This window comes from Streptomyces chlorus (assembly GCF_042655885.1).
Taxonomy (GTDB): domain Bacteria; phylum Actinomycetota; class Actinomycetes; order Streptomycetales; family Streptomycetaceae; genus Streptomyces; species Streptomyces chlorus.
Window position 1 is genome coordinate 1 of sequence record NZ_JBHSOA010000060.1, and the last position, 43326, is coordinate 43326.

General features: G+C 73.7%; 9 protein-coding genes and 1 pseudogene. 4 read left to right on the forward strand and 6 right to left on the reverse strand.

Annotated features, from left to right (window positions below):
* The 3 genes and pseudogenes from ACFPZI_RS25450 to ACFPZI_RS25460 all read right to left on the reverse strand — a co-directional run.
* Window positions 1-7023, reverse strand: a 7023-nt coding sequence (locus tag ACFPZI_RS25450) for a type I polyketide synthase (RefSeq protein ID WP_381367282.1), incomplete at its 3' end; no start/stop codon positions are given.
* A gap of 89 nt (window positions 7024-7112) precedes the next feature.
* The gene (locus tag ACFPZI_RS25455; RefSeq protein WP_381367285.1) at window positions 7113-16673 is read right to left on the reverse strand and encodes a type I polyketide synthase; all 9561 of its coding nucleotides are present in this window, start codon (window positions 16671-16673) and stop codon (window positions 7113-7115) included.
* A 43-nt stretch (window positions 16674-16716) separates the two neighbouring features.
* Window positions 16717-20793, reverse strand: a pseudogene (locus ACFPZI_RS25460) (type I polyketide synthase); the annotation flags it as partial.
* 260 nt (window positions 20794-21053) lie between these two features.
* On the opposite strand from ACFPZI_RS25460, the gene ACFPZI_RS25465 reads away from it, so the two are divergent.
* The 4 genes from ACFPZI_RS25465 to ACFPZI_RS25480 all read left to right on the forward strand — a co-directional run bounded on the left by ACFPZI_RS25465 (window position 21054) and on the right by ACFPZI_RS25480 (window position 25010).
* Entirely contained in the window at window positions 21054-22457 is a 1404-nt protein-coding gene (locus ACFPZI_RS25465) for a glycosyltransferase (protein WP_381367288.1), read from the forward strand.
* Between the two features lie 12 nt (window positions 22458-22469).
* Window positions 22470-23525, forward strand: a complete 1056-nt coding sequence (locus ACFPZI_RS25470) for a DegT/DnrJ/EryC1/StrS family aminotransferase (RefSeq protein WP_381367291.1) — start codon at window positions 22470-22472, stop codon at window positions 23523-23525.
* Window positions 23526-23556: 31 nt separating this feature from the next.
* A complete protein-coding gene (locus tag ACFPZI_RS25475; protein ID WP_381367294.1) occupies window positions 23557-24732 on the forward strand; it encodes a cytochrome P450 in 1176 nt (391 codons plus the stop codon).
* Window positions 24733-24815: 83 nt separating this feature from the next.
* Window positions 24816-25010 carry a ferredoxin gene (locus ACFPZI_RS25480; protein ID WP_093796790.1) on the forward strand — a complete coding sequence of 65 codons (195 nt, stop codon included), beginning with the start codon at window positions 24816-24818 and terminating at the stop codon, window positions 25008-25010.
* Between the two features lie 76 nt (window positions 25011-25086).
* Here ACFPZI_RS25480 and ACFPZI_RS25485 read toward each other — a convergent pair whose 3' ends face one another.
* The 3 genes from ACFPZI_RS25485 to ACFPZI_RS25495 form a co-directional block, all read right to left on the reverse strand.
* Window positions 25087-26271, reverse strand: coding sequence for a cytochrome P450 (locus ACFPZI_RS25485; RefSeq protein ID WP_381367297.1), 1185 nt, complete (start codon window positions 26269-26271; stop codon window positions 25087-25089).
* 108 nt (window positions 26272-26379) lie between these two features.
* Entirely contained in the window at window positions 26380-32541 is a 6162-nt protein-coding gene (locus tag ACFPZI_RS25490) for a type I polyketide synthase (RefSeq protein WP_381367300.1), read from the reverse strand.
* A 50-nt stretch (window positions 32542-32591) separates the two neighbouring features.
* Window positions 32592-43326 (reverse strand): type I polyketide synthase (locus ACFPZI_RS25495; RefSeq protein WP_381367303.1); only part of this gene is annotated, 10735 nt, incomplete at its 5' end.

Consider the following 43326-nt stretch of genomic DNA (forward strand, 5'->3'; position numbering starts at 1 on the left):
GCGCTCCAGCAGCGGATCCAGCACAGCGAGTACGGAGTCCAGCGCCTCCGCGAACACCGGGAAGCGGCCGTACAGCTCCTGGCCCATCCCCAACCGCTGCGAACCCTGACCCGAGAACAACACCGCCGACCTGTCAGCAACGACCGCACCCGACACCACCGAGGCGTCCGGAGCACCGGACGCGAGAGCAGTCAACGCGCGCACCGCATCAGTGGAGCCATTCGCCAGCACCACCGCACGATGCTCGAACACCGACCGGCTCGTGGCCAGCGAGTATCCGACGTCCACCGGGCGGGGAGCCGTCTCCCCATCCACCACCGACAGCAACCGCGCCGCCTGGGCCGCCAGCGCCTCCGGCGTCCTGCCGGACAGGACCCACGGCACCCTGCCCGGCTCGTGCACCGTGGGCGCGCCTTCGGCGACCACGGACCCGCGGATGACGTTCGGCGACTGCTCCAGGATGACGTGCGCGTTCGTACCGCTGATACCGAACGACGACACACCCGCGCGCCGGACGCGACCGGCCTCCGGCCAGGCCGTCGGCTCGGTCAGCAGCTCCACCGCGCCCGCCGTCCAGTCCACGTGCGAGGACGGCTCGGTCACGTGCAGGGTCTGCGGCAGCACACCGTGGCGCATCGCCATCACCATCTTGATCACGCCCGCCACACCGGCGGCTGCCTGGGTGTGGCCGATGTTCGACTTCACCGAGCCGAGCAGCAGCGGCTGCTCCGGGTCGCGGTCGCGTCCGTACGTCGCCAGCAGCGCCTGCGCCTCGATCGGGTCACCCAGCGACGTGCCGGTGCCGTGCGCCTCCACGACGTCGACGTCCTCGGCCAGCAGCCCGCCGCTGGCGAGCGCCTGACGGATCACCCGCTGCTGCGACGGACCGTTGGGCGCCGTCAGACCGTTGGAGGCGCCGTCCTGGTTGACCGCACTGCCGCGCACCACGGCCAGGATCTCGTGACCGTTCCGCAGCGCGTCGGAGAGGCGTTCCAGCACGAGCATGCCGACGCCCTCGGACCAGGCGACGCCGTCGGCCGACTCGGAGAACGCCTTGGACCGGCCGTCGGGGGCCAGGCCGCGTGCGCGGGAGAACTCGACGAAGGTGCTCGGGGTGGACATGACGGTGACACCGCCGGCCAGGGCCAGCGAGCACTCGCCGCTCCGCAGGGCCTGCGCGGCCAGGTGCATGCCGACCAGGGAGGAGGAGCACGCCGTGTCCACCGTCACCGCCGGGCCCTCCAGGCCCAGGGTGTAGGAGACCCGGCCGGAGGCCACGCTCGGTGCGCTGCCGTTGCCCCGGAAGGCTTCGTACTCCTCGCCCGTGAGCAGCGGCCCGTAGTCATTGTACATGACACCGGCGAACACGCCGGTGGCGCTGCCCTTGAGCGACACCGGGTCGATCCCGGCCCGCTCGATCGCCTCCCACGACGTCTCCAGCAGCAACCGCTGCTGCGAGTCCGTCGCCATCGCCTCACGCGGCGACATCCCGAAGAACGCCGGGTCGAAGTCGCCCGCCGTGTGCAGGAAGCCGCCTTCGCGGACGTGGGTCCGGCCGGGGTGGTCGGGGTCCGGGTCGTAGAGGCCGTCGAGGTCCCAGCCTCGGTTGGTGGGGAAGCCGGAGATGACGTCGCCGCCCTCCGTGACGAGTCGCCAGAGGTCCTCGGGCGAGGTCACGCCGCCCGGGTAGCGGCAGGCCATGCCGACGATCGCGATCGGGTCGTCGCCGCCCGGGGACAGGGCGACGGCGGTCGGCGCCGCCGGTGCCTCTTCCGCGGCGCCGAGCAGTTCGTCGCGCACGTGGTCGGCGAGGGCGCTCGGGGTCGGGTAGTCGAAGACCATGGTCGCGGGGAGACGCAGGCCGGTCACGGTGTTGAGGCCGTTGCGCAGTTCGACGGCCGTCAGGGAGTCGAAGCCGAGGTCCTGGAACTGGCGGGACGCCTCGACGTCCGTCGCGTCGGCGTGTCCCAGTACCCGGGCGATCTGGCCGCGGACCAGGTCGAGGAGGACATCGCGGCGTTCGGCGGCGTTCAGTCCGGCGAGGCGCTCCGCGAGGCCGCCGGCGGTCTGGGAGATCTGGGCGGCGGCGCGGCGGCCCGGGGAGCGGATGAGACCGCGCAGCAGGGGCGGGATGTCGCCCTGGGCGCGCAGGACGGGCAGGTCGAGGCGTACGGGTGCGAGGGCCGCGACGTCCGTGCCGAGGGCGGCGTCGAACAGCGCCAGGCCCTGGGGGACGGTCAGGGGCGGCATGCCGGAGCGCGCGATGCGCTCGACGTCGATATCGGTGAGCGTGCCGGTCATGCCGACGCTCTGGGTCCAGGGGCCCCAGGCGAGGGAGTGGCCCGGCAGTCCGCGCTTCTGCCGGTGGGTGGCGAGGGCGTCCAGGAAGGCGTTGCCTGCCGCGTAGTTGGCCTGCCCGGGGCTGCCGAGGGTGGCCGCGACGGAGGAGAAGAGGACGAACGCGGCCAGGTCGAGGTCCTGGGTCAGTTCGTGGAGGTGCCATGCCGCGTCGGCCTTCGGGCGCAGTACCCCGTCGAGCCGCTGCGGGGTGAGCGAGCCGATCACGCCGTCGTCGACGACTCCGGCGGTGTGTACGACGGCGGTGAGCGGATGGTCGGCGGGGACGGTCGCGAGCAGGTCCGCGAGTGCGGTCCGGTCGGTGACGTCGCAGGGTGCGACGGTCACCCGGGCGCCCTGTGCGGTGAGTTCGGCCCGGAGTTCGTCGGCGCCTTCGGCGGCGAGGCCGCGGCGGCTGACGAGCAGCAGGTGGCGTACGCCGTGCTCGGTGACCAGGTGGCGGGCGAGTACGCCGCCGAGGCCGCCGGTGCCGCCGGTGATGAGGACGGTGCCGTCGGCGTCCCAGGCGGGCCGCTCGGTGGGGGCCTGGACGCGGGTCAGGCGGGCGGCGAGCAGCTGTGTGCCGCGTACCGCGAGGTCGGGCTCCTCGGCCGCGGCCGCGAGTGCGGAGCGCAGGAGGGCCGGCACGGCCTCCAGGGGGAGTGAGGCCGTGCCGGGGTCGATGTCCAGGAGGCCGAGGCGTCCCGGGTTCTCGGTCCTGGCCGTTCGTACGAGGCCGTGGACCGAGGCGGCTGCGAGGTCGTCGCCGGTGTGCGCGCCCTGGGTGACGAAGATCAGGCGGGCGTCGGCGAAGCGGTCCTCGTCGAGCCAGTGGTGGAGGTGTGCGAGGACGGTGGCGCCCAGGGTGTGGGTGGCCGTCACGACGCCGTCGTCCGTGGTGCCGGGTTCGCCGTTCGCGGCGATGAGGACCATGGCGGGGACGGGTTCGTCCGAGGCGGCGAGTTCGTCCAGGCCGGGGTGGGCCGTCACCTGGAGTCCCGCGGTGCGCAGGTGGGCGGCCAGGCCGAGGGGGGCGGGGCCGATCACGGCGACCGTGTCGGGTGCGGCGGTGGCCGGGTTCTTCGTCTCGGTCCAGTCCACGCGGAAGAGCGAGTCGCGGTGGATGGGGCCGGTGTCGTCGAGCTCGGCGGTGGGGACCGTGCGGGAGACGAGGGAGTCCACGGACAGGACGGGGCCGCCCGCGGTGTCGTAGATCGCGATGGAGACGGTGTCGTCGCCCGCCGGGGCGAGGCGGGCGCGTACCGCCGTGGCGCCGGAGGCGGTCAGTGACACGCCCTCCCATGCGAACGGCAGGCCGCCGCGGCTGATGGCGCCGAGGTCGGTGAAGGCGGCCGCGTGCTGGGCGGCGTCGAGCAGGGCGGGGTGCAGGCCGAAGGCGCTCGCGTCGGTGCCGGAGTCCTCGGGGAGCGTGACGTCGGCGTACACCTCGTCGCCGAGCCGCCAGGCGGCGCGCAGTCCGCGGAAGGAGGGGCCGTAGTCGAAGCCGAGTGCGGCGAGCCGGTCGTAGCAGCCGTCGAGGTCGACGGGGTCGGCGCCGGGGGGCGGCCACACGGTGGCGTCGAAGCCGGGGTCGGGGGCCGGCGCGCCGGGTGCGACGAATCCGCTGGCGTGCTGGGACCAGGGGAGGTCGAAGCCGTCCTCGGCGCGGGAGTAGATGCCGAGCGGGCGGCGTCCGGCGGCGTCGGCCGCGCCCACGCGTACCTGGAGCTGGACGGCGCCGTGTTCGGGGAGGGCCAGGGGCGCGGCGAGGGCGAGTTCCTCGACGCGGTCGCAGTCGACCTCGTCGCCGGCGCGGATGGCCAGTTCGACGAAGGCCGTGCCGGGCAGCAGGGCGCGGCCGCGTACGCCGTGGTCGGCGAGCCAGGGGTGGGTCCGCAGGGACAGCCTGCTGGTGAACAGCGCGCCCTCGCCGTCGGCGAGTTCTACGGCGGCGCCGAGCAGGGGGTGTCCGGCGGAGCCCAGGCCGGCGGCGCGCATGTCGCCGGAGGCGTCGAGGGCGGCGGCCGGCCAGAAGCGGCGGCGCTGGAACGGGTAGGTGGGCAGGTCGACGCGCTGGGCGCCGGAGCCTTCGTAGAGGCCGGACCAGCGGACGGTGGCGCCGCGTACGTGCACCCGTGCGAGGGCGGTGACCGCGGCGAGTTCCTCCGGGCGGTCCTTGCGCAGCAGCGGCACGATCTGCGCCTGCTCGGTCAGCGAGTCCTGGGCCATGGCGGAGAGCACTCCGTCGGGGCCCAGCTCCAGCAGGGTGGTGACGCCGCGTTCGGTGAGGGTGTGGACGCCGTCGGCGAACCGTACGGCTTCGCGCACGTGCCGTACCCAGTAGGCGGCGGAGCACAGTTCCTCGACGTCGGCGATCCGGCCGGTCACGTTCGACACGACGGGGATGCGGGGCTCGGCGTAGGCCAGGCTCTGCGCGACGGCGCGGAACTCGTCGAGCATCGGGTCCATGAGCGGCGAGTGGAAGGCGTGCGAGACGCGCAGGCGCGTCGTCTTGCGGCCCTGCGCCTCGAAGTGCGCGGCGATGTCCTGTACGGCGCTCTCGTCGCCGGAGATCACCACGGAGGTGGGTCCGTTGACGGCGGCGATGGAGACCCGTGCGGTGAGCAGCGGGGTGGTCTCGTCCTCGGTGGCGCGGACGGCGGTCATGACGCCGCCGGCGGGCAGAGCTGCCATCAGTGAGGCGCGGGCGGCGACGAGGCGGCAGGCGTCCTCCAGGGAGAAAACGCCCGCCACATGGGCGGCGGCTATCTCGCCGATGGAGTGGCCTCCGACGAAGTCGGGCGTGAGGCCGAGCGAGGTGACGAGGCGGTACAGGGCGACCTCGACGGCGAAGAGCGCGGGCTGGGTCCAGCCGGTCTCGTCGAGCGGTCCGGGGTCGGTTCCCCAGACGATGTCGCGCAGCGGACGGTCGAGGTGGGGGTCGAGTGCGTCGGCTGCGGCGTCGAAGGCCTGGGCGAACACCGGGAATCTGACGTGGAGTTCGCGTCCCATGCCCAGGCGCTGGGAGCCCTGGCCGGAGAACAGGACGGCGAGCAGTCCCTCGTCGGCCACGCCCTCGGCGATCTGCGTGGGCTCGGGGGCGCCGGGCAGCAGGACGGAGCGGTACTCGAAGGCGGAGCGGCCGGCGGCGAGGGAGTGGCCGATGTCGACGGGCCGCACGCCGGGGTTGCGCTCGATGAAGGAGAGCAGCCGGGTACGCTGCTCGGCCAGAGCGGCGGCGGACCGGCCGGAGAGGACCCAGGGGATGACGGCGGGCGTGGCGGTGTCGTCGGCGGGGGCGGTCTCGGGGAGGGCCGGGGCCTGTTCGAGGATGACGTGGGCGTTGGTGCCGCTGACGCCGAATGAGGAGACGGCGGCGCGCCGGGCGCGGCCCGTCTCGGGCCACTGGACGGGCTGGTCGAGGAGTTCGACCGAGCCGGTCGTCCAGTCCACGTCGTGGGAGGGTTCGCCCGCGTGCAGGCTGCGCGGCATCAGACCGTGCCGCAACGCCATGATCATCTTGATGACGCCGGCGGCGCCGGAGGCGGCCATCGTGTGGCCGATGTTCGACTTGACCGATCCCAGCCGCAGGGGGTGTTCGCGGTCCTGCCCGTAGGTGGCCAGCAGCGCCTGGGCCTCTATGGGGTCACCCAGCGTGGTGCCCGTGCCGTGCGCCTCGACGAGGTCGACGTCGGCGGGTGTCAGCCGGGCGTTCTCCAGGGCGGCGCGGATGACGCGGCGCTGCGAGGGGCCGTGGGGTGCGGACAGGCCGTTGGAAGCGCCGTCCTGGTTGATCGCGCTGCCGCGCAGCACGGCCAGCACGGGGTGCCCGGCGCGCTGGGCGTCGGAGAGCCGCTCCAGTACGAGGACGGCCGCGCCCTCGCCCCAGCCGGTGCCGTCGGCGTCCTGGGAGAAGGACTTGCAGCGGCCGTCGGCGGCCATTCCGCTCTGGGCGGTGAAGGAGACGAAGGGGCCGGGCGTCGCCATCACGGAGGCGCCGCCCGCCAGGGCCATGCTGCATTCGCCGTTGCGCAGGGACTGCGCCGCCCAGTGCAGGGCGACCAGGGAGGAGGAGCAGGCGGTGTCGACGGTGACGGCGGGGCCCTCGGCCCCGAGGGTGTAGGAGAGCCGTCCCGAGATGACGCTCGCGGCGTGCCCGGTGGTCGAGAACTGCTCCGCGTCCTCGCTGGAGACGTTGATGACCGCGGCGTAGTCCTGCCCGGCGGTGCCGACGAACACGCCGGCCCGGCTGCCGCGCAGGGTCAGCGGGTCGATGCCGGCGCGCTCCAGGGCCTCCCAGGCGACCTCCAGCAGCAGTCGCTGCTGGGGGTCCATGGCGACGGCCTCACGGGGTGAGATCCCGAAGAACCCGGGGTCGAAGTCCGCCATGTCGTAGAGGAAGGCGCCCTCGCGGGCGAGGCTGTGGCCGGGGCCGTCCCCGGCGAGGCGCTCCAGGTCCCAGCCCCGGTCGGCGGGGAAGTCCCCCATGACGTCGCGGCCCTCGGTGACCAGGTCCCACAGGTCCTCGGGGGAGGTCACACCGCCGGGGTAGCGGCAGCCGATCCCGACGACGGCGATGGGCTCCTCGGCGGCCGCCACCAGCTGCTGGTTCTGCTGACGGAGCCGCTCGATCTCCTTCAGCGACGACCGCAGGGCCTCGACGTACTTGTTGGGGGACGTGCTCATCGAACTCTCCAGGTCTCTTTCGGTTTGCAGATGCCGCACAGCCGGTGACGTCCGTCCGGCGCGGCCGGGCGGACGTCACCGGGGGGCCGCTACATGTCGGTGACGAGCCGCAGCAGGCTTTCGGCATCCATGTCGTCGAGGTCCTCGATCGGGTCCTCGCCGTCGAGAGGCCCGGTGGTCGCCTCGGCGGCGTCGGCGGTGGCGAGTTTGAGCACCATGTCCAGAAGTCCTGCTTTTCGGAGTCTGCTGATGGGAACGGAGGCGAGCACGTCGCGGATCTCGGCGTCGGGATCGTCGGCCCGGTCGTCGGCGGCGTGCCCGGGGGCGGCGCCGAAGAGCAGGGAGCCGATGTGCCGGGCGAGGGCGGCCGGGGTGGGGTGGTCGAAGGCCAGGGCCGCCGGCAGCGGCAGGCCCAGGGCCGCCCGCAACCGGTTGCGCAGCTCGACGGCCGTCACCGAGTCGAAGCCGACGTCGCGGAACGCGCGGGTGGCGGGGATGGCGTCGGCCGCGTCGTGACCCAGGGTCGCGGACGCTTCGGCGCGTACCGCCTCCAGCAGGGCCCGTTCGCGTTCGGCGGTGGGCAGGGCGTCGAGCCGCTTCCTGAGGGGCGGGGTGGCGGAGCCGTCGTCGGCGGGTGCTTCCTCGCCCGCCGACAGGGCCCGGCCGGCCTCGGGGATGCCGGCGAGCAGCGGGCTGGGCCGGGTCGCGGTGAAGCTGGGGGTGAAGCGTTCCCAGTCCATCAGCGTCACGGTGAGCGCCGTGTCGTCGTCCTCCAGCATCCGCTGGAGCGCGGCGATGGCCAGCGGCGGCTCCATCGGCATGACGCCCTGGCGCCGCAGCCGCTCGTGTACCTCGTCGGCCGTGGCCATGCCGACCTCGGCCCAGGTGCCCCAGGCGACGGAGGCGGCGGTCAGGCCCTCGGCCCTGCGGTGCTCGGCCAGGGCGTCGAGGAACGCGTTGGCCGCCGCGTAGCCGGGCTGGCCGCCACTGCCCCAGGTGGCCGCGCCCGACGAGAACAGCACGAACGCGTCCAGGTCGAGGTCGCGGGTCAGTTCGTGCAGGTGCAGGGCGGCGGTGAGCTTGGACCGCATCAGGGCGTCCAGCTGTTCCAGGGTCAGCGACTCCACGGAGGCGTCGCCGTCGGCGACGCCGGCGGCGTGGAAGACCGAGGCGAGGGGGAACTCGGCGGGGATCGCGGCCAGTACGCCGGTCAGCGCGTCGCGGTCGGCGGCGTCGCAGGCGGCGATGGTGACGCGGGCGCCCAGGCCCTCCAGTTCGGCGCGGAGCGCGGCCGCGCCGGGCGCGTCCTCGCCGCGGCGGCTGGTCAGCACCACGTGTCCGGCGCCGCGCTCGATCATCCAGCGGGCGACCCGGCCGCCGATCCCGCCGGTGCCACCGGTGATCAGGGCGGTGCCCCGGCCCTGCCAGCGGCGCTCGGGGCTGTCCGCGGTGGGCGCCGCGTGGGTGAGGCGGCGGCCGTAGATCCCGGTCGGGCGGACCGCGATCTGGTCCTCCCCGTCCAGGCCCGCCAGTACGGCGGTCAGCCGGGCTCCGGATCGCGCGTCCAGGGTCTCCGGGAGGTCGACGAGACCGCCCCAGCGGTCCGGGTGCTCCAGCGCGATCACCCGGCCCAGGCCCCACAGGGTGCCCTGCACGGGCCGGGTGAGACGGTCGTCCCTGCCCACGGACACCGCGCCGCGGGTGGCGCACCACAGGGGGGCGCGCAGTTCCGCGTCGCCCAGGGCCTGGACGAGGGTGAGCGTCAGGGCCAGTCCCGCGGGTACGGACGTGTGGTTCGGGTGGCGCTCCTCGACGGGCGCAAGCAGGGACAGTACGCCGGTGAACTCCGTTCCGTCGGCGGTCAGTTCCTTGAGGCGCTTGGCCCAGGCGGCGCGGCCCGCGCCGTCGCTGCCCTCCGCCTCCAGCCGGACCGTGTCCGGGCCGAGCAGGGCCAGTACGGCGGTGATCCAGGCGTCGTCGGCCCGGTCCGCCGGTACCACGGCGAGCCAGCGGCCCGCGGGTGCGGCGGTGCCGGGCTCGTTCAGCCGGGTCCAGTCGACCCGGTAGCGCCAGGCGTTGACGGCCGAGCGCTCCCGCGACTTGGCGCGCCACGCCGACAGGGTGGGCAATACGTCGCCGAGCGAGGAGCGTGCCCCGCCCTCGGCGACACCGAGTTCGTCGGCCAGGGACTCCAGGTCCTCGCTCTCGACGAGGTCCCAGAAGGCGCTGTCCGTGGCGTCGCCGTCACCGGGGGCCGCGGTGCCGGCCGTGGCCGCCGCGGGCTCGGGCCAGTACTTGCGGTGTTGGAAGGCGTAGGTCGGCAGGTCGACGGGGACGGCGGCGCCGGCCGGGAACGCCGTGCGCCAGTCCACGGCGGTGCCGTGCGCGTGGGCCTCGGCGAGGGAGGCCAGGAAGCGCCGGAGGTCGCCCTCGTCGCGGCGCAGGGTGCCCAGCACCACGGCGGAGTCGGCGACGGCCTCCTCCACCGTCTCCTGGGTCTCCTGGATCGGGGCGGCCAGCACCGGGTGCGGGCTCATCTCGATGAAGACGCGGTGTCCGTCCGCGAGGAGCGCGCGGGTGGCCTCCTCCATCCGTACGGTCGTGCGCAGGTTGGTGTACCAGTACGCGCCGTCGAAGGCGGCGTCCGTCAGCCGGGCGCCGGTGACCGTCGAGTAGAACGGCACGCGCGGGCTCGCGGAGACGACCGGAGCCAGGACGCGTGAGAGGTCGTCGCGCACGGCTTCGACGTGGGCGCTGTGCGAGGCGTAGTCCACGGACACCTTGCGGGCGCGGACGCCCTGCTGTCCGCAGGCGGCGAGCAGTTCGTCCAGCGCCCCGGCGTCGCCGGAGACGATGACCGACGAGGGCCCGTTGACGGCCGCCACGGACAGCAGCTCGCCCCAGGGCTCCAGCAGGGCGCTCACCCGCTCGACCGGCGCGGCCACCGACATCATGCCGCCGAGCCCGGAGAGGCGGGGCAGCGCCTGGCTGCGCAGGGCCACGACCGCGGCGGCGTCCGCCAGGGTCAGCGCGCCGGCCACGTACGCGGCGGCGATCTCGCCCTGCGAGTGGCCGACGACGGCCGACGGCTCGACTCCGTACGAGCGCCAGAGCGCGCTCAGCGCCACCATCATGGAGAACAGCGCGGGCTGGACGACGTCCACCCGTTCGAGCAGCGCCGGGTCTCCTTCGCCGGCCAGTACCTCGTGCAGGGACCAGTCGATGTACGGGGCGAGCGCGTCGGCGCACTCGTCCACGGCGGTGCGGAACACCTCGGAGTGGGCGAGCAGTTCGCGGCCCATCCCCCACCACTGGGAGCCCTGGCCGGGGAAGACGAACACCGGTCCCCTGGCGCCCTCGCCGACGGCGCCCTGTACGACGCCTGCCGCGGCGCGTCCCGTGGCCAGTGCTTCGAGGGAGCGCAGGAAGTCGTCGCGGGTGCGGCCGATGACGACCGCGCGGTGGTCGAAGGACGCGCGGGTGGTCGCCAGCGACCAGCCCACTCGTGCGGGCGACAGGCCGGGGTCGGCGTCGGCGAGGGCGAGCAGCCGGGCCGCCTGGTCGCGCAGCGCCGCCTCGGACTTGGCGGAGACCGGCCACGGCACGACCTGCTCGTCCGCGGGGTCCTGCGCGGCGTCGGCGTCCGCCGTCCCGGTTTCGGCGGGGGGCGCCTGCTCCAGAATCAGGTGGGCGTTGGTGCCGCTGATCCCGAAGGACGACACTCCGGCGCGCCTGGGCCGGTCGGTGTCCGGCCACGGGGTCTGCCCGGTCAGCAGTTCCACCGCGCCGGACGTCCAGTCGACGTGCGTGGAGGGGGTGCCGGTGTGCAGGGTTCCGGGCAGGACGCCCTCGTGCATGGCCATGACCATCTTGATGACGCCGGCGACTCCGGCGGCGGCCTGGGTATGACCGATGTTGGACTTCAGCGAGCCGAGCCACAGCGGGCGCTCGGGGTCGCGGCCCTGGCCGTACGTGGCGAGCACGGCCTGCGCCTCGATGGGGTCGCCGAGCCTGGTGCCCGTGCCGTGCGCCTCCACCGTGTCCACGTCCGCGCCGGTGATCGCCGCGTTGGCGAGGGCCTGGCGGATGACCTGCTGCTGGGCGGGGCCGTTGGGGGCGGTGAGTCCGTTGGACGCGCCGTCCTGGTTGATCGCCGAGCCGCGGATCACCGCGAGGACGCGGTGGCCGTTGCGCCGGGCGTCCGACAGACGCTCCAGCAGGACCAGACCGACGCCCTCCGCCAGGGTCATGCCGTCGGCGGCGTCGGAGAACGGCTTGCAGCGGCCGTCGAGCGCGAGCGCCCGCTGCCTGCTGAAGCCCACGAAGGCGTGCGGGGTGCCCATCACGGCCGCGCCGCCCGCCAGCGCGAGGGTGCTCTCGCCGCTGCGCAGCGACTGGCAGGCCAGGTGCATGGCGACCAGCGAGGACGAGCAGGCGGTGTCGACGGTGACGGCCGGGCCCTCGAACCCGTACAGGTACGACACGCGGCCGGACAGCACACTGGCCGCCGTGCCGGTGACCATGTGCACCTCGGAGCCCTCGGCGCCGTTGTGCGCGGTTGTCGCGTAGTCCTGGTGGCTGGCGCCGATGAAGGTGCCCGCGGTGGTGCCCCGCAGCGAGTCCAGGCCGATCCCGGCCCGCTCGAAGGCCTCCCAGGAGGTCTCCAGCAGCAGCCGCTGCTGCGGGTCCATCGACACGGCCTCACGCGGCGAGATGCCGAAGAACGCGGGGTCGAAGTCCGCGGCGTCGTGCAGGAATCCGCCCTGGGTGGAGTACGTCCGGCCCCGCCGGTCGGGGTCGGGGTCGTAGAGCCCCTGGGCGTCCCAGTTCCGGTCGGCGGGGAATTCGGAGATCACGTCCGCGCCGTCCAGGGCGAGGCGGATCAGCTCCTCCGGGGTGTTCGCGCCGCCGGGGTAGCGGCAGCTCATGCCGATGATGGCGATCGGGTCGTCGTCGGCCCCCGCGGACGTGGTGCGGGCCGCCGAGGCGGGTTCGGGGCCGCCGCCCAGGGCCGCGCCCTTGAGGAACCCGGCGAGTGCGACGGGGTTGGGGAAGTCGAAGACCAGGGTCGAGGGCAGGGTGAGTCCGGTGGCGGCGACGATGCGGTTGCGCAGGTCGACGGCGGTGACCGAGTCGAAGCCGATGTCGCGGAAGGCGCGCCGCTCGGGGAAGGACTCCGCGGAGGCGTGGCCCAGGACGGCGGCCGCCTCGGTGCGCACGAGGGTGAGCAGCAGGCGTTCCTGTTCGGCGTCCGTCAGGTCGTGCAGCCGCGCGGCGAGGTCGCTCGCCGCGGGCAGGCCGGCGGCCTGCTGCGGGGCCGGGGCCAGCTGGCAGGCGACCTCGGGCACCTCGTCGAACAGGCGCGTGGGGCGGCCGGTGGTGAAGACGGGGTAGTACGTGTCCCAGTCGATGTCGGTGAGCCCGATGACGGTCTCGTCGTCGTCGAGGACCCTGCCCAGGGCGCTGAGCGCCTGCTGCGGGTCCAGGTAGGCCAGGCCGCTGCGGCGGATGTGGTGCGGGTCGGCCAGCTCGCGTTCGATGTCGTCGGGCCACTTGCCCCAGTGCACCGAGGTGGTGCGCAGACCGCGGGCGCGGCGGTTGACCGCGAGCGCCGAGAGGTAGGCGTTGCCCGCCACGTAGGCGGCGTGGTGGCCGCTGCCCCACATGCCGGCGGTGGACGAGTACAGGACGAAGTCGTCGAGCTCGTCGTGGTCGAGGAGTTCGTCGAGGTGCTGGGCGCCGGTGACCTTGGCGTGCACGACGTCGGAGAACGACTCCATCGTGGTTTCGGCCAGGGTGTACAGCTCGATGACGGCCGCGGTGTGGATGACCGTGCGTACGGTGCGGCCCTCGGCCTTGAGGTCCGCGAGGAGCGCGGCGACGGCGTCGCGGTCGGTCACGTCGCAGACGACGGCCTCGGCCTCGGTGCCCGAAGCGGTCAGTTCCGCGACCAGTTCGGCCGCGCCGGGGGCGTCTGCGCCCCGGCGGCTGGCGAGCGCCACATGGCCGGCGCCCCGGCCGGCGAGCCAGCGGGCGAGGTCGGGGGCGAGGGTGCCGGAGCCGCCGGTGACCAGGGTCGTACCGCGTGGGGTCCACGTGCGGGAGGGGCCCTGTCCGCCGGACTTGGCGCGGACGATGCGGCGGGTGAAGACCCCGGAGGGGCGGACGGCGAGCTGGTCCTCGTCGCCGAGCGCGCCCGCGAGGGCAGAGACCACGTGTCCGGCCGCCCGCCGGTCCAGTGCCGGCGGCAGGTCGATGACGCCGCCCCAGCGGTGCGGGTGCTCCAGCGCCGTGGTCCAGCCGACGCCGGCGATCTGGGCCTGCACCGGGTGGGTCAAGGCGTCGGACCGGCCGGTGGACACGGCGCCCCGGGTGAGGAACCACAGGGGCGCGGTCACACCGGCGTCGCCGAGGGCCTGGACGAGCGAGACGGTCAGGGCGAGGCCGAGGGTGAGGCCGGGGTGGCGCTCGCCGCGCTCCTCGGCGGCGGCGAGCGTGGAGACGATGCCGGTGAACTCGCCGGCGGAGGACAGCAGCTCGGCGAGGACCGCGCGGTCGGTGTGCGCGTCGTCGAGGACCAGCCGGGTCACTTCGGCGCCCGCCGCGGTCAGCAGGCCGGTGGTCTCGCTGTCGTCGGTGCCGTCGGCGGACACCACGAGCCAGGTGCCCGTCAGTGACCGCTGGGGGACCTTGGCCAGCGGCGTCCAGGTCACCCGGTAGCGCCAGGAGTCGGTCCTGGAGGATTCGTTGCGCGACTTGCGCCAGGAGGACAGGGCGGGCAGCACGGCGGCCACCGTGTCCTCGTCCGTCCGCAGGGTCGAGGCCAGGGCGCTGAGGTCCTCCCCCTCGACGGCCGCCCAGAACTGGGCGTCGGCGGGGTCGGCCGTCGTATCGGCCCGGTCGCTCACGGCGGGGATGTTCCAGAAGCGTTCGTGCTGGAAGGCGTAGGTGGGCAGATCGACGCGCCGGGCGTCGGTGCCCGTGAAGAGCGCGGCCCAGTCGACGTCGACGCCGCGCACGTGGACCTCGGCGGCGGAGTGCAGGAAGCGCGCGAGTCCGTCGCGCCCGCGGCGCAGCGTGCCGGTGGCGACGGCCGGCTCGCCGTACGCCTCGGTCATGTCCTGTACCGACATGGTCAGTACGGGGTGCGAGCTGACCTCGATGAACGCGCGGTGTCCGCCGGCGAGCAGGTCGCCGATCGCTTCGGCGAACCGCACGGTCTGCCGCAGGTTCGTGAACCAGTAGGCCGCGTCCATCGTCTCGGTGTCCAGCCAGTCGCCGGTCACCGTGGAGAAGAACGGGACGTCGCTGGTGCGCGGGGCGACCGGTGCGAGGACGTCGAGGAGTTCGTCCTGGAGGTTCTCGACCTGCGCGGAGTGCGAGGCGTAGTCCACCGCGACGCGCCGCACCCGGATGTCCTCGGCCGTCAGCAGCGCCGAGAGTTCGTCCAGCGCGCCGGGTTCGCCGGAGACGACGACCGAGCGCGGTCCGTTGACGGCGGCGACCGACACCCGGCCCTGCCAGTCCGTCAGCCGGCTCTCCACCTCGTCGACGGGGAGCGGTATCGACATCATCCCGCCGTGGCCGGCCAGGGTGCGGCCGATCGCGCGGCTGCGCAGGGCGACCACCCGGGCGCCGTCCTCCAGGGAGAGCGCGCCGGAGACGACGGCCGCGGCGATCTCGCCCTGCGAGTGGCCGACGACCGCGTCGGGCTCCACCCCGTGGGCGCGCCACAGGGCTGCGAGGGAGACCATGACGGCGAAGGACGCGGGCTGTACGACGTCGACGCGCTCCAGGGACGGCGCTCCGTCGGCGCCGCGCAGCACATCCTCCAGGGACCAGTCCACGAACGCGCCGAGTGCCGTGGCGCATTCGGTGATCCGCTCGGCGAAGACCGGGGATTCGACCAGCAGTTGGGCTCCCATGCCCACCCACTGAGAGCCCTGGCCGGGGAAGACGAACACCGTCCTGCCCTCGACGTCGGCCACGCCACGGACGAGATCCGCCCAGGGCTGGCCGGTGCTCAGCGCGGTGGTTCCGGCGAGGAGTCCGTCGTGGTCGGCGCCGACCACGACGGCCCGGTTCTCCAGGAGCACGCGCGAGGCGACCAGGGAGTGGCCGACGTCGGCCGGCCGGGCCGGCGGGGCGGTCTCCAGGTGCGCCACGAGGGCGGCCGCCTGGTCGCGTACCGCCGTCTCACCGCGGCCGGACAGGATCCAGGGCACGGCGGCGGCGGCGAAGGGCCCCGCGGCGGGCTCGTCCGTCTCGGCCGGTTCCGGGGCCTGCTCCAGCAGGGCGTGGGCGTTGGTGCCGCTGATGCCGAACGAGGACACCGCGCACCGGCGCGGCCTGTCCGACTCGGGCCAGGTCACGGAGTCGGTCAGGAGGCGTACCGCGCCCGAGGACCAGTCGACGTGCGAGGAGGGCGTCTGCGCGTGCAGGGTCGCGGGCAGCGCGCCGTTGCGCATGGCCATGACCATCTTGATAACGCCGGCGACTCCGGCGGCGGCCTGGGTGTGACCGATGTTGGACTTCAGCGAGCCGAGCCACAGCGGGCGCTCGGGGTCGCGGCCCTGGCCGTACGTGGCCAGCAGGGCCTGCGCCTCGATGGGGTCGCCGAGCTTGGTGCCGGTGCCGTGCGCCTCCACGGCGTCGATGTCGGCGCCGGTGAGTCCTGCGGTGGCGAGGGCCTGGTGGACCACGCGTTCCTGGGAGGGGCCGTTGGGCGCGGTCAGGCCGTTGGACGCGCCGTCCTGGTTGACCGCCGAGCCGCGCAGCACGGCGAGGACCTGGTGTCCGTTGCGCCGGGCGTCCGAGAGGCGTTCCGCGACGAGTACGCCGACGCCCTCGCCCCAGCCCGTGCCGTCGGCCTCGTCGGAGAAGGCCTTGCAGCGGCCGTCGCCGGCCAGGCCGCCCTGCTTGCTGAACTCCACGAAGACCGAGGGTTCGCTGAGTATGGTGACGCCGCCGACGACGGCCAGCGAGGACTCGCCGTTGCGCAGCGACTGCGCCGCCACGTGCAGCGCGACCAGTGAGGAGGAGCAGGCGGTGTCGACAGTGATGGCGGGGCCTTCGAGCCCCAGGGTGTAGGCGATGCGTCCCGACAGCACGCTGGCGGCGGTGCCGGTCAGGGCGTGTCCCTGGAGTTCACCGGCGGTGGCCGCCGAGGGCGCGCCCCAGTTGTAGGCGCCGACGAACACTCCGGCCCGGCTGCCGCGCAGCGCGGTCGGGGCGATCCCCGACCGCTCCAGGGCCTCCCAGGTCACTTCCAGCAGAAGTCGCTGCTGGGGGTCCATGGCCAGCGCCTCGCGCGGGGAGATGCCGAAGAAACCGGCGTCGAATTCGGGTGCCTCGTAGAGGAATCCGCCTTCGTGGGTGGCGCTGTTTCCTTCGCCCGTCCCGGTGAGCCGGTCGAGATCCCAGCCGCGGTCCGCGGGGAATCCCGATATGGCGTCGCCGCCGGATTCGACGAGTTCCCACAGGGCTTCCGGGGAGCGGACTCCGCCGGGCAGCCTGCAGCTCATTCCGACAATGGCGATGGGCTCATTGTCCTTGAGTTCCAGTTCTCCGATGCGCTGACGCGCACGGCGGAGATCGGAAGTGACTCGCCTCAGGTAGTCGACGACTTTGTCCTGCTGATCTTCTGGCACCGGTCCGTCCTCATCATCGGGTCGCGAACGAAAGCAGCAATTCTTATGTGGTTTCGAACTCTTCATCGATGATGTCGAGCAGTCTGTCGACCGACACCGTGTCGATGTCCTCGCCCGAAGCACTCGGCGCGGAGGGTGTGGATTGCCGGAGGGTGGAGATGAGTTTCTCCAGACGGTCGGCGATCATTTGGCGTTCGGAACCGTCCGACGTCGCCTGGACGGCGGCCTCGAACCTGGCGATCTCGTCCTCGGCAGATCCCGTCGCCGGGGCGGCGGGTGCGGCGAGGACCGTGGCGAGACGCCCGGCGATCCGTGCGGGGGTCGGGAAGTTGAAGACGAGGGTGCTGGGCAGCGGCAGGCCGGCGAGTGCGCCGAGCCGGTCGCAGAGTTCCACGCCCGCGAGGGAGTCGAAGCCCATCTCCTTGAAGGCCTGGTGGGCGCCGATGGCGTCCGGGCTGCCGTGGCCGAGCACCGCGGCGGCCTCCGACCGTACGAGATCGAGCAGATGGCGCTCCCGCTTGGCCTCGGGCAGCCGCTCCAGCTGCTCGGACAGGCTGGGCGCCCGGTCGTCCCGCACGACCGGCCCGGCCGCGGGCGGCCGAGTGGTGCGGGTGGTGACGGAGTCCGCCGCCGCCCTGGGCCATGGGATCAGCGGGACGGGGGGAAACTCGTGGGCCGACAGCGGGCGGACCCGCAGGGTCTCGGCGGTGAGCACCGGGGCTCCGGAGGAGTCTGCGGCCTCGAGCCGCAGCGCGGTGCCCGGTCCGTCCTCGCAGGGGGCGATCCGCACCCGCAGTGCGGTGGCTCCGCCGGCGTGCAGGGACACTCCGCGCCAGCGCTCGGGAAGGCTGCCGTCCTCCGTCATGACGGCGTGCCGCGCCGCGTCCAGCAGGGCGGGGTGGAGCCCGTACGCGGCCGCGTCGGACGCCTCGGCGGGCAGGGCGACCTCGGCGAAGGTCTCCTCGCCCCGGCGCCACAGCGCGCGCAGCCCCCGGAAGACCGGGCCGTACTCGAAGCCCTGGTCGGCGAGGCGTTTGTAGTACCCCTCCAGCTGCACCGGCTCGGCGTCCCGCGGCGGCCAGACGTCCGTGCCGGAGCCGAGGTCCGCGCAGACCGGCGGTCCCTGGTGAGCGGGGACGAGGACGCCTGTCGCGTGCCGGGTCCACGGCTCGTCGACGGCGCCCTGTGGCCTGGAGTGGAGGGTGACGGCGCGCCGTCCGATGCCGTCCGGCGCGCCGAGGCGCACTTGCAGGCGTACGGAGCCGTGCTCGGTCAGGACCAGCGGTGCGGTGGGGATCAGTTCCTCGACCCGGTCGCAGCCGGCCTCGTCGCCCGCCCGGATGACCAGCTCCAGCACGGCCGTTCCCGGCAGGGTGATCCGTCCCGCGATGACGTGCTGGGCGAGCCAGGGGTGGGTGCGGGTGCAGAGCTCTCCGGTGAACACCAGGACCTCGCCGTCGGCGAGTTCCAGGGTGCCGCCGAGCAGCGGGTGCCCGGTGGCGCCCGTCCCCTGGTTCCCGGCCCCGCCCGCGGGCGGGGCCGGCCAGTAGCGCTCGTGCTGGAAGGCGTAGGTCGGCAGGTCGACCCGCCGGGCGGCCGTGTCCGCGAAGAAGGCCGTCCAGTCGACGGGAACCCCGACGGCGTGCAGCCGGCCCAGGGTGGCGACGAGGGCGTCCTCCTCGGGCCGGCCCTTGCGCAGCGCGGGGACGACGGTCATGGGGCGGGCGGCCCCGCCGAGGCTCTCCGTGGCCATGGCGCTCAGCGCGCTGCCGGGGCCCAGCTCCAGCAGGACGTCCACGTTCTCCTCGCCGAGCGCGGTGACGCCGTCGGCGAAGCGCACGGCCTGGCGCACATGGCGCACCCAGTAGTCGGGGGTGCACAGCAGTGCGCCGGCCGGTGCGCCAGTGAGGTTCGAGATGACCGGGACGGCCGGCTCGTGGAAGGTGAGCGTCTCCACGACGCCGCGGAAGTCCGCCAGCATCGGGTCCATCAGCGGCGAGTGGAAGGCATGGGACACCGGCAGGCAGCTGGTCTTGCGCCCCAGGTCCGCGAAGTGCGCGGCGATCTCCAGGGCCGCGCTCTCCTCGCCCGCGATCACCACGGACGCGGGTCCGTTGACCGCGGCGACCGAGACCCGGTCGGTGCGGCCGGCGAGCAGCGGCAGGACCTCGTCCTCGGCCGCCTGCACGGCGATCATCGCGCCGCCGGCGGGCAGGGCCTGCATCAGTGCGGCGCGGGCGGTGACCAGCCGGCAGGCGTCGGCCAGCGAGAGCACGCCCGCGACATGGGCCGCGGTGATCTCGCCGACCGAGTGGCCGCCCACCACGGCGGGGCGGACGCCCAGGGACTCCACCAGCCGGAACAGCGCCGTCTCGACGGCGAACAGCGCGGGCTGGGTCCAGCCCGTACGGTCCAGTTCCTTCGGGTCGTCGCCCCACATGACGTCGCGCAGCGGGCGCTCGAGGTGCCGGTCCAGTTCGTCCACCACCGCGTCCAGGGCGCGCGCGAAGGCCGGGAAGCGCGCGTGGAGTTCGCGTCCCATGCCCAGGCGCTGGCTGCCCTGGCCGGGGAAGAGGATCGCCACGGCGCCGTCGCCGGCCTCGTCGCGGGCGATCTCGGTCACGTCCTGTCCGTGCGCGAGCAGGACCGCCCGGTGCCGGAGCGAGGCGCGGCCCGTCGCCAGGGAATAGCCGATGTCGAGGGCGGTCGCTTCGGGGGCGTCGGCCACGAAGTCGTCGAGCCGGGCCAGCTGGTCGGCCAGCGCCGCCTCGGTCCGGGCCGACACGAGCCAGGGCACCACCGCGGGCTCGGGAGCCGACGGGGGGTGCTCCGTCTCGTCCGGGGCCTGCTCGACGATGACGTGCGCGTTGGTGCCGCTGATGCCGAAGGACGACACGCCGGCGCGCCGCGGCCGTCCCGCGGGGTGCCACGGGGTCTGTTCGGTCAGCAGCTCGACGGCGCCGTCCGTCCAGTCGACGTGGGAGGTGGGTTCACCGACGTGCAGGGTCCGGGGCATCACTCCGTGGCGCAGGGCCATCACCGTCTTGATGAATCCCGCGATCCCGGCCGCCGCCTGGGCGTGCCCGATGTTCGACTTGAGGGAGCCCAGCCGCAGCGGGTGGCCGGGCGGCCGGGCCTGTCCGTACGTCGCCAGCAGTGCCTGCGCCTCGATCGGGTCGCCGAGCTTGGTGCCGGTGCCGTGGGCCTCGACCATGTCGACGTCGGCGGCGCGGAGTCCCGCGTCGGCCAGTGCCTGGAGGATCACCCGCTCCTGCGACCGGCCGCTCGGGGAGGTCAGGCCGTTGGAGGCGCCGTCCTGGTTGGTGGCGCTGCCGCGCAGGACGGCGAGCACCCGGTGGCCGCGGGCCCGTGCGTCGGAGAGCCGTTCCAGGACGACGATGCCGGCCCCCTCGGCCCAGGCCGTGCCGTCCGCGTCGTCGGAGAACGCCTTGCAGCGTCCGTCGGGGGCCAGCCCGCCCTGGCGGGAGTAGCTGACGAATCCCACGGGGGTGGACATCACCGTGACACCGCCGGCCAGCGCCATCGAGCACTCCCCCGCGCGCAGCGAGCGCGCCGCCCAGTGCAGGGCGACCAGCGAGGAGGAGGAAGCGGTGTCGACGGTGACCGCGGGACCTTCGAGGCCGAGGGTGTAGGCGAGCCGCCCGGAGGCGACGGCCGGTGACAGGCCGGTCATGGCGTGGCCCGCGAGGTCTTCCGGGGACCGCTGGGTGACGGCGGCGTAGTCCTGGCCGTTGGTGCCGACGAACACGCCGGTCCGGCTGCCGTTCAGGGCGTGGGGGTCGATCCCCGCGCGTTCGACGGCCTCCCACGCGGTTTCCAGCACCAGCCGCTGCTGCGGGTCGGTGGAGATCGCCTCGCGCGGCGACATGCCGAAGAACGCGGCGTCGAAGTCGGCCGCCCCATGAAGGAACCCGCCTTCGCGCGTCACGCTGCGGTCCGGTCCTTCGCCGGCCAGCGCGTCCAGGTCCCAGCCGCGGTCCGCGGGGAAGCCGGATATCGCGTCACGGCCCGCGAGGACCAGGTCCCACAGCTCCTCGGGGGAGCGCACTCCCCCCGGATAGCGGCATGCCATCCCGACGACCACTACCGGGTCTTGGTCGGCTCCGATCGTCATGACGTTGCACACCCCTAAGAAGTCGGGCCCGGACACCTCTTCGTTCCGGATCGTAGGTGCGTCAACGCTGTACTTTTCCCTAAGGAATTCAGGGACTCGGCACGGAAGACTAGGGATTCTCCGGAGCGTGGTGTGAGACCAAGTAACTGCTCCGCTTCAACGCGCGGCGCGGCCACCCGGCGACCGGCCGTGTGGGTACCTGTGGCGCCTGCCGTTGGGGCTGTCACTTCCGGAGGGTGTTGTCCATGGGCTCGATTCGGCGGCCTGTCCTGTTCGTCAGCTATGCCGAAAGCGGTCTCCTGAACCCGTTGCTCGTACTCGCGGAGGAATTGTCCCGCCGCGGTGTCGAGGACCTGTGGTTCGCGACCGACGAAAAAGGACGCTCGGATATCGGTGCGGCCACCGTGAAAACGCCCGTGGAGTTCGCGTCGCTCGGTGATGTGGTGCCGCAGATGTCGGCCGTCACCTGGGGCGACGAGACCTATCGCGAGGTGACGCAGCGCTCGCGTTTCAAGGCGCACCGCGCGGTCATCAAGCACTCCTTCGCACCGGCGTCGCGGGTGGACAAGTACAAGCGCCTCGAAGCCATTGTCGACGAGGTGCAGCCGGCGCTGATGGTCATCGAGTCCATGTGCCAGTTCGGGTACGAGCTGGCCATCACGAAGGGGATTCCCTTCGTGCTCGGCGTCCCGTTCGTGCCGAGCAATGTCCTGACGTCGCACGTCCCGTTCGCCAAGTCGTACACCCCGAGCGGCTTCCCGGTGCCGCACTCCGGGCTGCCGCTGGACATGACGTTCGCGCAGCGGGTGGAGAACCAGCTGTTCAGGCTGCGGACGCTGGGGATGTTCATGACCTCCTCGATGCGCAAGGTGGTCGAGGAGGACAACCGGATCCGCGAAGAGCTGGGGATCTCACCCGAGGCGCGCCAGATGATGGCCAGGATCGATCACGCCGAGATGGTGCTGTGCTACTCGGTGCCCGAGCTGGACTACCCCTTCCCGGTGCCGGAAAAGATGCGGCTGGTGGGCGCCATGGTGCCGCCACTGCCGCAAGCCCCCGACGACGGCGGTCTCTCCGACTGGCTCGACACCCAGCAGTCCGTGGTCTACATGGGTTTCGGCACGATCACCCGGCTGACGCGCGAGCAGGTCGGCGCGCTGGTGGACGTGGCGCGGCGGCTGGCGGACGGCCACTCCGTGCTGTGGAAACTCCCCAAGGAGCAGCAGGAGTTGCTGCCACCGCGAGAAGAACTGCCGGACAACCTACGGATCGAGAACTGGGTGCCCTCCCAGCTCGACGTCCTGGCCCATCCGAAGGTCGCCGTCTTCTTCACCCACGCGGGCGGCAACGGCTACCACGAGGGCCTGTACTTCGGCAAGCCGCTGGTGGTGCGCCCCCTGTGGGTCGACTGCGACGACCAGGCGGTGCGGGGCCAGGACTTCGGGGTCAGCCTGACCCTCGACCACCCGCAGACCGTCGACGCCGACGACGTCGTCGACAAGCTCACCCGGGTACTCACGGACAGCACGTTCCGTGAGCGCGCCGAGCACTTCTCGAAGCTGCTGCGCGCCGCGGGCGGCCGGGCCGCCGCCGCGGATCTCCTGCTCGGCCTTCCCGCCCTGTCCGAACCCGCTCTCGCCAACGACTGATCGAAGGATCCGATGTCATACACACAGCCCGTGTCCAAGCCCTGGCTCGGCGGGCGTGAACTCGAATACGTGAAGGACGCCGTCAGCGGCGGCTGGATCTCTTCGCAGGGACCGTACGTCAAGAAGTTCGAGACCGCGTTCGCCGAGTACAACGGGAGCGCGCACGGTGTCGCGTGCTCCTCCGGGACGACGGCACTGACCCTGGCGCTGCGCGCGCTCGGCGTCGGCCCCGGCGACGAGGTGATCGTCCCCGAGTTCACGATGATCGCCTCGGCCTGGGCGGTGTCCTACACGGGCGCCACCCCCGTCTTCGTGGACTGCGGGGACGATCTCAACATCGATGTCTCGCGCATCGAGGAGAAGATCACCCCCCGCACCAAAGTGATCATGCCGGTACACATCTACGGCCGCCGGTGCGACATGGACCCGATCATGGATCTGGCGCATCAGTACGGCCTGCGCGTGGTGGAGGACTCCGCCGAGGCGCACGGCGTGCGGCCGGTCGCCGACATCGCCTGCTTCTCGCTCTTCGCCAACAAGATCATCACCGCTGGGGAGGGCGGGATCTGTCTCACCGACGACCCGTACCTCGCCGAACAGATGGCCCATCTGCGGGCGATGGCGTTCACCAAGGACCACAGCTTCCTGCACAAGAAGCTGGCCTACAACTTCCGTATGACGAGCATGCAGGCGGCCGTCGCGCTGGCGCAGACCGAGCAGCTCGACTCCGTCCTGGCCACCCGCCGGGAGATAGAACGCCGTTACGACGAGGGCCTGAGCGGCATCGACGGGATCACCCTGATGCCGCCGCGCGACGTGCTGTGGATGTACGACCTGCGCGCCGACCGCCGCGACGAGCTGATGGACTTCCTCAAGGACGAGGGCGTCGAGACGCGGCTGTTCTTCAAGCCGATGAGCCGCCAGCCCGGATACCTCGCCCCCGTCTGGCCCTCGCTCAACGCGAGCCGCTTCAGCGAGGACGGCTTCTACCTGCCGACCCACACCGGACTGACCGCGGACGACCAGGAGTTCATCGTCGGGAAGGTCCGCAAGTTCTACGCCGCCTGAGCCGTGTCCGACCCCCAGGGAAATTGAGAAGATGACAACTGTCGACAGGTGCCCGGTAGCCTTCCCGCTGCGGCAGCCCGGCCAGTCGTTCCCACCGCCCCAGTATCTGGAATTCCGTGAGCAGGAAGGGCTGGTGAGCACCACCCTGCCCTCCGGGGAGCTCGTGTGGCTGGTGACCCGGCACGAGGACGTCCGCGCGGTGCTCACCAATCCGCGGATCAGCTCCAACCCCTCGCACCCCGGCTTCCCCCGTGCGGCCAAGACCGGCGGTGTGCCGTCCCAGGACGAGGTGCCCGGCTGGTTCGTGGCCCTGGACCCGCCGGAGCACGGGCGGTTCCGCAAGACGCTGATCCCCGAGTTCACGGTCCGCAAGGTCAGGGAGATGCGGCCGGCCATCCAGCAGATCGTGGACGAGCGCATCGACGCGATGCTCGCGGCGGGCGACACCGCCGATCTGATCGCGAACTTCGCGCTGTCCGTGCCGTCCCTGGTGATCTCCAGTCTGCTCGGCGTGCCCAACGCCGACCGGGACTTCTTCGAGACCAAGACCCGGGTCCTGGTCACGCTCACCTCCACGGACGAACAGCGGCAGGCGGCCTCGAAGGCGCTGCTGCGCTATCTCAACCGGCTCATCACCGTCAAGCAGAAGCGGCCGGGCGACGATCTGATCAGCCAGCTGCTGGCCGACGGGACGCTCACCAAGCAGGAGCTGTCCGGCGTGTCGATGCTGCTGCTGATCGCCGGGCACGAGACGACGGCGAACAACATCGGGCTCGGGGTCGTCACCCTGCTGTCCAACCCGCAGTGGATCGGCGACGAGCGGGCGGTCGAGGAGCTGCTGCGCTACTACTCGGTGGCCGACCTGGTCGCCTTCCGGGTGGCCGTGGAGGCTGTGGAGATCGGCGGGCAGCTCATCCGCGCCGGCGAGGGCATCATCCCGCTGGTCGCCGCCGCCAACCACGACGGGACCGTCTTCGAGCGCCCCGACGAGTTCGACCCCAGCCGCTCCGCCCGCTCGCACGTGGCGTTCGGGTACGGGGTACACCAGTGCCTCGGCCAGAACCTCGTCAGGGTCGAGATGGACATCGCCTACCGGACGCTGTTCGAACGGATCCCCACACTGGAACTGGCCGTTCCGGTGACGGAGCTGCCGATCAAGTACGACGGGGTGCTGTACGGGCTGCACTCCCTGCCCGTCCGCTGGTAGACGCGCCACCGCACACGAGACGACCGGGCCGCCCGCGACGGGCGGCCCGGGCACGACCGCAGGTAACCGACGGAGGAATGACAGTGCGCATCAGCGTGGACACCGATCGCTGTGTGGGGGCCGGACAGTGCGTCCTGTCGGCTCCCGACGTCTTCGACCAGGACGACATGGGCATCGTCCTGGTCCTGGCGGAGCCGGCGGACGAGCCGGCCCGGGAGGCGGCGCGGCAGGCGGGGGTGATCTGCCCGTCCCAGGCGATCACCGTGAGCGAGAGCTGACCGGCCGCCGCGCCGCAACGGGCTGTGCCCCCCACCGGTGGGGGGCACAGCCCGTTGCGGCGCGGCGGGGGCGGCGCTACCAGGTGACCGGTACCTCGGTGAGCCCGGCCGAGAGCCTCCCGCCCAGCACCTGGAGCTCCTCGATGGGACGCGCGAGGCGCAGTCCGGGCAGCCGGGTGAAGAGCAGGGTGTACGCCGTCTGGAGCTGCATGCGCGCGAGCGGGGCGCCGATGCAGTGCCACATCCCGTGACCGAACGTCAGGTGGGTGTTGGGCGAGCGGGTGATGTCGAACACCTCGGGGTCGTCGAAGACCTGGGCGTCGAAGTTGGAGAGGGTGAAGTCGAGCAGCACCAGCTCCCCGAAGCGGATGGTGACGCCGCCGATCTCGACGTCCTCGGTGGCGTAGCGCGGCAGGACCGAGCCGCCGGCCTTCGCCGACCGCAGGATCTCCTCCACGGCGCCCGCCATCGCCTTCGGGTCCGCAATGGCCGCGGCGAGCTGCTCGGGGTGGAGGCCGAACAGCACCACACCGAGGTCGATGTGGCTGGCGACGGCCTCCAGTCCGGCGAACAGCACCCCGGCCGCGATGGGCCCGATGCGCGCGTCCGAGGGCTCCTTCACGCACAGCCGTGAGATCACGTCGTCGCCGGGGTCGGCCCGCTTGCGGCCCGCGAGTTCCACCAGATAGCCGAAGAGGTCCTGCTGTCCGTCCTGGACGGTGTCCGGGTCGTCCAGTCCGCCCATCTGCGAGAGCAGGGTGACGAGCAGCTCGCGGTCCTCGGCGGGCACACCGATGAGTTCGCCGAGGACGGCCAGCGAGAACGGCATCGAGAAGCCGCCGTGCAGGTCCGCCGGGGGGCCCTGCGCGATGAAGCTCTCCAGCACGGCTTCGGCGATGGCCTCGACCTTCGGCATCATGTTGAGCACGCGCCGGGCGGAGAAGTTCGGGGTGAGCATGGCGCGGGTCTCGCTGTGCAGCTTGTGCGCCACTTCGGCGTCGTCGCTGACGAGCATGTCCAGGAACGGGTTGTGGACGTAGCGCGGGGCGTTCGCCGGGTCGGGGTGCGCGCGGGCCAGCCGCTCGTCGCGGAGCAGCTCCTTGAGCTCGGCGTGGCGTGTCACCAGCCATCCCTCGTCACCGGCGGGGGTGCGCACCCGGCAGACGGAGCCGCTGGTCTGGAGCTCGCGCAGTAGCGGGCTCAGCCGCAGGACGGTGGGCGGCACTCCCTTGAGGGACGGCAGCTCCTGGGACGTGGTCATGGGGGGGTCTCCTCTGGACGGTGGTGCGGGTGTGCTCGTCGGTCCGGCCGAGCGGGCGGGTGCGCCGGGGGCGGGCGGCGGGGTGTCCCCCGCCCGCCCCCGGACTGGTCACGCCTCGGTGGCGGGCAGGCCGCCGAGCCACTCCTCGATGGTCCGCGCCGTCAGCGCGGAGTGCTCCTTGGCGAGGGACAGGTGGTCGGCGTCGATCTCACGGATGTCGTCCGCGGGCACGCCCGCGGTGTCGAACAGGAAGCCGTCCAGCGACTGCGTGCACCGCACGAGCATCGTCGGCGCGGTGGTGGGCACCGTCTCGATGTCGGTCATCGCCATGAACCAGTGCGCCATCGCGGAGAGCCTGGCGCTGTTCAGCGTCACCGACGGCGAGTCGATGTCGGCCAGGTAGTACCGGGTGGTCCGGTCGAGGTCCTTCCCCTCGCCCGGCTGGTAGCGGATGCTCGCGGTGTCCAGCAGGACGACCGCCTCGGGCTTGATGCCCCAGGTCGCCTCCAGCACCCCGGCGGCCAGATAGGCGAGCGAGCCGCCCGTCGAGTGCCCCACCAGGACGAAGGGCTCGCCGTCGCTGGCGTGCAGGGCGCTCTCCGCCACGATGCGGGCCGCGGCCTCGCTGGTGGCCGGCAGCAGCTCACCGGGGGCGAAGCCCATGAGCGGCAGCGCGGAGACGTGCCGCTTGCCGCGGAAGTGCGCCGCGATGCGCGCGTACTGGTGTACGCCGCCGGTGGCGCCGGGGGCGCTGACGAAGACCAGCCGGGGGTTGGCCGGGCCGTCCGCGAGGACGACCGGGAGGGAGAGCTCCTCCAGGTCGGCGGGGGTCTCGAAGGTCGGCCGGGTGTTGGCGACGGCCTTGAGCATGCGCATGCCCTCGACCATCTTCCCGGCCTTGACCGCCGCGTAGAACAGCCCCTCCAGCGTCTCGTCCGTGTTCTGGGGCCGGCTCGCGGCGGCGGGCGCGGAGTCGCCGGGTGAGCCGGGGACGAGCCGACCGGCCAGTTCGCCGTGGAGCATCCGGGCGAGCTTCACCGGGGTCGCGTGGTCGAACACCACCGAACTCGGCAGCCGCAGGCCCAGCGCCTCGCCGAGCTGGTTGCGCAGCCCGACGGAGACCAGCGAGTCGAACCCCAGCTCCAGGAAACCGCGTTCGGGGTCCACACCGCTGGGGTCGGGGTGCCCGAGCAGTGCGGCGGAGTACCCCACCACCAGTTCGACGAGCAGGCTCTCCTGCTCGGCGGGCTTGAGGTGGCGCAGCCGTTCGCGCAGGGTGACCGGCGAGCGGTCGGCCGCGGCGGCGGAGCGGCGGGCGCGCGGGACCAGCTCCCGCCACAGCGCCGGCAGGGCCTGCTGCTCGCGCAGTCCGGTGACGTTGATTCGGGTGGGCACCACCGTGGCGCGGTCGCGGACGAGCGCGGCGTCGAAGAGCGCCAGGCCCTGGTCGATGGCCAGCGGCGGCATGCCGCCCCGGGCCATGCGCTCGAGGTCGGTGGCGCTGACATGACTGGTCATGCCGCTGCCCCGGCCCCAGGGGCCCCAGGCGAGGGAGACCGCGGGCAGGCCCTGGTCCCTGCGGTGCTGGGCGAGCGCGTCCAAGTAGGCGTTGGCCGCGGCGTAGTTGCCCTGTCCGGGGCCGCCCAGCACGCCGGAGACCGAAGAGTACAGGACGAACCCGGCGAGATCCAGCTCACGGGTGGCCTCGTGGAGATGCCAGGCCGCGTCCACCTTCGGCCGCAGGACGCGCTCCATCAGCTCCGGGGTGAGCGAGCCGGTCATCGCGTCGCCGAGCACACCGGCGGTGTGGACGACGGCGGTCAGCGGATGCGCCGCGTCCACCCCGGCCAACAGCGCGGTCACCGCGGCCCGGTCCGCCAGGTCGCAGGAGACCACGGTGGCCTTGGCGCCCAACTCGGCCAGGGAGGCGACCAGCTCGCTCGCGCCGGGAGCCTGCGGTCCGCTCCTGCTGGCCAGCAGGAGGCGGCGTACGCCGTGCCCGGCGGCCAGGTGACGGGCCAGTTCGCCGCCGAGGCCGCCGGTTCCGCCGGTGATCAGTACGGTGCCCTCGGGGTCCCAGGCGCGTGCCGCGCCCCGGGTCTCGGGGGCCTCCTCGGTGTCGGGCAGCCGGATGAGGCGACCGGCCCTGATCGAGTGGTCGCGCACCACCAGCTGCTGCTCGTTGAGGGTGAGCAGTCCGGGCAGGACGCCCACCGACAGGAAGGCGTCGTCCATGTCGACCAGCAGGAAGCTGCCGGGGTTCTCCGTCTGCGCCGACCGTACGAGGCCCCAGACCGCGGCGGCGGCCACGTCCCGGATCTCCTCGCCGTCGACGGCGACGGCGCCGCGGGTGACGAACACCAGCCGCGCGCCGGCCAGTCGCGGCTCGTCCAGCCACTCCTGGAGCAGGCCCAGGACGCGGGAGGTGAGGGCGCGTACCGACTCGGGTCCGGGGACCTGCGGGTCGCCCACCACGGGCACCAGGAAGACGTCCGGGGCGACACCGCTGTCGCCGACCGCGCCGGTCAGGGACTCGGCGTAGGCGCTGACGGTCTCGTCGGCGCGGTGCATCGCGTAGCCCAGGTCGAGTTCGTCGTCGCCGACGACCGCCCAGCGGGTGCCGGTGGCGGCCTCCGGTGTGGCGACGGGCACCCAGTCGAGCGCGAGGAACGCGCCCTTCTCGATGCCGCCCGCCGCAGGCGTGGCCGCCGGGCGCTGTCCGCCGGGCTCGCCCAGGGTCAGCGTGTCGACGGAGAGCACCGGGGCGCCCGTCGCGTCGGCCGCGGTCAGTGCCACCTCGCCGGGGCCGGTCGCGGTGATCCGCACGCGCAGGGCGGAGGCCGCCGTGGCGTGCAGGGTCAGTCCGTTCCAGGACACGGGGACGACCGGGGCCGCGAGGCCGTTGGCGTCCAGGCAGCCCGCCGCGCGGATCGCGGCGTCCAGCAGCGCGGGATGGATCCCGTACGCGTCGGCGTCCTCGGCGGACGTGGGCAGCGCCACCTCGGCGAAGATCTCGCCCTCGCGCCGCCAGACGCCCGACAGCCCACGGAAAGCGGGCCCGTAGTCCAGTCCGGCGCCGGAGAGGCGCTCGTAGAGGGTGTCGACGTCGACCGGTTCGGCCCCGCTCGGCGGCCAGTCGGCGGTGTCGAGTCCGCCGGGCTCGCCGGCCGGGTCGCCGGTCGCCAGCACGCCTCGGGCGTGGGCCGTCCAGGGCTCGGTGTCCCCTTCGGCGGGACGGGAGTGCACGGTCAGCGTGCGGCGGCCCGCCTCGTCCGGCGATCCCACCCGCACCTGCACGGTGAGGCCGTCGCGCTCGGGCGGCGCGAGGGGGGCGAGCAGGGTCAGTTCCTCGACGCGGTCCTGGCCTGCCTGGTCTCCGGCGCGTACGGCGAGTTCCGCGAGGGCCGTGCCCGGCAGGACGATCCGGCCGTCGACCCGGTGGTTGGCGAGCCACGGGTGGGACTGCGCCGACAGTCTGCCGGTCAGCAGGATCTCGTCGGAGTCGGCGATCGTGACCGCGGCGCCGAGCAGCGGGTGCCCGGCGGCGATCAGGCCGAGGCCCGAGGCGTCACCGGTGGTGGCGCGGACGGTGGGCCAGTACCGGCGGCGCTGGAACGCGTACGTCGGAAGCTCGACGGGGCGCGCGCCCGTGCCGGCGAACAGCGCGGCCCAGTCGACGGCGACTCCGCGCGTGAACAGTCCGGCGATGGCGGTGACGGCCGAGGTCTCCTCGGAGGCGTTCTTGCGCAGGACGGGCAGCGCCGCCACAGCCGGGTCCGGGACGGACTCCGGTACGAGGGCGGAGAGCACCGCGTCCGGGCCCAGTTCCAGGAACGTGCGCACGCCGCGGTCGGCCAGGGTCCGCACCCCGTCGCCGAACCGTACGGCCTCGCGGACGTGGCGCACCCAGTAGCCGGCGTCGGTCAGCGCACCGGCGGTGGCCACTTCCCCGGTGAGGTTGGACACCACGGGGACGGACGGCTCACCGTACGTCAGGGTCTCGGCCACGGCGCGGAACGCGTCGAGCATGGGCTCCATGAGCGGCGAGTGGAAGGCGTGGCTGACCGCGAGCCGGGTGGTCTTGCGCCCCTGCGACGCCAGCCGGTCCGCGAGGGCGAGCACCGCGGCCTCGTCGCCGGAGACGACGACGGCGTCCGGGCCGTTGACCGCTGCGACGGACACCCCGTCGGTCAGCAGCGGCAGGACCTCGTCCTCGGTGGCGCGTACGGCGGCCATCGCGCCGCCGGCGGGCAGCTCGCGCATCAGGCGGGCCCGCGCGGCGACCAGCCGGCAGGCGTCCTCCAGCGAGAAGACCCCGGCCACGTGCACGGCCGTGATCTCGCCGACGGAGTGCCCGGCCAGGAAGTCCGGCTTGACGCCCCAGGAGCGGACCAGCCGGTACAGCGCGACCTGGACGGCGAACAGGGCGGGCTGGGCGAATCCGGTGTCGTTCAGCGCGTCCGGGTCCGTACCCCACATGACCTCGCGCAGCGGACGGTCCAGCTCCTTGTCCAGGAGCTCCAGTACGTCGTCCAGGGCCTCGGCGAAGACGGGGAAGCGCGCGTGCAGTTCGCGACCCATGCCGATGCGCTGGGAGCCCTGGCCGGAGAACAGCACGGCCACGGCGCCCTTGCCGGACACCCCGCGCGCTGCCTCGACCAGTGCGCCGTCCTCGTCCGTGGAGGCCAGGAGCACGGCGCGGTGCTCGAACGCGGAGCGGGTGGTGGCGAGGGAGAAGCCGATGCCGAGCGGGTCGTGGCCCGGTACCTCGGCCAGTGCGCGGACCTGCTCCAGCTGGGCGTCGAGCGCGGCCTCGCCGCGGCCCGACACGGGCCAGGGCACGGTCTTGGGTGTGAGCTCCGGCGCCGGGACGGGCTCGTCGGCGTCCTCGGTGGGCGGGGCCTGCTCCAGCAGCACATGCGCGTTGGTGCCGCTGATGCCGAACGACGACACTCCCGCGCGGCGCACCCGCGCGCCCTGCGGCCACGGGACCGGCTCGGTCAGCAGCCGTACGTCACCGGCCGACCAGTCGACGTGCGAGGACGGCGCGTCCACGTGCAGGGTCTGGGGCAGCACCCCTTCGCGCAGCGCGAGCACCATCTTCATCACGCCCGCGACGCCCGCGGCCGCCTGGGTGTGGCCGATGTTGGACTTGACCGTGCCGAGCCACAGCGGGCGCTGCTCCTCGCGGTCCTGGCCGTAGGTGGCCAGCAGGGCGCCCGCCTCGATGGGGTCGCCCAGGGTGGTGCCCGTGCCGTGCGCCTCGACGGCGTCGACATCGGCCGGGGAGAGGCCCGCGCCGGCCAGGGCCTGGCGGATGACGCGCTGCTGGGAGGGCCCGTTGGGGGCGCTCAGGCCGTTGGACGCGCCGTCCTGGTTGACCGCGCTGCCGCGCAGCACCGCCAGGACCGGGTGTCCGTTGCGCCGGGCGTCGGACAGCCGCTCGACGAGCAGCATGCCCGCGCCCTCGGACCAGGCGGTGCCGTCCGCCGAGTCCGAGAAGGCCTTGCAGCGTCCGTCGGCGGCAAGGCCGCCCTGGACACTGAATCCGACGAAGCTGGAGGAGGTCGCCATCACGGTGACGCCGCCGGCCAGCGCCAGCGAGCATTCGCCGTTGCGGACGGCCTGCGCGGCGAGGTGCAGGGTCACCAGCGAGGACGAGCAGGCCGTGTCGAGGGTGACCGCCGGGCCCTCCAGACCCAGGACGAAGGACAGCCGGCCCGACATGACGCTGGCCGCCAGTCCGTTGCCCGCGTAGCCGCCCATGTCGTCGCGCGAGGCGAGCACCAGGTGGGCGTAGTCCTGGGAGTTGGTCCCGACGAAGACGCCGGTCCTGCTGCCGCGCAGCGTGCCCGGGTCGATGCCCGAACGCTCGATGGCCTCCCAGGACACCTCCAGGAGCAGCCGCTGCTGCGGGTCCATGGCGAGGGCCTCGCGCGGGGATATCCCGAAGAAGTCGGGGTCGAAGCGCGACGCCTCGTTCAGGAAGCCGCCCTCCTGGGTGGCGCTGCGCCCCTCGCCGTCGCCGGCGAGGGCGTCCAGGTCCCAGCCCCGGTCGTCCGGGAACCCGGAGATCGCGCTCCGGCCGGAGGAGAGCAGCTCCCAGAAGTCCTCGGGAGACCGGACCCCGCCGGGGAACCTGCACCCCATTCCGACGATCGCCACCGGTTCGTGGCGGCCGGATTCGGCTTCCTGGAGCCGCTGGCGGGTCTGGTGCAGATCCGTCGTGACCCACTTCAGGTATTCGACGAGTTTCTTTTCGTCCGGCATCGTCCGTGAACCTTCCTCAGATGTTGGCATGCGCGGGGAGTGGGCCCCTGTCAGGAGTTCGTCGACCGGCCGAGTTCGTTGTCGATGAAGGCGAGGATCTCGTCGGCGCTGGCGGCCTCGATCCGTTCGGTGACGACGGCCCCGCCGGTCTCGGGGGCGGCCTCGTCCCACCTCGCGAGCAGGCGGCGCAGCCTCCCGGCGACTCCGGTCCTGGTGACCTCGTCGATCTCGCCCTCGGTGAGCGCCGCCTCCAGCCGGTCGAGCGCGGTCAGCGGCGAGGCGTCCTCGCCGGGGGTGTCCGCGCCGAACAGGGCCGAGGCGAGGTGCCGGGCGACGGCGAGCGGCGTGGGGTGGTCGAACACGAGGGTGGAGGGGAGCCGTACGCCGGTGGACGCGGCCAGCCTGGTGCGCAGCTCCACCGCCATCAGCGAGTCGAAGCCCAACCGGCTGAAGTCCCGGTCGGCCGGGACGGCGTCCGGGGAGGGGTGTCCCAGCACGGCGGCGGTGTCGGCCCGTACCAGCTCGACCAGCGCCGTCTCCCGGTCCTGCTCGTCCAGTGCGTTCAGACGATCGGCCAGGGAGGTGGCGCGGACGTGGGGCGCGGCCGTGCGGCGCCCCGTGGCCATCAGTCCGCGCAGGATCGCGGGGACCTGGGCCGGCTGCGCCGCTCCGGCGGCCATCCGCACCGGGACGACCAGTGCCTCGTCGCGTGCCATGGCCGCGTCGAACAGGGCGAGGCCCTGCTCGGCCGAGAGCGCGGCGTGCTCCGAGCGGGACATCCGCCGCAGGTCGGTTTCGCTCAGCGTGCTGGTCATGCCGCTGTCCTGCGCCCAGGGGCCCCAGGCCAGTGAGGCGGCGGGCAGGCCGAGTGCGGCGCGGTGCGCGGCCAGCGCGTCCAGGAACGCGTTGGCGGCGGCGTAGTTGCCCTGGCCCGGTCCGCCGGTGACCCCGGCGACCGAGGAGTACAGGACGAACGCGGCCGGCTCGTGGCCGAGGCTCAGTGTCGCCTCGTGCAGCCACCAGGCCGCGTCCGCCTTGGGGCACAGGATCCGGTCCACCAGGTCGGGGGTGAGCGAGCCGATCGTGGCGTCGCCCAGCACGCCGGCGGTGTGCACCACCGCGGTGAGCGGGTGTTCGGCCGGCAGGCCGGACAGCAGTGCGTAGAGCGCCGTACGGTCGCCGACGTCGCAGGCCGCGACGGTCACCTCGGCGCCCAGGCCGGTCAGTTCGGCCCGCAGCTCCTGCGCGCCGGGTGCGTCGGGGCCGCGCCGGCCGGCCAGCAGCAGGTGCTTGAGGCCGTGCGCGGTCACCAGGTGCCTGGCGAGCGCGCTGCCGAGGCCGCCGGTGCCGCCCGTGATCAGTACGGTGCCGTCGCGGTCCCAGGAGCCGATCCCGTCCGGGGCCGGAGCGCCGCCGCCGCCGGGCAGCCGGGACAGGCGGGCCACCCGTACGACGCCGTCGCGCACCGCGGCCTGGGACTCGTCGGCGTCCAGCAGGCCCGGCAGGGCGGTGAGGGCCGCGGTGAGCGCGTCGGGGTCGTCGAGGTCGAGCAGGAAGAAGCTGTCGGGCTCCTCCAGCTGGGCGGAGCGCACCAGCCCCCACACGGGGGCGGTGGTCAGGTCCCGCAGGTGCTCGGTGCCGACGGCGACCGCGCCCCGGGTGACGAACACCAGCCGCGCCGCGTCGGTCCGAGGGTCGGCGGACCAGGCGCGCAGCAGATCGAGGGCGGCGACGGTCGTGGTCCGCAGCGCGTCCGGGACGCTCCCGGCGTCGCTCTGGTCCCCGGTGAGGGGGGCCAGTACGACCTGGGGGAACGGTCCTTCGGCCTCCAGCAGCGCGGCCAGTGATCCGGCGCGTGCGGCGGACGCCCCGTCCACCGGGTCCAGCGCGGCCGTCAGGCCCGCCGGGTCCGCGCCGACGACCGCCCAGCGCAGGGCGGCCGGGGGGGCGGGCGCCGGCCGTGCGGCCGGTGCCTCCCACACGACGCCGAGCAGCGGGGCGGGCTCCGTGGCCGGTGCGGCCACCGGTACGGCGGCGACCGGGCGGACGGTCAGGCGTGCGGAGAGCACCGGTGCGCCCTGCACGTCGACGGCCGTCAGTGACACGGTGTCCTCGCCGGTGGCGGTCAGCCGGACCCGCAGCGCCGTGGCGGCGCCCGCGTGCAGGGTCAGTCCGTGCCAGGCGACGGCTTCGACTCCCCCGGCCCGTGTGTCGGTGTCCAGCAGTGCGGCCGCGCGGACAGCGGTGTCCAGCAGCGTCGGGTGCATCGTGAACGTCCCGTCGCCGCTTGCCTGTTCGGTGAGCGAGACCTCCGCGTACACCGCGTCGTCCAGCCGCCAGGCGGTCCCGGTCCCGGTCCGCTCGTCGGCGTCGTGGCCGAACGGGACGGCTTCGGCGCCCGCGGGCGGCCAGACGGTGGTGTCGAACGGCGTGCCGGGCGTCCCCGCCGGGTCACCGGCGCTCAGCGCTCCGGTGGCGTGGCGGGTCCAGGGCAGGTCCTCGGCGGACTCGGGGCGGGCGTGCACGTCCAGGGGACGGCGGCCCGTCTCGTCGGCGGCGCCCACCCGTACCTGGAGGTGCACCGCGCCCTCGTCCGGTACGAACAGCCCGCTGTGCACGGTCAGTTCCTCGACCAGCGCGCAGCCGGCCTCGTCACCGGCGCGTACGGCCAGTTCGGCGAAGGCCGCCGCGGGCAGCGGCACGTGGCCTTCCGCGATCCGGTGGGCCGCCAGCCAGGGCAGCGCCGGGAGCGACAGCCGGCCGGTGAGGACCACGTCGTCGGAGCCGGCCACCGTCGTCGCGGCGCCCAGCAGCGGGTGTCCGGCGGACACCAGGCCGAGGCCGGAGGCCTCACCCCGCGCGGCCACCGACGCCCTGGGCCAGTAGCGCTCGCGCTGGAACGCGTAGGTCGGCAGTTCGGTCCGCCGTGCGCCGGTGCCGGAGAAGACCCCGGCCCAGTCGGCGGCGGCGCCGTGGGTGTGGAGCTGGGCCAGTGCGGTGAGGGCGGTCGCTTCCTCGGGCCTGTCCTTGCGCAGGACGGGCACCGCCACGCTCTCGTCGGGGGCGCAGGCGCGGACCAGGGCGGACAGCACTCCGTCGGGGCCCAGCTCCAGGAAGGTGCCGACGCCCTCGCCGGTGAGGGCGCGGACGCCGTCGGCGAAGCGGACCGCCTCGCGGACGTGCCGTACCCAGTAGTCGGCGGTGCCCAGTCGGCCGTCCGTGACCGGCGCGCCGGTCAGGTTCGACACGAGCGGGATGCGCGGCGGGTGGTAGGTGAGCGTCTCGGCGACCGCCCGGAACTCCGCCAGCATCGGGTCCATCAGGGGCGAGTGGAACGCGTGGCTCACCGGGAGCCGGCTCGTCCTGCGTCCCTGGGCCGTCAGCCGCTCGGCGGCCTTCAGCACCCGGTCCTCGTCGCCGGAGATCACCACGGCCGTGGGGCCGTTGACGGCGGCGATCGCGACCTGGTCGCAGAGCAGCGGCGCGACCTCGTCCTCGGTCGCCTCGACGGCGACCATGGCGCCGCCCTCGGGCAGCGCGTCCATCAGCCGGGCGCGGGCGGCGACCAGGCGGGCCGCGTCCTCCAGCGAGAACACCCCGGCCACGTGCGCGGCGGCGATCTCACCGATGGAGTGCCCGGCCACGAAGTCCGGGGTCACACCCCACGACTCCACCAGCCGGAACAGCGCCACCTCGACCGCGAACAGGGCGGGCTGGGTGTACGCGGTGCGGTTGAGCAGTCCGGCGTCGTCGCCCCAGATCACCTCGCGCAGCGGGCGGGCCGACTCCGCGTCCAGGTGGGCCAGGGCGGAGTCGAGGGCGTCGGCGAACACCGGGAAGCGTGCGTACAGTTCGCGGCCCACGCCCAGCCGCTGGCTGCCCTGGCCGGAGAAGAGGACGGCCGTCGGGCGTTCCCCGGCCACTCCCCTGGCCACGACCGGCGCGGACGCGTCCGCGCCGGTGGCCGGGGCCAGCAGCACGGCCCGGTGCTCGAAGGCCGACCGGCCCTCGAACAGCGACAGTCCGATGTCGGCCGGGGACAGTTCGGGGCGGGCCGCCACGAAGGACCGCAGCCGCTCCAGCTGTGCGTCGAGCGCGTCTTCGCTCTTGGCCGCCACGAGCCAGGGCACGACCGTGGGCTCGGCCTCGGGAGCGGGCGGGGCCGCCGCCGGTTCGGCGGGCGGGGCCTGCTCCAGGATGACGTGCGCGTTGGTGCCGCTGATGCCGAAGGACGACACACCGGCCCGGCGCGCGCGCCCGGTCTGCGGCCACTCGCACGGCTCGGTCAGCAGCTCGACGGCGCCCGAGGCCCAGTCGACGCGGGTCGAGGGCTCGCTGACGTGCAGCGTCCGGGGCAGTGTGCCGTGCCGCAGCGCCAGCACCGTCTTCAGTACGCCGGCGACACCGGCGGCGGCCTGCGTGTGTCCGAGGTTGGACTTGACGGACCCGAGCATCAGGGGCCGCTCGGAGTCCCGGCCGCGCCCGTAGGTGGCGAGGAGGGCTCCGGCCTCGATGGGGTCGCCCAGCGTTGTGCCGGTGCCGTGGGCCTCGACGGCGTCCACGTCGGCCGGGGTGAGGCCACCTGCGGCCAGGGCCTGGCGGATCACCCGCTGCTGGGAGGGGCCGTTGGGGGCGGTGAGTCCGTTGGACGCGCCGTCCTGGTTGACGGCGGAACCCCGCAGGACGGCCAGGATCTCGTGGCCGTTGCGCCGGGCGTCGGACATCCGCTCGACGACGATCACACCGACGCCCTCCGACCATCCGGTGCCGTCGGCCGAGTCGGAGAACGCCTTGCAGCGCCCGTCCGGGGCGAGTCCGCCCTGCCGGGTGAACCCGGCGAAGCTCGTCGCGGTCGACATCACGGTGACACCGCCGACCAGCGCCATGGAGCACTCGTCGGCGCGCAGCGCCTGGGCGGCCCAGTGCAGCGCGACCAGCGAGGAGGAGCAGGCGGTGTCCACGGTGACGGCGGGGCCCTCGAAGCCGAAGGCGTAGGAGAGCCTGCCGGAGATGACGCTGGCGGCCAGACCGGTCCCGGCGTGGCCCTCCACGTCCTCGTTCGCCTGGAGAATCAGGTTGGCGTAGTCCTGGCCGTTGGTGCCGACGAACACACCGGTGCGGCTGCCGCGCAGTGCGGCGGGGTCGGTCCCGGTCCGCTCGAACGCCTCCCAGGCGGTCTCCAGCAGCAGCCGCTGCTGGGGGTCCATGGCGAGGGCCTCACGCGGGGAGATGTCGAAGAAGCCGGGGTCGAAGTCGGCGGCCTCGTAGAGGAATCCGCCCTCGCGCGTGGCGCTGCGGCCCTGGCCGGCGCCCGCGAGGACGTCGAGGTTCCAGCCGCGGTCGGTGGGGAACTCGGCGATCCCGTCGTGGCCCTCGGTGAGCAGCTGCCACAGGTCCTCGGGCGACTGCACCCCGCCGGGGAAGCGGCAGGCCATGCCGACGACCACGACCGGGTCGTCGGTGACGGCGGTGGGGGCGGTGTCGGTCGTGGCGGACGCCGGGTTGCTGTCGTCGCCGAGCAGTTCGGCGACGAGGTGGGCGGCCAGCGCATGCGCCGTCGGGTAGTCGAACACCAGGCCGGCGGGGAGCGCCAGGCCGGTCGTCCGGGCGAGCCGGTTGCTCAGTTCGACGGCGGTCAGCGAGTCGAAGCCGAGGTCGCGGAAGGCCTTGTCGCCCTTGATCGCTTCGGCTCCGGTGTGGCCGAGTACCGCGGCGGCCTGGGTGCGGACGATGTCGAGCAGTACGGCGGCCCGCTTGGCCCCGGTGGCCTCGCGCAGCTGCTCGCGCAGCCCGGAAGCGGCCGTCGCGCCCTCGCGGCGCGCCTCGTGCACCGCCGTCAGCGCCTTGCGCGCCTCGGGCAGGTCGGCGAGCAGCGGGCTGGGGCGCAGGCTGAGCAGGGCGTTCAGCAGCTGCGGCTGTTGCAGGTCGGCGAGGACGACGGTCGCCTCGGGTTCCACGACGACGCGCAGCAGAGCCGAGACGGCCAGCTCGGGGTCGAGCGCGCCAGGGCCCTCCGCGGGGGTGGTGTGGCCGGGGCGGGCCGACTGGCCCGCCATGCCGCCGCCGCCCCAGGCGCCCCAGGCGATCGAGGTCGCGGGCAGGCCGAGGGTGCGACGCCGCTCGGCCAGGGCGTCGAGGACGGCGTTGGCCGCCGCGTAGTTGGCCTGGCCGGGGTTGCCGACGGAGCCCGCCACGGAGGAGAACAGGGCGAACACCGACAGGTCGAGGTCGCGGGTCAGCTCGTCGAGCAGCAGGGCGGAGGCGGCCTTGGAGCGGAACACCGTGTCGAACCGCTCGTCCGTCAGGCCGGCCAGCACCCCGTCGTCCAGTACGCCCGCCGTGTGCACCACACCGGTCAGCGGGTGGTCCTCGGGGACGGCCGCGAGCACCCTGGTCAGGTCGTCGCGGTCGGCCGCGTCACCGGCGGTGAGGGTGACCCGGGCGCCGAGGGCGGTCAGTTCGTCGCGCAGTTCCCCGGCGCCGGGCGCGTCCGGGCCGCGACGGCTCAGCAGCACGAGATGCGGTACGCCCTCGCTCGCCAGCCGCCGCGCGACATGGGCGCCGAGTGCGCCCGAGCCACCGGTGACGAGCACTGTGCCGGAGGGCCGCCACCGCTCTCCGGCGTGGTCCGCGCCCTCACCCTGCGGGGTGGGCGCGGCGACCATCCTGCGGCCGAACACGCCCGAGGCGCGGACCGCGACCTGGTCCTCGCCGTCCTGGCCGGTCAGTACGGCGAGGAAGCGGCGTACCGTCCGCTCGTCGAGCTCTTCGGGCAGGTCGACCAGTCCGCCCCAGCGCTGGGGCTGTTCGAGGGCCGCGACGCGGCCGAGGCCCCAGACCGCGGCCTGCGCCGGGCCGACGAGCGGCTCGGAGCGGGCGGTGGAGACGGCGCCGCGGGTGACGGCCCACAGGGGGGCCGTGACGCCCGCGTCACCGAGTGCCCGGGTGAGGGCGGCGGTGGCGATCAGGCCCGCCGGTACGCCGGAGGGGCCGGCCGACTCGTCGAGGGCGAGCAGCGACACCACTCCGGTGATCTTGTCCGGGGCGTCCGCGGCGGCCTCGGTGAGCCGCTCGACGAGACCGGTCGCAGCGGCGTCCACGCGTACGGCGGCCGGGCCGAGCGCGCTGATGAGCGAGGTCACCCACGCGTCGGCGATCGCGGTCTCGGGGGCCAGGACCAGCCAGGTCCCCGGCAGGGGTCCGGCGCCGCTGACCGTCAGCGGCTTCCAGCTCTGCCGGTAGCGCCACGCGTCCACGGCGGAGCGGGCCTTGCGGCGTGTGCGCCACGACGACAGGGCGGGCAGTACGGCGCCGAGTGAGGCGCCGTCCACGTCGAGCCCGGCCGCGAGGGACTCCAGGTCCTCCCGCTCCACCGCCGCCCAGAACTCCGCGTCGACCGGGTCCGTGCCGTCGGCGGGGGCCGTCGCGACGAGCTCGGGCCAGAACCGCTCGCGCTGGAAGGCGTAGGTCGGCAGGTCGGTCTGCCGGGCGCCGGTGCCTTCGAAGAGCCCGGCCCAGTCGATGGCGCCACCCGCGACGTGGAGCTGCGCCAGCGCGGTGACCAGTGCGGTTTCCTCGCCGCGGTCCTTGCGCAGCGCCGGGACCACCACGGCGGTGGCGGGCACGGACTCGCGGGTCATCGCGGAGAGCACGCCGTCGGGGCCCAGTTCCAGGAACGTGGTCACGCCCCGGTCGGCGAGTGCGCGGACGCCGTCGGCGAAGCGCACGGCCTCACGGACGTGACGTATCCAGTACGCGGCCGAGCACAGTTCACCGGCGGCTGCCACGTCCCCGGTCAGGTTCGACACCACGGGGATGGTGGGCTCGGTGTACGACAGGCTCTCCGCGACCGTGCGGAACTCCTCCAGCATCGGGTCCATCAACGGCGAGTGGAAGGCGTGCGAGACCCGCAGCCAGGTGGCCTTGCGGCCGTCCTCCTCCAGTCGCCCCGCGACCTCCATGACCTCGTCCTCGTGGCCGGAGATCACCACCGACGAGGGGCCGTTGACCGCGGCGATGGACACCCCGCCGGCCAGCAGCGGCAGGACCTCGTCCTCAGTCGCCCGGACCGCGATCATGGCGCCGCCGGCCGGCAGTGCCTGCATCAGCCGCGCCCGCGCGGCCACCAGCGTGCAGGCGTCCTCCAGCGAGAACACCCCGGCCACGTGCGCGGCGGCGATCTCACCGATGGAGTGCCCGGCCACGAAGTCCGGGGTCACACCCCACGACTCCACCAGCCGGAACAGCGCCACCTCGATGGCGAACAGCGCGGGCTGGGTGAAGCCCGTCTCGTTCAGCAGCTCCGCGTCGTCACCCCACATCACCGCCCCCAACGGGCGGCCCGACTCGCCTTCCAACAGGTCGAGTACGGAGTCCAGCGCCTCGGCGAACACCGGGAAGCGGCCGTACAGCTCCCGGCCCATCCCCAGCCGCTGCGAACCCTGGCCCGAGAACAGCACCGCCGTCGTCTGTTCGGTGGCCAGGCCGCGGGCGATCTCCGGGATGCCTTCTCCGGTCGCCAGCAGCACCGCTCGGTGCTCGAAGAGGGAGCGGCCGGTCGCCAGCGAGTGGCCGACGTCGACCGCGGACCGCTGGGAGTGCTCCCGCGCGAAGTCCCGCAGCCGGCCGATCTGTCCGTCCAGCGCCGCCTCGCTCTTGGCCGATACGAGCCACGGCACGGCGTCAGGGGCGGCTTCGGGGGCCGCCGGTGCGTCGGTGTCCGGCTCCGGGTCCGCCTGTTCCAGGACGACGTGCGCGTTCGTTCCGCTGATGCCGAAGGACGAGACGCCGGCCCGGCGGGCGCGTCCGGTCTGCGGCCACGCGGTGTTGTCGGCCAGCAGCTCCACGGCGCCCGCCGACCAGTCGACGTGCGTCGAGGGCTCGGTCAGGTGCAGTGTCCTCGGGAGCGTCCCGTGCCGCAGCGCCATCACCATCTTGACCAGACCCGCGGCGCCCGCCGCGGCCTGGGTGTGGCCGATGTTGGACTTCACGGAGCCCAGCAGCAGCGGCAGTTCCTGGTCGCGGTCCTGGCCGTAGGTGGCCAGCAGCGCCTGCGCCTCGATCGGGTCGCCGAGCGGTGTTCCGGTGCCGTGCGCCTCCACGGCGTCGACGTCGGCCGGAGACAGTCCGGCGTTGGCGAGCGCCTGACGGATCACCCGCTGCTGCGCGGGGCCGTTGGGCGCCGTCAGACCGTTCGACGCGCCGTCCTGGTTGACGGCGCTGCCGCGTATGACCGCCAGTACCTTGTGTCCGTTGCGCCGTGCGTCCGACAGCCGCTCCAGGACCAGCACGGCCGCGCCCTCGGACCAGCCCGTGCCGTCGGCGGAGTCGGAGAAGGCCTTGCACCGGCCGTCGCCGGCCAGGCCGCCCATCCGGGAGAAGCCGGCGAAGTTCGCGGAGGTGGCCATCACCGTCACGCCGCCCGCGAGGGCGAGCGAGCACTCGCCGCTGCGCAGGGCCTGGGCCGCGAGGTGCAGGGAGACGAGGGACGACGAGCACGCGGTGTCGACCGACATGGCCGGGCCCTCCAGACCCAGCGCGTAGGCCAGCCGGCCGGAGACGACGCTGACCGCGAGTCCGGTGGTGGCGTGGCCCGCCATGTCGTCCTTGGCCCGCATGACGAGGCCGACGTAGTCCTGGCCGCTGACGCCGACGAAGACGCCGGTCCGGCTGCCGCGCAGGGTGGCCGGGTCGATGCCGGCGCGTTCGGCGGCCTCCCAGGAGACTTCGAGCAGGACGCGCTGCTGCGGGTCCATGGCGACGGCCTCGCGCGGCGAGATGCCGAAGAATCCGGCGTCGAAGTCGGCGACGTCCCGGAGGAATCCGCCCTGGCCCTCGGTCGCGCCGATGGTGGTGTCGGCCTGCCAGCCGCGGTCCTCGGGGAAGCCGGAGATGGCGTCGCCGCCGGAGAGCACCAGGTCCCAGAGTCCTTCGGGCGATCCCACGCCGCCGGGGAAGCGGCAGCCCATACCGACGAGTGCGATGGGATCGTCGGCGGCGTCGGAGAGGTCGCGCGATTCGCGTACGGCGGCCGTCGCGGCGGTGTCGTCGCCTGCCAGCTCGTCGAGCAGGTACGCGGCGAGCCGCGCCGGTGTGGGGTAGTCGAAGATCAGGGTGGCGGGCAGGCTGAGTCCGGTGGCGCCTGCCAGCCGGTTGCGCAGTTCGACGGCGGTCAGCGAGTCGAAGCCCAGCTGGCGGAACTCGCGTTCCACGGCGATGGCCTCGGGCGAGGAGTGCGCGAGCACGACCGCCGCCTCGGCGCGGACGAGGTCGGTGAGCAGCCGGGGCCGCTCCTCCTCGCGCAGTGCGGCGAGCCGCTCGACGAGTCCCGCGCGGGACACCGCGGAGGCTCCGCCCTTGGCGGCGCGGCGGCCGCTGCGTACGAGGCCGCGCAGGAGCGCGGGGACGCCGGCCGCGGCCGGGATCGTACCGCCGGAGACGGCCAGCGGGACGATCAGGGCCTCGTCGCTCATGGTCGCGGCGTCGAACAGCGCGAGGCCCCGTTCCACCGCGATCAGCGGCATTCCGGAGTCGTTGCTGACGCGGCGCAGGTCGTGGTCCTCCAGCGCGGCGGTCATGCCCACGCCCTGTTCCCAGGCGCCCCAGGCCAGTGAGAGGCCGGGCAGACCCAGGGCACGGCGGTGGGCGGCCAGGGCGTCGAGGAAGGTGTTGCCCGCCGCGTAGTTGGCCTGTCCGGGGCTGCCCATGACGCCTGCGGTGGACGAGTAGAGGACGAAGGCGGCGAGGTCGAGGTCCCGGGTCAGCTCGTGCAGGTTCCACGCCGCA

What these genes read in the sequence shown, in the direction of transcription:
- ACFPZI_RS25490 (WP_381367300.1), bottom strand. Translation starts at nt 32,541, where the DNA reads ATGCCGGACGAAAAGAAACTCGTCGAATACCTGAAGTGGGTCACGACG.
- ACFPZI_RS25465 (WP_381367288.1), top strand. Translation starts at nt 21,054, where the DNA reads ATGGGCTCGATTCGGCGGCCTGTCCTGTTCGTCAGCTATGCCGAAAGC.
- ACFPZI_RS25470 (WP_381367291.1), top strand. Translation starts at nt 22,470, where the DNA reads ATGTCATACACACAGCCCGTGTCCAAGCCCTGGCTCGGCGGGCGTGAA.
- ACFPZI_RS25475 (WP_381367294.1), top strand. Translation starts at nt 23,557, where the DNA reads ATGACAACTGTCGACAGGTGCCCGGTAGCCTTCCCGCTGCGGCAGCCC.
- ACFPZI_RS25485 (WP_381367297.1), bottom strand. Translation starts at nt 26,271, where the DNA reads ATGACCACGTCCCAGGAGCTGCCGTCCCTCAAGGGAGTGCCGCCCACC.